Genomic DNA, 55,796 nt, shown 5'->3' with positions numbered 1-55,796 from the left:
TCGTCGGCGGTGGCCAGGCCCCAGCCCGTCTCACCGGCCTCCGGGCTGGTGCGGCGGACGGAGATCGGCACCAGGTCGGCCTGGATCTTGCCGTCGGCGTACGCCTTGGCGGCCTTCTCCTGGCTGCGGACCGCGTACTCGTCGGCGCGCCGCTTGGTGATGTGCGGCAGGCGGTCGTGCAGGTTCTCCGCGGTCATGCCCATGAACAGGGCGGACTCGTCGACCAGCTTCTCCGAGACGAAGCGCGGGTTGGGGTCCACGCCCTCGCCCATGGGGTGCCGGCCCATGTGCTCGACGCCGCCGGCGAGGGCGATGTCGTAGGCACCGAGGGCGACGCCGCCCGACACGGACGTCACGGCGGTCATCGCGCCGGCGCACATGCGGTCGATGGAGTAGCCCGGCACGGACTGCGGCAGGCCCGCGAGGATGCCGGCGGTGCGGCCCAGGGTCAGCCCCTGGTCGCCGATCTGCGTGGTCGCGGCGATGGCGACCTCGTCGATGCGGGCGGGGTCCAGGCTGGGGTTCCGGCGCAGCAGCTCCCGGATGCACTTGACGACCAGGTCGTCGGCGCGGGTCTCGTGGTAGATGCCCTTCGGGCCCGCCTTGCCGAACGGGGTGCGGACGCCGTCGACGAAAACGACGTCCCTAGCGGTACGAGGCACGTTGGCTCTCCTCCAGGTGCGGATCGCTGCGCGCGGGCATGCCGATACGGCTCCGCCGCGGTGCGGGCTGACAACTTCATGCTACTTACGAGTAACCAAGCTGCACAGTCCCCCCGGCGGGAGCGGTGAAGGTCACACTCCGTGTGGGTGGGGGTGCCCCGGTCCCGCCCTTTCGCCGTTTCCCGCGGGGGCCACGCCCCCGCACCCCGAAGCACCCTTCGGGTGCAGTCCTCGAACGCCGGACGGGCTGGATTCAGCCCGTCCGGCGCACAACCCTCTCAGGCGGACGCCTCCCGCAGCGCGCGGACGAGCACCGGCGTCACCTGCTCGACCTGCCAAGGCCGCGCACCGTGCGCAGCGAGTGCCGCGGCCACGGAGTCCGCGTCGACGGACTGCGGCGGCTCCCAGCACACCCGCCGCACCGTGTCCGGCGTGATCAGGTTCTCCTGAGGCATCGTCAGCCGCTCGGCCAGCTCGGACACGGCCGCCCGCGCCGCCGACAGCCGGGCCGCCGCGACGGGGTCCTTGTCCGCCCAGGCGCGCGGCGGGGGCGGCCCGGTCAGCGGCTGTCCGGGCTGCGGGAGTTCGGACTCGGGGACGGCCCGCGCCCGGTCGACCGCCGCCTGCCACTGCTCGAGCTGACGGCGGCTCATCCGCGGCCCGAAGCCGGGCAGCGCGGCCAGCGCGTGCGCGTTCGGCGGCATGTTGAGGGCGGCCTCGATGATCGCGCCGTCGCCCAGCACCTTGCCCGGGGAGACGTCGCGCTTCTGCGCGACCTGGTCGCGCGCGGTCCACAGCTCGCGGACCACGGCCATCTGCCGGCGGCGACGCACCTTGTGCATGCCGGACGTGCGCCGCCAGGGGTCCTTGCGGGGCGGGGCGGGCGGCGCGGCGGCGATGGCGTCGAACTCCTGGCGGGCCCATTCCAGCTTGCCCTGCCGGTCGAGCTCCTTCTCCAGCGCGTTGCGCAGGTCGACCAGCAGCTCCACGTCGAGCGCCGCGTAGCGCAGCCAGGGCTCGGGCAGCGGGCGGGTGGACCAGTCGACGGCCGAGTGGCCCTTCTCCAGGGCGTAGCCGAGGACGTTCTCGACCATGGCGCCGAGCCCCACGCGGGCGAACCCGGCGAGCCGTCCGGCCAGCTCCGTGTCGAAGAGCCGGGCCGGTGCCATCCCTATCTCGCGGAGGCAGGGGAGGTCCTGGGTGGCGGCGTGCAGCACCCACTCGGCGTCACCGATGGCCTCGCCGAGCGACGACAGGTCGGGGCAGCCGACGGGGTCGATCAGGGCGGAGCCGGCCCCTTCGCGGCGGAGCTGGACGAGGTAGGCGCGCTGTCCGTAGCGGTAGCCGGAGGCGCGCTCGGCGTCGACGGCCACCGGTCCGCTGCCGCCGGCGAAGGCGGCGACGACGGCGGCCAGGGCGTCGCGGTCGGCGACGACCGGCGGGATGCCCTCACGCGGTTCCAACAAGGGGATCGGCGCCGAATCGACGTCGTCCGGGGGGCCGCCCCCGGTGGTTCGCAGTGGTGCGTCTGCTGCGGTCTCTTGGGCGTCGGTCACCGGTCAAGGGTATCCGGGGATGACGGAAGCCCGCCGACGGAACGTTCCGTCGGCGGGCGCGCGCGGGGAGTCGGGTCAGTGGATGATGCCGGTGCGCAGGGCGACGGCGACCATTCCGGCCCGGTCGCCGGTGCCCAGCTTGCGGGCGATGCGGGCGAGGTGACTCTTGACGGTGAGTGCCGAGAGGCCCATGGAGACGCCGATGGCCTTGTTCGACTGGCCCTCCGCAACCAGCCGCAGGACCTCGACCTCGCGGCCGGACAGCTCGCGGTAGCCGCCGGGGTGGCCGGGCGCGCCGGGCGGGCGGCGCTGCATCCGCGCGGCGGCCGCGCCGATGGGGGAGAGCCCGGGGCGGCCGGGCACGCCGAGGTTGGTACGGGTTCCGGTGACCACATAGCCTTTGACGCCGCCCGCGAGGGCGTTGCGCACGGCGCCGATGTCGTCGGCGGCGGAGAGGGCGAGTCCGTTGGGCCAGCCCGCGGCGCGGGTCTCGGACAGCAGGGTCAGGCCGGAGCCGTCGGGAAGGTGGACGTCGGCGACGCAGATGTCGCGCGGGCTGCCGATGCGGGGGCGGGCCTCCGCGATGGACGAGGCCTCGATCACGTCCCGCACCCCCAGCGCCCACAGGTGGCGGGTGACGGTGGAGCGGACGCGGGGGTCGGCGACGACGACCATGGCGGTCGGTTTCGTCGGGCGGTAGGCGAGGCTCGCAGGTTGCTCAAGGAGAACGGACACCAGGCCTCCAGAGGGAGTGGCGGGGACGGGTGCCGACTTTTGGGTAAGCCGGGGCGATCCGTACGGGAAGGGTCACAAGTCCCTTCGGCAGACAAACCGCCCGGCTTTAGGGAATGATCACGAATTGATGAGTAACAATTCGGGCAATTCAGGCTTGAGGGTGGTCGTCGTGACCGTCACTCCGATGGCCGCGTCGGCGCACGCGCCGGCCACCGACCGGCGGCGTCTCGTACCGCCGCGCTGCCGGCCATGAGCCTCCGGCCCCCGCCCGCGCTTTCGCCTCCGCCGGGCTCCCGGCTTCCCCCCGGAGCCGTCGTCAGCGGCTCTGCGGCCCCCGCCGCTGCGGCAGCGTCACGATCCCCGCCTCCGGCGCGCCGCCCGGCGGCAGCCCCGCGATCTGGCAGAGCAGGTCGCACCAGGCCGCCAGGTGCGCCGCCGTGTCCGGGACGGTCCCCGGCCCGCCGGGCCCGCCCGCCTCGATCGGCGACCAGGACGCGCGGATCTCGATCTGCGTGGACGGCGGACGCTCCCGCAGGCCCCCGAAATAGTGCGAGCCGGCGCGGGTCACCGTGCCGCTCGGTGCCGCGTACGGCACCCGGCGCGCCTCCAGCGCCCCGGTCAGCCAGGACCAGCACACCTCCGGCAGCAGCGGGTCCGTCGCCATCTCCTCCTCCAGATCCGCGTGCACCAGCGTGACCAGGCGGAAGGTGCCGCCCCACGCGTCGTGCCCGGCCGGATCGTGCAGCAGGATCAGCCGCCCGTCCGCCAGTTCCTCGTCGTCCACCACGACCGCCGCCTCCAGTGCGTAGGAGAAGGGGGCCAGCCGCTGGGGCGGCGGGGTGGCGTCGAGTTCGATCTCGGGCCGCAGGAGCACACCCTGCAGCCCGGCGACCGCCTGCCGGAAGACGGACGGGGAGCCCTCCCCACCCACGTCGTCCGGACTGTCCTCGTGGTGTCCGTGCGCCGCAGCCATGCCCGGAAGACTAGGCGGAACGACGGCCGGTTCCGGGTAGGGACACCCACATGCGCGGGTCACTCGTTCGGCCCGTGCGAAGATTTGGGGCATGAGTGAGATGGGCGAGCAGCAGACGGGCCGCGGCGCGGCATACGATTCGGCGTTCCTGCGGGCGTGCCGGCGCGAGCCCGTGCCGCACACGCCGGTGTGGTTCATGCGGCAGGCGGGCCGCTCGCTCCCCGAGTACCGCAAGGTCCGCGAGGGCATCCCCATGCTGGAGTCCTGCATGCGGCCCGAGCTGGTCACCGAGATCACGCTCCAGCCGGTGCGCCGGCACGGCGTGGACGCGGCGATCTTCTTCAGCGACATCGTGGTGCCGCTGAAGGCCATCGGCATCGACCTCGACATCAAGCCCGGCGTCGGGCCGGTCGTCGAGCGGCCGATCCGCACCCGCGCCGATCTGGAGCGGCTGCGCCCGCTGGAGGCCGGTGACGTCTCGTACGTGACCGAGGCCGTCCGGATGCTCACCGCCGAGCTGGGCGCCACCCCGCTCATCGGCTTCGCCGGCGCCCCCTTCACCCTGGCCAGCTACCTGGTCGAGGGCGGCCCCTCGCGCAACCACGAGCACACCAAGGCGCTGATGTACGGCGACCCGGAGCTCTGGGCCGACCTGCTGGACCGGCTCGCGGACATCACCGCCGCCTTCCTGAAGGTCCAGATCGAGGCGGGCGCCTCCGCGGTGCAGCTCTTCGACTCCTGGGTCGGCGCCCTGGCCCCGGCCGACTACCGCCGGCACGTCATGCCCGCGTCCGCCAAGGTCTTCGACGCCGTCGCCGGGTACGGCGTGCCGCGCATCCACTTCGGCGTGGGGACGGGCGAACTGCTCGGACTGATGGGCGAGGCGGGCGCGGACGTCGTCGGCGCGGACTGGCGGGTGCCGCTGGACGAGGCGGCGCGGCGCGTCGGCCCCGGCAAGGCGATCCAGGGCAACCTGGACCCGGCCGTGCTGTTCGCCCCGCGCGAGGCGGTCGAGGCCAAGGCGGCCGACGTCCTGGAGGCCGCCCGCGGCCTGGAGGGCCACATCTTCAACCTGGGCCACGGCGTGCTGCCGACCACGGACCCGGCGGCGCTGACCCGGCTGGTCGAGTTCGTCCACGAGCGCACGGCGCGCTAGCCGGCAGCCCCCGGCCGTCGGGGCGGCACCGGCCGCCCCGACGTGTCACACCGTCAGGAAGACCGTTTCCCCCGGCCCCCGCAGCCGGATGTCGAAGCGGTGGGCGCGGTGCCCGCCCGGTTCGGGGACGGCCGGCAGGGTGGCCCGGCGCTCCGGCGGGACCGCCGCCGGCAGCGGGTCGCCGGCCGGGGCGGTGAGGTACGCCCGGGTGAACAGGTGCCGTCGCAGGCCCCGGACGTGCAGGCACACCGCCAGGTACGGGACCCCGCCCGGCGGCAGGGTGCGCAGCGCGTAGTGCCCGTCCCCGCGCGTGGCGACGCGGGCGAAGCCGGTGAACGTCACCCCGTCCCGACGCAGACTGCCCGGCGCGCCCGCACGCGAGCCGTCCGGCGCCGGCTGCCGGAACTCCAACAGCGCCTCCGGCACCGGCGCGCCCTCCCCGTCCAGGACGAACCCGTACAGGGTGACGGCCTCCGGGTGCCCGGCGGGCGCGAGGGCGCCGCCGGGCGTCAGATGAGGGGGGCGTCCATCGGCAGCCCCGCGTAGTTCTCCGCGAACTCCGCCGCCGCGGCCGTGGGGCTGGTGAGGCGGTCGAGGCGGACGGCGCGCAGTCGTCGCTCGTAGGCGTCGGTGCCCGGCTCCGTGTGCAGGAGGGCGGTCATGGCGTGCGAGAACTCCTGCACCTGCCACACCCGGCGCAGGCACAGCTCCGAGTAGCGGTCCAGGAGCGCGGTCGAGCCGGTCCGCCGCCGGTGGGCGAGGCCCCGGGCCATCGTGACGACGTCCGCGACGGCGAGGTTGAGGCCCTTCGCGCCGGTGGGCGGGACGAGGTGGGCGGCGTCCCCGGCCAGCAGCAGCCGCCCGTACCGCATGGGCTCGACGACCTGGCCGCGGAGCGGGATGACGGCCTTGGCGGTGACCGGGCCGTGGTGGAGGGGGTGGCCGGGGACGGCCAGCCGGGCGTCGAGTTCGGCCCACAGCCGGTCGTCGGGCCAGTCCTCGGGCGCGGTGCCGGCCGGTACCTGGAGGTAGAGCCGGGAGACCTCAGGCGACCGCATGCTGTGCAGGGCGAAGCCGCGCTCGTGCCCGGAGAGGATCAGCTCGTCGGAGGCGGGCGGCGCGTCGGCGAAGACGCCCAGCCACGCGTAGGGGTAGACGCGCTCGTGCAGTCGCGCGGCGCCGGTGGCGAGCAGCGCGCGGCGGCCGGCGCCGAACGAGCCGTCGCAGGCCGCCACGTACGAGCACGCCAGCGTCTCCTCCCGGCCGCCGCGCGTGTAGCGGAGCAGCGGCCGGTCGCCGTCGAGCCCCTCGACGGCCGTCACCGGGGTGCCGAACAGCACGGGCGTGGCGTCGGCCGTCACCAGCGCGATCAGGTCCTTGACCAGCTCGGTCTGCGGGTAGAGGGTGTTCGCCCGGCCGCCGGTCCGCGCCGCCACCCCGAACCGGTGCCGCCGGCCGCGGTGCCGCAGCTCGAAGCCGTCGTGCCGGACGCCCTCCCGGTCGAGCCGGTCCGCCGCGCCGCAGGCCCGCAGGACGTCGACCGTGCCCTGCTCCAGGAGCGCGGCCCGCTGCCGCCGCTCGACGTACTCCTGGTCGCGCGCCTCCAGCACCACGCAGTCCACGTCCGCCCGGCGCAGCAGCCGGGCGAGCAGGAGCCCGGCCGGACCGGCTCCGATGATGCCGACGGTGGTGCGCATGCGGGGATCGCCTCTCGGTATGCGGAGGGGCGGATCAGCGCTCCAGCACCAGCGCCTGCCCCTGCCCCACACCGATGCACAGCGCCGCCACCCCGGTGCCGGAACCGGCCGCCGCGAGCTGGTGGGCCACCGTGCCGGCGAGCCGGGCGCCGGAGCACCCCAGGGGGTGCCCGATCGCCAGTGCCCCGCCGTACCGGTTCACCAGGGCGGGATCGAGTTCCGGCCACTCCGCGAAGCATCCCAGCACCTGGGCGGCGTACGCCTCGTTGAGCTCGAAGTGTGTCAGGTCGGCGAAGGAGCGCCCGGCGCGGGCCAGGGCCCGGCGCACCGCCTCGACCGGGCCCAGCCCGTACAGGTCGGGCTCGTTGCCGGTGACGGCCGACGCCCGGACACGGGCCAGCGGCTCCCGGCCGGTCGCCCGCAGGCCCTCCTCGTCGCAGAGCAGCAGGGCCGCCGCGCCGTCGTTCAGCGGGCAGGAGTTGCCCGCCGTGACCGTACCGCCCGCCGGCCGGAACGCGGGCTTCAGCCGGGCCAGCGCCTCCTCCGACGTGGCGTCGCGGATGCTCTCGTCGCGGGTGAGCTCCACGTCAGGCAGGAACACCACCTCGTCGGCGAAGGCGCCCTCCGCCCAGGCCGCGGCCGCCTTCCGGTGGGCGGCGAGGGCGTACGCGTCCTGCTCGGCACGGGAGATGCCGTGCTTGTCGGCGATCCGCTCGGCGCCCTCGCCCAGGGACACCGTCCACCGCTCCGGCATCGCCGGGTTGGTCATCCGCCAGCCCAGGGTCGTCGAGTACAGCTCCTGGTGGCCGGCGGGAAAGGCGCGGTCCGGCTTGGGGAGCACCCAGGGCGCGCGGCTCATCGACTCCACGCCGCCCGCGACGACCACCGACGCGTCCCCGACGGCGATCGCCCGGTACGCCTGCACGACGGCTTCGAGCCCGGAGGCGCAGAGCCGGTTGACCGTCGAGCCGGGGACGGTCACCGGCAGCCCCGCGAGCAGCACGGCCATCCGGCCGACGTTCCGGTTCTCCTCGCCCGCGCCGTTGGCGTTGCCCAGCACCACCTCGTCGATCCGCGCCGGGTCGAGCGCGGGCGCCCGGGCCACCAGGGAGCGGACGACGTGGGCGGCCAGGTCGTCCGGACGGACGCCGGCGAGCGCGCCGCCGTAGCGGCCGAGGGGCGTGCGGACGGCGTCGACGACGTAGACGTCGCGGATGCGGTCGTTCATGCGGTCTCCGTAGGCGGTCGGGTGCCTCATCGGGAAAGGGCAAGGGCCGGGCGGGCGGCGGTATCCGGCGAACGGCCCCCGGACGCACCGACTGACCGTTCGGTCGAGAGTCTTGGCGGGGGCCCGGGCGCCTGTCAATGGGGTGCGGAGCACCGGCCCGGCACCGTCTGAGACAGTGAGGCCATGAGCGAAGCCCACACCCAGGCACCCCATGTGGCCGTCGTCGGCGGCGGCGTCTCCGGACTGGCCGCCGCCCTCCGGTTGCTGGAGGGAGGTGTGGGCGTCACCGTCCTGGAAGGCTCGGACCGGGTCGGCGGCAAGCTGCTCGCCGGGGAGATCGCCGGCGTCTCCGTGGACCTGGGCGCCGAGTCGATGCTCGCCCGCCGCCCCGAGGGCGTCGCGCTGGCCCGCGCCGTCGGCCTCGGCGACCGCCTCCAGCCGCCGGCCACGGCCGTCGCCGGCGTCTGGACCCGCGACGGCCTCCGGCCGCTGCCCAAGGGCCAGCTCATGGGCGTCCCCGGCGACCTCGACGCGCTCGCCGCCTCCGGGGTGCTCTCCCCTGAGGGTCTGGCCGCCGCCGCCCGCGAGGCGGACCTGCCGCCCACCGAGCCGGGCGAGGACGTCGCCGTGGGCGCCTACGTCGCCGCGCGGTTCGGCCCCGAGGTCGTCGACCGGCTCGTCGAACCGCTGCTCGGCGGCGTCTACGCGGGCGACGCCTACCGCACCTCGATGCGCGCCGCCGTCCCCACCCTCTTCGAGGCCGCCCGCGGCCGGCGCTCGCTCACCGAGGGCGTCCGCGCGCTGATCGCCGCCGCCCCGCCGAACGCCGGCCCGGTCTTCGCCGGCATCGACGGCGGCATCGGCCGGCTGCCGCTCGCCGCCGCCGACGCCGTGCGCGCGGCCGGCGGCGAGATCCGCACCGGCACACCGGTGACCGGCCTCCACCGGACCGCCGACGGCTGGCGGCTGGACCTCGGCGACGCGTACCTCGCCGCCGACGGCGTCGTCCTCGCCACGCCCGCCCCCGCCACCGCCCGGCTCCTCGCCGGCACCGCGGACACCGCCGCGGCGCTGCTCGCCGACGTCGAGTACGCCTCCATGGCCCTGGTCACCCTGGCCTTCCGCCGCTCCGACATGGCCGGGCTCCCGGCGGGCAGCGGCTTCCTCGTACCGCCCGGCGACGGCCGGCGGATCAAGGCGTCCACCTTCGCGAGCAACAAGTGGGGCTGGATCGCCGCCGCCGACCCGGACGTCTTCGTGCTGCGCACCTCCCTCGGCCGCCACGGGGACGACGACGACCTGCACCGGGACGACGCCGATCTGGTCAAGCTGTCCCTGGCCGACCTGCACGAGGCGGTGGGCCTGGACGCCACGCCGATCGCGAGCCGGGTCACCCGCTGGGACCACGGTCTCCCGCAGTACCCCGTCGGCCACCTCGACCGGGTGGCGCGGGTCCGTGAGCGGGTGGCGGCCCTGCCCCGGCTGCGGGTCTGCGGCGCGGCCTACGGCGGCGTCGGCATCCCGGCCTGTGTGGGCGGCGCCCGCCGCGCGGCCGAGGAGCTGTTGGCCACCCTGCCGGAGAGCGCCCCGGGCGCGGGGGGACAATAGGGGGCATGACGACTGACGCCCAGAAGACCCCGAACGCCGGCAAGAAGGCCAAGGACCTCAACGAGGTCATCCGTTACACGCTCTGGTCGGTGTTCAAGCTGCGCGACGTGCTCCCCGAGGACCGCTCCGGCTGGGCGGAGGAGGTCGAGGAGCTGTTCGCGGCCCTCGCCAAGGAGGACGTCACCGTCCGCGGCACGTACGACCTCTCCGGGCTCCGGGCCGACGCCGACGTGATGATCTGGTGGCACTCGGAGACCTCGGACGCGCTCCAGAGCGCCTACAGCCGCTTCCGCCGCACCCGCCTCGGGCGCGCCCTGGAGCCGGTGTGGTCGAACATGGCGCTGCACCGCCCCGCCGAGTTCAACAAGTCGCACATCCCGGCGTTCCTCGCGGACGAGAACCCCCGCGAGTACGTCAGCGTCTACCCCTTCGTCCGCTCGTACGACTGGTACCTGCTGCCCGACGAGGACCGCCGCCGCATGCTCGCCGACCACGGCAAGATGGCCCGCGGCTACCCGGACGTCCGGGCCAACACGGTCGCGTCCTTCTCGCTCGGCGACTACGAGTGGATCCTCGCCTTCGAGGCCGACGAGCTGTACCGGATCGTCGACCTGATGCGCCACCTGCGGGCGTCCGAGGCGCGGATGCACGTCCGCGAGGAGGTCCCGTTCTTCACGGGCCGCCGCAAGGCGGTCGCGGACCTGGTGGCCGGGCTGGCCTGACCATCGTGACGCGAACGGCCGCCGGCCGGGCCCGCAAGGCCCGGCCGGCGGCCGTTCGTACGCGGTGGCGCGGTCAGGTCGCCCGCGGCTCCGGACGTCCCTCGCACGTCGTGTGACGCGCCGGGAGCGCCCCGGTGAGCAGGTACTTCTCGAAGTACCCGTTGACGCAGGCGTTCGGCCCGCCGCCGATCCCGTGCGTCCCCGCGTCCCGCTCGGTGACCAGGGCGGCCGAGCCGCGCAGCCGGCGCAGCAGCTCCAGCGCGCCCGCGTACGGGGTGGCCGCGTCCCGCTCGGCGGCCAGCAGCAGGACGGGCGGCAGCGCCCCGCGGGCCGTCCCCACCTCGAACGGCCGCTGCCGGGGCGCCTTCCAGTAGGCGCACGGCAGGTTCATGAACGCGTTGCTCCACGTCTCGAACGGCGCCCGCCGGGCGAGGCGGTCGTTGTCCCGGTTCCACCGGGCCCAGTCGCGCGGCCACGGCGCGTCGTTGCACTCGACGGCGGTGTAGACGGCGTTGCCGTTCTCGGCGGCCGGGCTTCCGGAGGCGCTGGGCGCGGTGAGGGCGACCAGCGGCCCCTCGTCGCCCCGCAGGTACGCGGCGAGCGCCTGCGCCGCGCGGGCCCAGGCGGTGTCGGTGTAGCCGGCCTTGAGGAACAGGCCCTGGAGCTGGGCCGGCCCGACCTTCCCGCCCGCGGGCCGGTGGCGCAATCGGCCGGCCGCCTTGTGGTACGCGGCCAGCACCTCGCGTTCGCTGCGGCCCAGGCGGTACACGGCGTGGTGCCGGGCCGCCCAGCGGCGCCAGTCGTACCAGCGGCGTTCGAAGGCGGCCGACTGGTCGAGGTTGTTCCGGTACCAGATCTTGCCCGGGGACGGGTTGACGACGCTGTCGAAGACCATGCGCCGGACGTGCCCGGGGAAGAGGGTGGCGTAGACGGCGCCGAAGTACGTCCCGTACGACGCCCCGATGAAGTTGAGCCGCCGTTCGCCGAGCGCGGCGCGCAGGACGTCGAGGTCGCGGGCGTTGTTGCGGCTGGTGAAGTGCCTGAGGTCGGGGCCTGCCTTGCGGAGGCAGCCCCGCGCGTACTCCTTGGCCTTGGCGATCCGCTGCCGTTTGTACGCGGCGGTGGGGTGCTCGGGGGCGTCGCTCGGGCCGCGTTCGAAGCGGGCCGGGTCCGCGCAGGACAGCGGCGCGGAGCGGCCGACGCCGCGCGGCGCGTAGCCGATGAAATCGTACGCCTCGGCGAGCTTCTTCCAGGCCGGCAGGCCGGCCAGCAGCGGGAAGATCATCCCCGAGCCGCCGGGGCCGCCCGGGTTGAACACCAGCGCGCCCTGCCGGAGGGAGCGGTCGCCGGTGGCGTGCCCCCTGCTGACGGTGAGGCTGATGTGCTTGCCGTTGGGGTGGGCGTAGTCGACCGGGACCGAGACCGTGCCGCACTCCACGGGCGCGGGAAGGCCCTCGGCGGCCGGACAGGCCCCGAACGTGATGCCCTTGGCCGCGGCGCGTTCGGCCGCGAGCACCACACCGCGTGCTTCGACCGGGCTGTCGGCGGCGGAGGGCGAGAGGAGAGCGCCGGTGCCGTGGGCGGCCGGAGCGGAGGCGAGGGTGGTGAGGCCGGTGAGGAGGAGGGATCCGACGGTTCCGTAGAGGGCGACTGCGCGCACGGGCGTCCCTTCATATCTAATTGCGACAAAAGGGATATTCGATTCGTGGACCGGCGAAGTAAAGCACCGGGGGGAGATGTCGGGGGAGTTGGGCCCGATGGGCTCCGGGCCCCGGCCTCGTGAGCACCCCGTGAGCACGTCGTGAGCATCCCGGGAGCGCGCCGTGAGCGCCCGCGCGTCAGTAGCGGTGGGCCGCCAGGGTCTCCGCGAGGGCGGCGCGCAGCTCCGGGTCGCGGAGGGCGCGGCGGCCGTGGACGGCGAGGGTGGTCAGCACGCCGACGTCGTCCGGCCCGGCGCCGCCCTCCGGCCGTACCACCGGCGCCCGGTCGAGGAGGGCCCGCCCGGCCGGGGAGGCCCACAGCGTGTCGGGATTCACCTCGAACCGCGCGATGGCCAGACAGCCCGCCGTCAGCACCAGCGGCACGGCGAGCCACCCGGCGGTCCGCCCGACGGCCACGCCGTCCGGCAGGGACAGCAGGGTGGCCGCACCGGTGAGCAGGGACAGCACACAGGCGGCACGCACCTGCCGGACGGCGCCGGCCACCTCCTGCCGGACGCGCGCGGGCACCACCAGACCGGCGGCCGTGAGCCGGTCGCCCAGAGCGCGCACCGCCTCCGCCGTACCGTGCGCGGCGCGTATCCGCGGGACGGGGGACTGGCCCCCGGGGCCCATCGCGCTGATCACCGACCGTTCGACCTCGTCCCGGCCGACCGGGTCGACGACGGTCGCCCATCCCGTGTGGGCCAGCAGCAGCCGCCGCTGCCGGGCCATCGCGACCAGCGTGAGGTCGGTGACCCGCTGCGGGCCGCCGTTCAGGAACGCCGTCTCGTACAGCGTCAGGGCATCGATCCCGGCGGCGGCCTGGCCCCGCCCGGGACCGGCCGCCGCCAGCGCGGCGTGGCAGAGACGGGCGCAGGCGGCGACGGCGACCACGCAGGTGACGATCAACAGGACGACCCACATACGGGTGTTCTACTCGACCATCCGCCTCACGCGCACCTTCTTGTCCATATCGCGGGCTTCCGGCGCGCGGGTTCGCGTGGGGGTGCGTTGGGGTGGGGCGGGGTGGAGCGGGGCGGGCCGGGGGCGCGGCCCGGCGGGTTCCGGAGCGCGACGCGCGATCCGGCGAGCGGCGGTACGGGTCGGACACCGGCGTCCTGCGGCAAGATGGCGGGTGGGGGTGATGGGCGTGCGCGAGCGGCCGGAAACGGGTGCGGGAGCGAGTGCCGGGCCGGGGGCGGGACCGGCGGGACCGGGGGCCAAGAGCGGGGCGGTCGGGAGGAGGTACGACCCGGACCGGCTGTTCCTGCCTCCCGACGACGACCTCGCGCCCAACCGCCCCGGCGAGACCCTGCGCGCCCGGCTCGACGCGTCCCGCGCCGGCCGCGGCGCCCTCCTGCTGGCCCGGCTGCTGGGCCGGCGGCCGGTGGAGGACCACTGGCGCCGGGCGCTGGCCGCCGAACAGCAGGTCGGCGCGGCCCTGGACGCGCTGGACGCGGGCGGCTGGGAGGTGGTGCACTCCGTCGTCCTGCCGGGCGACGCCGTCATCCCGCACCTGCTCATCGGCCCCGGCGGCGTCTTCGCCGTCCTCGTCGAACCGACCCGGCGGGTCCCGGCGCGCGCGGACGACGCCGTGGTGCGCGTCGCGGGCGAGCGCCACCCGCGCCCCGCCGTCCGCCACGCCCGCCAGAGCGCGGCCCGCGCCTCCCTCGTCCTCACCCGGGCCTGCGGCTTCCCGGTCCCGGTGGGCCCGGTCGTGGTCCTGGTCGGCGCCACGGAGATCGACGACGACTCCGAACACGGTGACGTCCGCGTCCTGACGATGCGTCAGGTGCCGGGCCTCGGCGTCCTCGGCGGCGCCCTCCACCCGGACCGCGTGGACCGGGTCCACACGGTGGCGCGCAACAGGCGGCTCTGGCTCGGGTGTTGAGCCCGGGAGAGGGAAGGGCCTTCGCGGGTGCGGCCGCGAGGCGACCGGGCCGGTCGGGGACCGGGTCGGTCGGGGATCGGGCCGGTCGGGGATCGGGGCGGTCGGGGATCGGGGCGTCGCTTCCGCACGCCTCCCCGCCCCGTTTCCGCATGCCTCCCCGCCCCTACGCCGTACCCGCCTGATGAGGCTCGTACCCGCCCGGTGAGGCTCGTTGCCGCCTGGTGAGGTTTGTGCCCCGCCCGGTGAGGCTCGGTGCCGGCCGCCGTTGTCGCGTGGGCCGACGTGTCACGACAACCGACGCGGCCCCTGCCGGTCGCGGCGCCTGCCGGTCGCGGCGGAGGGAGGCACCCGCGCGGCTCGCCGGCCGGGGCGCCTCCCGGGCGGCCGGGAGCGGCGATTCGGCGGCCCGGGCCGGGCCATGCCGGGCCGGGCGGTGAGGCCGTGCGCCGGGTGAGGGCGGTGGGGCGTCCGTGCGGGACGTCCTGCGAACGGAGCCGGGCCGGGCGGCAGTGCGCGCCGGCGGTGGGGCGGCGGCTCGGTCAGACGGCCGCGTACGCGTACGCGGCCGGGCGAGGGGCGGTGGGGCGTCCGTGCGAGATGTCCCGCGAACGGAGTCGGGCCGGGCGGCGGTGCGTGCCGGCGGTGGGGCGGCGGCTCGGTCAGACGGCCGCGTACGCGTACGCGCGGCCCCGGGGCGTACGGGTGAGCATGCGCTTGCCGTGCAGGCGGCGCAGGATCGTGACGACCGTGCAGTAGGTGAGGGCGCCCGGCAGCTCCTCCTGCACCTCGCGCGGCGTGAGCGGGCCGTCGGCCCGGCGCAGTGCCGCGAGGACCTCGCACTCCAGCGCGCCGCTCGCCCGTCGGCGCCCGCGGCGCACCGCGGTGGCAGGTGTGGCCGCTCCCATGTCCTCGGTTCCTCCGCTGTACGACGTGATCCGCGGGTCCGGCTCGGACCCGACAGACGAGTGTAAGGGCCCGGTCCGGAAAGCGGCGGAAAAGCGGCGGAAAGGCCGGGGACGCGGCGGGGCGTGAGGGGGGCGCCCGGGCCGGCTCAGGCGCCCGCGCTTCCGGTGAGCGTCCGGCGGACCGCGTCGCGGAGCCAGCGGTGGGCTCCGTCGGCGGCGTGGCGGGGGTGCCAGGCCATGCCGATGGTCACGGGCGGCAACGGCAGGGGGATGTCGAGGAGGTGGAGGTCGAGGGAGGCGGCGACCTCGGTGAGCGGGGAGGGGCCGGTGCCCGGCGGAGGGGCGGGGACGAGACAGACGGTGTCGCTGTGGGCGACGAGGTGCAGGGCGGCCAGGTGGCTGGGGAGGACGGCGGTGACCCGCCGGTGGAGGTCCCGCTCGGCCAGCGCGGCGTCGAGAGGCCCGGTGAACCGGCCCCGGCGGCTGACCGTGACGTGTTCGGCGGCGGCGAGCCGGTCCGGGGTGAGGGGCTCCGCGGCGAGGGGGTGGCCGGGCCGGACTGCCGCCGCCATCCGCAAGGCGACCAGTTCCTCGACCCGGGTCTCCGGATCCGCGTGGTCGATCACCCCGACTTCCAGGTCGACCCCACCGTCGCGGAGGGCCGGCCCGGCCTCCAGCTCCTCGGCCCGCAGCCGCAGCGAGACCCCCGGCGCCTCCGCCCGGGCCAGCCGCAGCAGCCCGGGCGCGAGCGCTGCGGCGACGAGGTCCGCCGCCTGGAGCGTGAAGGTGCCGCGCAGGGACGCGGGATCGACCTCGGAACCGGGGCTGAGCAGCGCCCCGAGGCGGCGTACCACCTCGGCGGCCTCGTCCCGCAGCTCGCGGGCGCGCGGCGTGGGCACCATGCGCTGCCCGGCCCGGACCAGGAGCGGGTCCTGGAGGATCCGGCGGAGCCGGGCGAGGGTACGGCTCATCGCCGCGGGCGAGGTGTGCAGGCGCGCGGCGGCGCGGGTGACGCTCTGCTCGGCCAGCAACGCATCCAGGGCGACGGCGAGCTGCGCGTCGATCACCGGGAGAGGGGTGTCCACCAGGGTCATTCCATTTCAGGCAAAGATTCCTTGCCGACGTTCCCATTGTGACAACGTCCGGCTCCTTCCAGGATGGACGTACCGGGTCCGGCGCGCGCCCCTCCCCGAGAACCGTTCATCCGACGACTGTCGCCCGGCGACGTCATCCAGCGAAGGAACCACCATGTCCACCACCAAGGCGACGCCCATGACCGCGGCGACGTCCGCCCCCGAGGCGACCGACGTCCCCGTGACCGCCTTCATGCTCGTCAAGACCACGCGCGCCTGGCTCTCCAAGACCCCCGAGGAGCGGATGCACGCCCTCACCACCGAGATCGTGCCCGTGATCGAGGCCAGGACGTCCGGCGTGCGCTCGCGCTTCTTCGACACGGAGTTCTACTCGGCGCGCGTCACCGACGTCTGGCTCTGGGAGGCCCGCGACCACCAGGCCTACCAACTGCTGATCGACGCGCTGCGGGAAACGCCGTTCTGGGACCACTACTTCGAGGTGGTCGACCTCCTGGTCGGCACCGAGAACGGATACGCCCGCACCTACGGCTTCGACACCGCGGCCACCATCAGCACCTGACACACCCCTCACACCTTGCGCGGCCGGCGCCCTCCCGTTCCCCGCGACCGGGAAGGGCGTGGCCTTCGCAGCAGTCGGTGCGCAAGAGGCCTATCAGTTGGCACGACCTCGAACCGCGTACTTCGTCAAAGTTGACGCCGGTCCGACCGGGCGGCGGCGGCTCCCTCCGGCTCCGTGCCACAACCGCGCTGTCGAATCCGAGGGTTGCTACGTGATTACGGCTGCTGATGCCCTCGTCGGCACTCTGCCGGGGAGTGCGCCGCACATGGCGCGAATCGCGTCACGGGATCGCGTGCCCTTCGGCGCGGCGCTCCCGCGAGCCCGACGCCGGGGCGCAGGTCGGGTGCGCCAGCGGCTCAGTCCGGGCGCCCGCGCAACTGCTCGGTGAGCCGAGGCAGCGCCTCGCCGAAGGAGCGCAGATAGCTGAGGACCGTCTCGAGTTCTTCCTCCGAACGTGCCCCACACCAGGCGTCCAGCGCGTCGAGGACGGGGGAGTAGAGGGCGCCGGTCCGTTCCCGCTGGGCGTCCTGGGGATGAATGATCACCTTTCGACGGTCGGCTGAATCCTTGGCGCGGCGTGCAAACCCGGCCTGTTCGAGCCGGTCAACGACGCCCGTCACCGCCCCGGTGGTCAGCCCGGTCAATTCGGCCAGCCGGCCCGCGGTGACAGGACCTGCGTGGTCGAGCACGCCCAGGCACAGAAGGTCAGTGCCGCCGATGCCGAGCCGGGCGGCGACGGCTTGGTCGGCCAGTGCCTGGCGCGTGGCCACCGTACGCGCCTCCCGGTAGATCGACCGTGTCAGCTCCCGGCGGCGCGGCCGGTCGACATGTTCGTGCGTGCTGTCCATAGCGGTTGTACTTCCTCACATTGTAAGTATCTTACCTTCTAAGGTAATGCGGATGCCCTCGGAGGTATACAGCATGAGCAGTGAAGCAGTGTCGGCCGCCGAGCCCGGCGATCCGGCTCGGGGAGGGAATCCGCGGCCTGTCATCGCCGTCGTCCTCATCGCCGTCTTCGTGGACGTACTGGACGCCAACATCGTCAACGTGGCCATCCCGGCCATCCAGGGTGACCTCGAAGCGTCGAACTCGGCCATGCAGTGGTCTTTGATTGGCTACACCTTGCCTTTCGCTCTCATGCTCATCACCGGAGGCCGACTCGGTGACATCTTCGGTCGACGCCGGCTGTTCCTGTTCGGCATGGCGGGCTTTACCCTCGCCTCCGCTCTGTGCGGGGCCGCCGCTTTCCCGGGCCTGCTGATCACCGGTCGCGTCGTGCAGGGCGTGATGGCGGCCATGATGGTGCCGCAGGTGCTTTCGATCATCTCGGCCACCATCCCTTCCGCCCGGCGAGGCGGTGCCTTCGCCCTGTACGGCATGATCGCGGGTAGTGCCAACGTCAGCGGTCCCATCCTGGGCGGATTGCTGTTGCAAGCCGATCTATTCGGGCTCGACTGGCGGCCCCTATTCCTGGTCAATCTGCCGGTGGGCATCGGCGCCTTCGTCATGGCGCTGCGCCTGTTGCCGGAGAGCCGCAGCGAACAGCGCTTGCGGCTCGACCCGTTCGGCGTCCTTCTTGTCACCGGCGCCCTGTTGGCTGTGCTCTACCCGCTGCTCCAAGGCCGCGAGCTGGGCTGGCCCGGCTGGGGGTGGGCCCTGATGGCCGCGGCTGTCCCGGTGCTGGGGATTTTCGCTCTGTGGCAGCGGCGCAAACAGGCGAAAGACGGCTCGCCGTTGGTGCCGCCCACGCTCTTCAGGCTGCGCGGCTTCAATACCGGGCTCGTGGTGATGCTCACTTTTCTCACCGCCATCATCGGCTTTTTTCTGATCCTGACCCTCTACCTCCAGCAGGGCCTGGGGTACTCACCGCTGGCCGCGGGCGCCACCAGCCTTCCCTGGCCGGTGGGCGTCACCCTCGCCGCCGTCGTCGTCAGTAATGCCGGTACGGAACCCAAGGGGGCACTGGTCACGCTGGGAGCCGTCGGCATGGTCGTCGGGCTGCTGTTGCTGATCGTCACCATCTGGTTCGCCGACACAGGCATCAGTGGCTGGTACCTGGTTCCCTCCCTGCTCGTCGGCGGGCTCGGTATGGGGCTCGTGATGGCCCAGGCCACCAATGTCAGTCTGCTCCAAGTCCCTGGCTCGGACGCGGGTGCGGCCTCCGGTGTTTTCAACGCGGTGATGCAGGCGGGCGGCGTCGTCGGCATCGCCCTTATCGGTGTCTTGTTCTTCGGCGCGGTCGGCTCTCAGACGGGCTCCGGCTCCGAGGCCGTCCGAGCCCAGCTCCGAAGCGATCTGCAGGCGGCATCCGTCACTGGTACGGCGCAGGACCGGATGGTCGGCGGTTTTGAGACGTGCCATAAACGGCGGATGGCCGCCCAGGAGGGTGCGGCGGCTCGACACGTCTGCCCCGAGGCGCTTGCGGCGGTCTCGGAGGACTCCCGGCCTGAGGTCGGCCGGGCGCTTACCCGGGCCGCCGAGGGGGCTCGCGCCCACACCTATACCGATGCCATGCGGCGCACCCTCTGGTGGAGCGTCGGCCTGCTGGCCGTTGTCACCGCCTTGACCGCGCTGCTGCCGCGCGGCGGCGCGTCCGCGGCGGCGGTGCCACCCCCCGGCGCCCCGGGGGACGCCGAGAGCGCCCCGGGGGCTGGGAAAGAGGCGGTCGGCCCGGTGGGAGGGGCGGCCGGTGACGAGGCCGACCGGCCGACACGACCAGGAAACTGAGCCCGCCTACAGCGAAGTGGGCCCGCATTCGTCGCGGGCCCACTGGTGTGTTGTCGCGGTGCCGGGAGAAGGGCTTCCTTAGTTTCTGGGCGCAGATCGGTACGTGCGTTGAACCCGGAGGCCGTGTGGAGGGTGCGTACCGCTCCTTCCAGTCGGCCGGCCGGGACCAGTGCGAAGACCCGGAGCTGCGAGGTGAGGATCCAGGTGGTGGGGACGCCCGCCTCGGCGAGCGCACTGAGAATACGCGCGGTGCACTCGGGACCGGTTGAGCAGCCCGGTGCCGATGACGGTCACTTTGCCGACTTCCTCGTCGACGCGCAGGCGTCCGCCGAGTGTGGCGACGAGCTGCTCCAAGGCCGGCCGCGTGGCGCCCAACGCGTGGCGCCGGGTGGAAAAGCCCATTCGGAACTCCTCCTCCTGGGGCCGGAGCGGGCCACTAGGTCGACTGACAGCGCGAACACTGCAAGCTGGGCCGGGATTTCGGGTGCCGGGCCCGGCTCAGTCGACCCCGGGTTCGGGCCGGTGGGAGCCCGTCACGCGGTCGATGTCCGCGACGTAGAGCGTGATGGAGCATCAGGTGATGTGCGACAGGGGCCCGGGGCCGGATCGCCGCGCGCGGTCAGGGGCGCTCGCGCAGTGCCGGGTGGTCGGCGATCACCGTTGCCGAGCCGGGGGCGATTTCCGTGAAGCCGGCGTCGCGGACGACCGGGAGGTCGGTCGAGGTCAGTTCCGCCCAGCGGGCGGGGGTGGCGGTGCGTACGGAGAGGGTGAAGCCGTTCTCGCGCCAGGCTTTGCGGGTCGTGTCGTCCAGGCGCCACCAGGCCAGTTGGGCGCCGTGCCCGGCCTGGGCCATCGCCTTGCCCGCGGACATCTCCAGTTCCGGGTTGAACCAGAGCACCGGCCGCTCGGGGGCGGCGGGGCCGGGTGCGGTCGGGTCGTCCAGGTCGGTGCCGGATACCTGGAGCTTCACCAGCTCCGGCGGCCAGCCGTCGAGCGGGACCGGGGGGAAGACCCGTACCTCGGCCGTCTCGCCCGTCACCGTGATGCCGGGCAGCGCGGAGGCCCGGCGCCACTCCGCGCCCCGGGCCCGGCGGACGACCTTGCGGATGCGGGCGTCCTGCCAGTCGCGCACGGCTTGGGCCCACTCGCCCTCTCCGGTGGAACGTTCGTCCGACAGCAGGACGAGCACCGCGCGGGCCGCCGTCTCCAGGGCGTCGGTACGGGCCGGCGGGGCGGTCTTCTCGATCCGTACCACCAGGGGCAGGACGAACTGCGGCGCGGTGTCGCGGGGGTCGCTGGAATCGGCCGGGATGCCGGCTTCGGAGCTGGTCACGGAGCCAGTCTGCCAGCCGTCCGCCGGGCGCCCGGGGCCGCTATGGTGATCCGGGAATCGGGGAGGGGTGGGGATCCTGTGGAACTCCGGGACGTGGGCCGCCGGTACGGCGTGCGCGGCCGGTGGGTGCTCAGGGACGTCGGTCTGCGGGTGACGGCCGGCACGCTGCTGAGGATCGAGGGCGGCAACGGCAGCGGCAAGTCCACGCTGCTGCGGCTGCTGGCCGGCATCGACGCCCCCAGCGCCGGACGGATCACCGGCCGGCCCCGCACCGCGTACGTCCCCGAGCGCTTCCCCGCGGCGCTGCCGCTCACCGCCCTCGGCTACCTCACCCGCCTCGGCCGTATCCACGGCCTCGGCCGGCGCGCGGCCGACCGCGCCGCCGGAGAGTGGCTGGAACGCTTCGGCGCCGGCCGGTACGCCCACACGCCGCTGCGGGAGCTCTCCAAGGGCACGACGCAGAAGGTCGCCGTGGCCCAGGGGCTGGTCGGCACCCCCGGACTGCTCGTCCTCGACGAGGCGTGGACCGGGCTCGACCGCGACTCCCGCGGCGTCCTCGACCGGGCCGTCCTCGACCGCGTCGCCGAGGGCGGTGCCGTCGTCTTCGTCGACCACGACCCGCGGCGGCTGGCGCGGGCGTGCGGTGGGATCCGGCGGGTGGAGGGCGGCCGGCTCGTTCCCGTGACGGCAGGCGCCGAAGCCCGCGCCGGCCGCGTCCGCGTCGAGGCCGAGGGCGCAGGTCCGCCGCCCGGCCGGCTGCCCGGCGACCCGGACCGCGAACGGGTCGACGGCGCCGTCCGGTTCACCGTGGCCGCCGCCGACTCCGACGCGCTGCTCCACGCCCTGCTCACCGCCGCACCGCCCTGGCACATCCGCTCGGTGACCGCCGCGCCCGCCCCGGAGGAACCGCACCGATGACCGCCCTGCTGCGCTACCAGGCCGCCCTGCTGCTCCGCTCGCACCGCTGGCTCCCGCCGCTGCTGCTGTACGCCGCCCTCCTCACGGTCGCGGTACGGCCCGGGGAGCCCGTCCTGGACTCCCTCGGGCTCGCCGCCGTCCTCCTGGTGCCGGTGGCCGCGTGGCTGGCGCGCGTCGGCGTCACCAACGAACCGGACGCCGCCCGGGACTGCGCCGCCGCGGCGGCCGGGCCGTGGCGCGTCCACCTCGCCGGGCTGCTCACCGGCCTGGCCGCCGCGCTCGTCCTCGCGGGGGCAGGCACCGCGGTCGTGGCGCTGATATCCGACCCGCACGCCTCCGGCCGGCGGGCCGCCGTGCCGCTGGGACCGGCCGTCGGCGCGGGGCTCACGGCCGCCGTGAGCTGCGCCCTGCTCGGCACGGCCGTCGGCGCCCTCTGCAACCGGCCGCTGCTGCGCAGCGCGGCCCGGTCCGTACCGGCCACCGCGCTGGCCGTCTTCCTGGTCCTGCTCCCCGGCGGCTCGCCCGCCCACGCCGCCGTCACCGAGCTGGTCAGCGGCTCGCGCAGCGGGGAGGTGAGCTGGCCGCTGCTGCCGCTGGCCGTGGCGGCGGTGTTCGCGGCGGGCGCGGCGGCGGTGGCCTGTGCGCTGAGTTCACGGCGGTAGCGGGCGCGGCCGTCCCCGGGGGTCAGCCGCCGGCGATCAGGTCGGAGACGCGGACGAGTTCGTAGCCGCGCTCCCGGAGCCGGGGGACGATCGTCCGGACGGCCGCCTCCGTCGCCGGCGCGGCGCTGCGGGTGCAGTGCATCACGACGACCGAACCGGGCCGGACCTTCGCCAGCACCTCGTCCGCCACCGGGCCCGGCCGCTTGGCGAACGCGTCGCCGCTTATGACGTCCCACTGCACGGCCGTCACCTTCGCCGGGCCCAACTCCTTGAGCACGGCCGGATTGTGGCAGCCGCCCGGAAAGCGGAAGTACGGCACCGTCCGCTCGACCCGCGCCCGCCGGAACGCGGCGAACGCCTTCTCCACGTCCGCTCGTGCCCCGCCCGGCTTCACCGTCGGCAGGCCGTAGCAGGGCGTGGCGAACGCGTGGTGGCTGTAGGAGTGGTTGGCGACCTCGAAGAGCGGGTCCGCGCCGATCGACCGCGCCTGGTCCGGGTACTGCTCGGCCCATCTGCCCGTCATGAAGATCGTGGCGGGGGCTTTGAACCGCCGGAGGGTGGCGATGAGTGCCGGATTGTCGAAGTGCTCGCCCCTCGCGGCGCGCGGGCCCTGGTCGGACGTCATGTCGGCGTCGAAGGTGAGGGCCACGCGTTTGCCGCGGTCACGGCGGCCGTGGGAGAAGAGGGCGATTGCGCCGGAGGGGGATGGAGGGAGCGTGGGGGCTGCTGTGGGGGTCGGTTTCGCCGGGGTGGGTGTGGCGGGCGCCGGCTTTCCGCTGGGGGCCGCGGAGGCCGTTCCGTTGCCGCTGCCGCCGCCGCAGGCGGTCGCGCAGCAGAGGAGGGCGAGGGCGAGGGCGGGGGCGCGGAGGGGGCGGGATATGCGAAGCACGGGGGGACGTTACCCCGGTGGGGGTTGCCCCTGACCCTCCCTTTCGCCGTTTCCCGGGGCTGCGCCCCAGACCCCCTTGTCGCGGCTTCGCCGCTCGTCCTCAAACGCCGGACGGGCTGTAAAAGGTGGGGGCGCCCCCACCCTCAGCCCTCCGCCAAGGACTTCGCGTCGCGCGCCAGCGCCGTAAGCCGCGAAATCGCCCGGAAGTACTTCTTCCGGTACCCGCCCGCGAGCATCTCCTCGCTGAACAGCCGGTCGAACGGCCGCCCGGACGCCAGGACCGGTACCTCCCGGTCGTAGAGCCGGTCGGCGAGGACGACGAGGCGCAGGGCGGTCGACTGGTCGGGTACCGGCTCGACGCCGGTGAGGCAGACGGCGCGGACGCCGTCGCAGAGGGCGCCGTAGCGGCTGGGGTGGACCTGGGAGAGGTGGTGGAGGAGGGCGGGGAAGTCGTCCAGGGAGGCGCCCTCGACCGAGTGGGCCACGCGCTTGACGGTCTCGTCGTCGTAGGGGGCGGGAGCCTCGGGGAGGCCGCGGTGGCGGTAGTCCTCGCCGTCGATGCGCAGGGCGCGGAAGTGGGCCGAGAGGCCCTGGATCTCGCGGAGGAAGTCGGCGGCGGCGAACCGGCCCTCGCCGAGCTTGCCGGGCAGCGTGTTGGAGGTCGCGGCGAGCGCGACGCCCTGTTCGACGAGCTTGCCGAGCAGGGTGGAGACGAGGACGGTGTCGCCCGGGTCGTCCAGCTCGAACTCGTCGATGCAGAGCAGCTCGTGCCCGCCGAGCGTGCGTACGGTCTGCTGGAAGCCGAGGGCGCCGACCAGGTTCGTCAGCTCGACGAAGGTGCCGAACGCCTTCCGCTCCGGGGCGGCGGGCGCCGCGTGCCAGAGCGAGGCCAGCAGGTGCGTCTTGCCGACGCCGTAGCCGCCGTCGAGGTAGACGCCGCGCGGGCCGGCCGGGGCGGGCTTGGCCTCCCGCCGGAACCAGCGCTTCCGGCCGCTGCCCGCGGCCGGGGCGCCGAGCCCGGCCGCGAAGCCGGAGAGCACCCGGACGGCCTCGGTCTGGCTGGGCTGGTTCGGGTCCGGTATGTAGGTGTCGAACCGCACCGCGTCGAAGCGCGGCGGCGGCACCATCTCGGCGACCAGGCGCTCGGCCGGTACGTGCGGGGTGCGCGAGGTGAGCGCGACGGGCTGCTCGCCCGTCGGGCGGGCGTCTGGGGAAGCTGCGGTGGAGGACGACACAACTCTCCAGCGTAGCCGCTGACGGGCGCGGGACGGCCGGGACCGGAGCGAGCCATGTCACACCCGGGACGGCGAGGCGTGTCACACTGCGGCACATGCGACGCCTGTTCCCCGTGCCCACCGTGCCCGCCGACCTCGAGGACCGTGCCTGGGCGCTCGACGAACTGGCCGACCTCTACGCCTACCCCGCGTCCGTCGCCGAGGGACGCCCCTGGCTGCGCGCCAACATGGTCTCCTCGCTCGACGGCGCCGCCCACCACGAGGGCCGCTCCCAGCCGCTGTCCTCCGCCGCCGACATGCGGATCTTCGGTACGCTGCGCGCGCTCGCCGACGCCGTCGTGGTCGGCGCGGAGACCGTCCGGCAGGAGGGGTACCGCCCGGCGCGCGTGCGCGAGGCGTTCGCCGCCCGCCGCGCCGCGCTCGGCCAGTCGCCCGCGCCGGTGATCGCGGTGGTGAGCGCCGGGCTCGACCTGGACTTCTCGCTGCCGCTGTTCGCCGGGCCGCTGGTGCCGACCCTGGTGCTGACCGGCGAGGCGGCCCCCGCCGAGCGGCGGGACGCGGCCGCCGCGGCGGGCGTGGAGGTCGTCGTGGCCGGCGAGGGGCGGACGGTGGACGTGGCGCGCATACCGGAGCTGCTGGCCGCGCGGGGCATGCCGCGGCTGCTGACCGAGGGCGGGCCGCGGCTCCTCGGACAGCTCACGGCGGCCGGGGTGCTGGACGAGCTGTGTCTGTCGCTCGCCCCGATGGTCGCCGCCGGGGTCGCGCCCCGGATCGCCGGCGGGCCCCCGCTGGAGGTGCCGCGGCGGTTCGCGCTGGCGTCGGTGCTGGAACAGGACGGGTTCCTGTTCACCCGGTACCGGACGGGAACGGGCGGGGCGGCACCGGACGGGGCGTGACGGACGGCGTTCCTGACCGTTCCTCGATGACCGTTCCCCGATGATGACCGTTCCCCGATCGGCATCCGACAATCAGCGGAATTCCCTGTTCCGCTTATCGTCCGACGGGCAGAATTGTGTCGGACGCTCCCCCGGGGGCACGGGTTCGAAACAGCGGGCTCCGAGGGAGCACGCGCAGGATGGTTTCTGTGTGGGCCCGGGGCCCACGGAGGAGAAGGGCGCCGACCGTGTTCACGAGCGTATTGATGATCGAACAGCCGCTGTCCGCGACGGACGTCGACTTTGTCACGGGCCTGCATGACGACGATCTGTCCTTCGTGGTCCTGATGCAGCCCAGAGGCGCCGAGGACCGGCTGCTCCGCGCCATCGACGACGTCGCCCTGGGCGAGCTGGAACAGGCCGTCCACGAGGCGGACGAGCCCGAGGGCGAGGCGGCCCTGCGGCCCGCGGCCCTCGCCCTGGAGCACTCCCTGCGCCTCCTGCGGGGCGCCGGCAGCGAGGCGGTCGGCCAGATCATCGACGACCACCCGCTGGACCTGCTCCGTTCCGTCGTCGAGCAGACCCACGCCGACGAGGTGATCGTGCTGACCGCGCCCCACCTCGTCGAGGAGTTCTTCCACCGCGACTGGGCCTCGCGGGCCCGGCACAAGGTCGGCGTGCCCGTCCTCAAGCTGTACGCGCACGCGGACGCGGACGAGGGCTCCGACTCCGACGGGGCCGGGGAGCGGCCGGCCGCCGACGTGGAGTAGACGCCGGTCGTCAAAGAAGGCCGCCCGCCCGCGGCCATCCGGACAGGTGAGTCCGACGCCGGACGGGCTGACTCGTCAGCCGTCCGGCGTCCGGGGGCTCGGTGGCGCGGGGCGGGGCGGGGGCGCCCCCACCGGCCGGAGACCGCGTTGTCGGTGCCGGGTGCGAGAATCGGCGCAGTCGATCCCCGGAACCGCCGGGGACGACCGCATCAGCCGAGTACGACCCAGGGAGCACCGCACATGGCACCGGCCGTCCCCACGACGATGGACCGCCCGCACTTCATCGGCATCGGCGGCGCCGGCATGTCGGGCATCGCGAAGATCCTCGCCCAGCGCGGCGCCCGCGTGGCGGGCAGCGACGCGAAGGAGTCCGCGACCGCGGCGGCCCTGCGTGCCCTCGGCGTCACGGTGCACGTGGGCCACGCCGCCGGACACCTGGCCGAGGACGCCACCTGCGTCGTCGTCTCCAGCGCCATCCGGCAGGACAACCCGGAGCTGGCCGCCGCCGCCGAGCGGGGCGTCCCGGTCGTCCACCGGTCGGACGCGCTGGCCCGGCTGATGGACGGGCTGCGCCCGATCGCCGTCGCGGGCACCCACGGCAAGACGACCACCACGTCGATGCTGGCGGTGGCGCTGGACGCGCTCGGGCTCGACCCGTCGTACGCGATCGGCGGCGACCTGCACGGGCCCGGGACGAACGCCCGGCACGGCGCGGGCGAGATCTTCGTGGCGGAGGCGGACGAGAGCGACCGCAGCTTCCACAAGTACGCGCCCGAGGTCGCGATCATCCTCAACGCCGAGCTGGACCACCACGCGAACTACGCCTCGATGGAGGAGATCCACGAGTCGTTCGAGATCTTCGTCGGCCGGATCCGTCCGGGCGGCACGCTCGTCGTCTCCGCCGACCAGGAGGGCGCCCGGGAGCTGACCCGGCGGCTCGCCGGGCGCACCGGCGACGTCCGGGTCGTCACCTACGGCGAGGCCGAGGACGCCGACGTGCGGATCCTCGGCATCACCCCGCGCGGCCTGACCAGCGAGGTCACCGTGGTCCTCGACGGGCGTGAGATCACCTTCGGCGTCTCCGTGCCCGGCCGCCACTACGCGGGCAACGCGGTCGCCGCCCTCGCCGCCGGCGCCGCGCTCGGCATCCCGGCCGAGGAGCTGGCCGCCGCCCTCGGCAAGTACACCGGCGTCGGCCGCCGCCTCCAGCTCAAGGGCGAGGCCGCCGGCGTGCAGGTCGTCGACTCGTACGCGCACCACCCCACCGAGATGACCGCCGACCTGGAGGCCATGCGCGGCGCCGCGGCCGGCTCCCGGGTCCTGGTGGTCTTCCAGCCCCACCTGTTCAGCCGCACCCAGGAGCTGGGCATCGAGATGGGCCGGGCGCTCGCCCTGGCCGACGCGTCCGTCGTGCTCGACATCTACCCGGCCCGCGAGGACCCGATCCCCGGCATCACCAGCGCCATGATCATCGACGCGGCCCGGGAGGCCGGCGCCGAGGTTCGTGCCGAGCACGACATGGCCGCCGTCCCCGACGTCCTCGCGGGAATGGTCCGCCCCGGCGACCTCGTTCTCACCATGGGCGCGGGGGACGTCACGGACCTCGGTCCGCGGATCCTGGCCCGCCTGGAGAGCTGACCCGCCCGGAGCCAACCCCCGAGAGGACGTACGGCCCATGCCCTACGAGGTCGAGAAGACGGACGAACAGTGGCGCGCGGAACTGTCGCCGGAGGAGTACCAGGTGCTCCGCCGCGCCGGAACCGAACCGGCGTTCCGCGGTGAGTACACGGACACGACGACGGCCGGCGTCTACAGTTGCCGGGCGTGCGGCGCGGAGCTCTTCCGGTCCACCGAGAAGTTCGCGAGCCACTGCGGCTGGCCGAGCTTCTACGACCCCAAGGACTCCGACGCCGTCGAGCTCCTGGAGGACCGCTCGCACGGCATGGTCCGCACGGAGGTCCGCTGCGCCCGCTGCGGCTCCCACCTCGGACACGTCTTCGAGGGCGAGGGCTACCCGACCCCGACGGACCAGCGCTACTGCATCAACAGCATCGCGCTGCGCCTGGAGGCGGCGGAGGACTGAGGCCGGCCGGAGCGGATCCCGGCACCCGGAGAACCGGCCGTCCGCCGCCGGGGAGGCCGATGCCCGGCCGCCTGGCGACGGGGGGCGCCGACGGCCGGACGGCCGGTGAGCGAACGGAGGGGCCGCGGCCGGGACCGGCCGGCCGGGCGGTTGAGGGATGGCCGGCCGGCCCCTGCCACGACCGGAGACAATCCCCCGGTCGGTCACCCCAAGACTGCCCTGCCCGTGTGCGCCCGCACCGGGGCCGAACGGGTCGGTTCGGGGCCGTTCGGCCCCGGGACGGGCGGTGGCGGTCGGGCCGCGTTCCGGCGTCGGCCGCCCTCTCGCGCCAGCCGCCCTCTTGCTTTCAGCCCCCCGTGCGCAGGACCGCCGCCGATTCGGCGGGGAGCCGGAGGAGGCCGCCGTCGCCCGGGGCCGGGAGGGGGCGCCAGGCGGCCAGGACGCGGGTGGTGTCGGGGACGCGGCGTTCGGCCGGGGTGCGGGCGAGGTTGACGGCGACGAGCAGCGGGCCGCGGCGGAAGGTGAGGCAGCGGTCGGGGCCGAACTCCGGGGCGGTGTCCGTCCAGTCCGGGGCGGTCAACGCCGGTTCCGTGTGCCGGAGGGCGATCAACTGGCGGTACCAGCCGAGCAGTTCGGCGTGCGGGGTGTCGTTCGGTTCGTCCCAGTCGAGGCAGGAGCGGAGCCGGGTGGCCGGGTCCTGGGGGTCGGGGATCTCCGCCGCGGACCACCCGTGGGCGGCGAACTCGCGGCGCCTGCCGCGCCGTACGGCCTCGGCCAGCTCGGGGTCGGTGTGGTCGGTGAAGTACTGCCACGGCGTGCGGGCCCCCCACTCCTCGCCCATGAACAGCATCGGCGTGAAGGGCGCGCACAGCACCAGCGTGGCGGCGCAGGCGAGGAGGCCCGGGGAGAGCCGGGCGGCGAGGCGGTCGCCGAGTGCCCGGTTGCCGATCTGGTCGTGGGTCTGGGCGTAGCCCAGCAGCCGGTGGGCGGGTGTGGTGGCCGGGTCGAGCCGCCGGCCGTGCGGGCGGCCGCGGAACGTCGAGTACGTGCCGTCGTGGAAGAAGCCGCCGCGCAGCGTCTTGGTGAGGGCGAACGCGGGGTCCGCCGCGAAGTCGGCGTAATAGCCCTGGGACTCGCTGGTCAGCGCGGTGCGCAGGGCGTGGTGGAAGTCGTCGTTCCACTGGGCGTGCAGGCCCAGGCCGCCGGCCGCGCGCGGGGTGACGGTGGCGGGGTCGTTGCGGTCGGACTCGGCGATGAGGAAGAGGGGGCGGCCGAGGCGTTCCGCCAGGTCGTCCACGGCCGCCGACAGGTCGGCGAGGAAGTGGCGCGGGCCGTCGTCCACGAGCGCGTGCACCGCGTCCAGCCGTAGCCCGTCCAGCCGGTAGTCCGTCAGCCAGGCCAGGGCGCTGTCGATAAAGTACGTCCTGACCTCGTGTGACTCCGGCCCGTCGAGGTTCACGGCCGCGCCCCACGGCGTCTGGTGGCGGTCGGTGAAGTACGGGCCGAAGGCGGGCAGGTGGTTGCCGGACGGGCCCAGGTGGTTGTGCACCACGTCCAGGACGACGCCCAGGCCGTGCCCGTGCGCCGCGTCGACGAAGCGGCGCAGCCCGTCCGGGCCGCCGTACGGTTCGTGCACCGCCCAGGGGGCCACCCCGTCGTAACCCCAGTTGTGGCGGCCGGGGAACGGGCAGACGGGCATCAGCTCGATGTGGGTGACGCCCAGTGCGGCGAGGTGGGGAAGGCGGCGGGCCGCCGCGTCGAAGGTGCCTTCGCGGGTGAACGTGCCGGTGTGCAGCTCGTAGAGGACCGCGCCGGGGAGGCCGCGGCCCTCCCACGGGTGCCGCCACTCCCCGTGCGCCGGGTCGGCGACCGCCGCCAGGCCGTCGGGGCCGTCCGGGAGGCGGCGGGCCCGGGGATCGGGGAGGGGCGGGGCGCCGTCGAGGGCGAAGCCGTAGCGGGTGCCTTCGGTGCCGGGGGCTTCTCGCCGCCACCAGCCCTCGCGATCTGGGGCGCGTTCCATGGGGTGGGTGGTGCCGTTTGTGTGCAGGGTGACGTGCTTGGCTCGCGGGGCCCATACCTCGTACAGCACCGGCGGCTCCTCGGGTCGGGTGGGGAGGGTTGCCCCTGTCCCGCCCCTTCCCGTTTCTCGCGGGGGCAAGCCCCCGCACCCCCTTGTCGCGGCTTCGCCGCTGGTCCTCAAGCTCCCCCAGGGGGGTGCCCGCTCACACCTGGTGCAGACCCCGCCCCGCGAGCGACAGCATGACCTCCCCGACCGCCTCCGACAGCGTCGGATGCGGATGAATGTGCTGCGCCACATCCGCCGCCTCCGCGTCCCAGCCGACCATCAACTGGCCCTCGGCGATCATCTCCGAGACGTGGGGGCCGACGAGGTGGACACCGAGGATGCGGCCGTTCTTCTCCGCGACCGCCTTCACCATGCCGCCCTGGCCGTGGACCATGCCCTTGGCGGTGCCCGTCAGCGGCATGGTGTTGACCGTCACGTCGTGTCCGGCGGCGACGGCCTGTTCCTCGGAGAGCCCCACCGACGCGGTCTGCGGGCTGGAGTAGGTGACGCGGGGGACGGCCGCGTAGTCGACCGGGCGCGGGTCGCGGCCGGCCAGGGTCTCCGCGACGACCAGGCCCTCGGCGAACGAGGCGTGGGCCAGGCCGAGGGACGGCGGCGGCAGGAGGTCGCCGACCACGTGGACGCCGGGCACGGCGGTCTCGAACCGCGCCCAGTCGGCGGGGGCGAGGAAGCCGCGGGCGTCGGTCGACAGTCCCGCCGCGTCGAGGCCCAGGCCGTCCGTCACCGGCACCCGGCCGACGGCCACCAGCAGCCGGTGCACGGTCAGTTCGCGGACCTCGCCGCGCGCCGTGCGGACGGTCGCCCGGACGCCGCCCTCGAAGGGGCGCGCGTCCTCAAGGCGCGCGCCCGTCTGAACGTCGATGCCGCGCTTCTTCAGACCGCGGGTGAGGTGCCGGCTCACGTCCGCGTCCTCCAGCGGCAGCAGCCGGTCCGCCGCCTCGACCAGGGTGACCCGGGCGCCCATGGAGCGGTGCAGCGAGGCGTACTCGACGCCGATCGCGCCGCCGCCCAGCACCAGGACGGACGCCGGCAGCCCCGGTGCGAAGAGGGCGTCGTCGCTGGTGACGACGTGCCGACCGTCGGGCTCCAGGCCGGGCAGGGTGCGCGGGCGCGAGCCGGTGGCCAGGACCACACCACGTCGGGCGCGCCACTCCGTACCGGCCTCGGCGCCGGAGTCCACCCGGACCGTGCGGGCGGAGGTCAGGGAGGCGGAGCCGCGGACGACGCGGACGCCCGCCGCCGCCAGGTGGTTCTCGACGCCCTTGTGGTTGCGGCCGACGATGTCGTCGCGGGTCGCGGTCAGCGCGGCCCAGTCGACGGACTCCAGCGTGGCCCGTACGCCCCAGCGCTCGCGCCCCTCCGTGATGCCGTCCACCAGTTCCGCCGCGTGCAGCATCGCCTTGCTCGGTATGCAGCCCCGGTGCAGGCAGGTGCCGCCCACCAGATCGCGTTCGGCGAGCACCACGTCCAGGCCGAGGTGCGCGGCGCGCAGCGCGGTGCTGTAGCCGCCGGTGCCGCCGCCGATGACGATGACGTCTGTCTCATGCATGCCCCAACCCTGCGCCCAGCAGCGAATATGAGTCCAACGCAATGTTTCGATCGGAGCGGTGAGTGTTGTTCATGACGGGGGCGGAGGCCGAGTCGTGAGTCTGCGGCAGATGGAGTACCTGGTGGCCGTCGTCGAGGAGCGGTCGTTCACCCGCGCCGCCGAGACGCTCAACGTGACGCAGTCCGCCCTGTCCCATCAGATCAAGGCGCTCGAACGGGAGGTCGGCGGGCGGCTGCTGGAGCGGCTGCCGCGCGGTGTGGGGCTCACCCCCATGGGCCGGGCCTACCTGCCGCACGCCGAACTCGCCGTGCGGAGCGCCGAGCTCGCCCGCCGGGCGGCCAAGGCCGCCGCCGGGGCCGAGGGTGGCGAACTGCACGTCGCGACCCTGCACGCCCTCGCGATCGGCACCCTGCCGCCCGTCCTCGCCCGCTGGCGGCGCGAGTTCCCCGGTGTCCGGCTGCACCTGCACGAGTACCTGACCACGGACGAGCTGCGCGACCACATGGACCGGGGAGTGGCCGACATCGCGGTCGGCCCCCGGCCCGCGGGGTGGGAGGGGCCGGTGGTCTCCCTGGGGGAGGAGGAGATCCTCCTCGTCGTCTCCCGTGACGACCCCCTGGCGGACCGCAGCGATCCGGTCCGCCTCATCGAACTGGCCGACCGCGCCTGGGTGCGCTGTGTCCTGGAGCCGGTGATCGGCGGCCGGCGGTGGCTCGACTGGGTCTGCGCCCAGCACGGCTTCCGGCCGCTGACCGCCATGGAGGTCCAGCACGCGTCGACCGCGGTCCGGCTGGCGGTGGCGGGCGTCGGCATCCTCGCCTGCTCGGCGGACGTGGCCCGGACGACCGTCGGGGCGGTCACGGTCCCGGTGGACCCCGAGTGGCGGCGGGAGCAGACGGCGTACTCCCGCGTCGATCTGACGGGGGCGGCGCTGCGGTTCGCGCAGATGTGCCGGGAAGGGGCGTTCGGCGGCGTCGCGGCCGTCGGCGCGGCGCGGGTGGGGGCGTGATCACGGGACGGGTTCTCCGCCCGGCGCCGGGGCCGGATGCCGTGCCCCCTCCGGCGGCCGGCGCGGACCCGTCCCCCGACGCCCCGATGCTCCGACACCCCGACGGGCCGCGCCGAGAGCCGGACGGCGCCCCGCCCTCCGGCCCGGCGCCGGGACCGGATTCCGCGCACTCTCCGGCGGCCGGCGCGGACCCGTCCCCCGGCGCTCCCCGATGCCCCGGCGGGCCGCGCCGAGAGCCGGACGGCGCCCGGCTCTCACTCCCGTGTCAGCAGCGCCACCGGATACCGGTGCAACAACCGCCCCAGCAGCGCCCGCTCCTCGCACACCCGGCCGGTCAGCAGCTCGCGCCACCCGCCGCCCCCCGGAAGCGTCAGCGCCGTGTCGCCCCAGCCGCCCGCCGCCTCCAGCCCCCGCGCCAGCCGCGTCACCACCGTGACCACCTCGCCGGAGCGGGCGAAGGCGACACAGTGGTCCGCGCCGGGGCCGGTGGCGGTCAGCGGGGCGTAGGCGGCGTCCGGGCCGAACCAGGCGGGGTGGGCGCGGCGGAGGCGCAGGGCGGTACGGGTGAGGTGCAGCTTTTCGGCGGCGAGACCCGCGGGCGGCTCCTCGGCAGCGAAGTCCGGCGGGCGGCGGTTGTCGGGGTCGACGAGGGTACGGGAGACGCGTTCGGTGCCCATGTAGACGTCGGGGACGCCGGGCATGGTCAGGTGCAGCAGGGCCGCGCCCAGCGTGTTCGCCCGGACGGACGCGGCGGTGGTCCGCGCGAAGGCGGTGAGCTCCTCATGGCCCGGGCCGCACGGGCCCGCGACGACGAAGCGCTCCACCGCCTGCTCGTACGCCGTGTCCGGCTCGGTCCAGGTCGTGCGCAGCGCCGCCTCGCGGACGCTCTTGAGGACGGCGGGGACGAGCCGCAGGGCGTCCGGCTCGCCCAGGCCGAAGGCGGCCTGCCAGGCCGTCCAGGCCACGTGCGGCTCGGGCGGGGGCGTGCGTCCGGTGACCTCGGCGAGCAGCCGCGCCCACTCGTCCGGGTACTCGGTGAGCGCCGTCGTCCGCGCCCGGACGTCGGCGCTCCGCTTGGTGTCGTGCGTCGACAGGACGGTGCCGGTGGCGGGCCAGTCGCGGTGCAACCGCGCACAGAAGGCGTGGAACTCCTCCGGTGTGACGGCCGGCCGGCCGGGGGAGCCGCCGACCTCCGTCGCCGAGAGCAGCGGCGCGTACCGGTAGAAGGCGGTGTCCTCGACGGACTTGGCGTGCAGGGCGGCGGCGGTCTGCGCGAAGCGGGCGCAGAAGTCCCGGTGGTCCGGGCCGTCGCCGAGCCGGCCGAGCGCCGCGTCCCGCACCACGTCCACCGCGTCCGCCTCCTCCGGCACGGCGAAGGCCGACCGGGCCTCCCGCGCCGCCTCCTCCAGCATGACGGCGTCCGCCGGCGCCGCGGGTTCGCCGGGGCGGGCGTAGGGGCGGTAGACGGGCAGCCGGACGAGGATCTCGCACAGGGCCGTGCGCAGCGCCCAGGGGGCGTGGTCGCGCAGCGGCAGGGCGCCGTCGCAGATCCGGCCGGCGACGCGGACCAGGCGTTCGACCTCCGTCACCAGTTCGTGGGAGACCATCCGCCAGGCGGCCCGGCGCGCCGTGGCCGGCCAGTCGCCGCCGCGGTCGGGCGGCGGCGCGGCGAACGCCCGGTAGGCGGCGGTGAGCCGGTCGGCGCCGGCCGGGTCGGTGAACAGGCCGTCGACGCGGTGGAGGGCGTCGTAGCCGGTGGTGCCGGCCACCGGCCAGCCGGCCGGGAGCGTCTCGTCGCGGGCGAGGATCTTCTCGACGACCGTCCAGCGCCCGCCGGTGGCCTCGTGCAGCCGCCGGAGGTAGCCGGCCGGGTCGGCGAGCCCGTCCGGGTGGTCGATCCGCAGCCCGTCGGCCACCCCCTCGCGGAGCAACCGGAGCACCGTGGCGTGGGTGGCCTCGAAGACCTCCGGGTCCTCGACACGGACGGCGATCAGCTCGGAGACGGTGAAGAAACGGCGGTGGTTGAGCTCGGTGCGGGCCAGCCGCCACCAGGCCGGCCGGTACCACTGGGCGTCCAGCAGCTCGGGCAGCGGCAGCTTCTCGGTGCCGGGGCGCAGGGGGAGGACGTGGTCGTAGTAGCGCAGGGTGTCGCCGTCGACGGTGAAGCGGTCCAGCTCACCGCCGAGCCGGCCGGCCAGCAGGGGGAGCAGGACGCGTCCGCCGTGCTCGGCCCAGTCGATGTCGAACCAGTGGGCGTAACGGGAGGCCGGGCCGTCCCGCAGCACCTCCCACAGCGGCCCGTTGAGGTGCTCGGGCGCGGGGACGGCCATGTGGTTGGGCACGATGTCGAGGATCAGGCCGAGCCCGTGGGCGCGGGCGGTGCGGGACAGCGCGCGCAGCCCCTCCTCGCCGCCGAGCTCGGCCCGGACCGTCGTGTGGTCCGTCACGTCGTACCCGTGGGCCGAGCCGGGGACGGCCTCGAGGACGGGGGAGAGGTGCAGGTGGGAGACGCCGAGCGCGGCGAGGGCGGGCACGGCCCGCTCGGCTTCGGCGAAGGGCAGGGCGGGCTGGAGCTGGAGGCGGTAGGTCGCCGTCGGCGGCGCCGTGCTGTCGCGCTTCATGGGAACATCCGTACCCAGGTGAAGGGCTCATCTCGCAGCCCTACAGCGGGCGTTGCAGGACGGCCATGCTGCGGTCGGTCAGGGTGAGGCGGTCGCCGGCCGCGAGCTTCCGTCCGTCGTCCGTCACCCCGTCCGGGAGCGCCGTGTCGACCACGACCTGCCAGAGCCGCCCGTGGTCCGGGGGGATGACGAAGTCCAGCGGGCCGTGGTGGGCGTTGAACAGCAGCAGGAACGAGTCGTCGGCCACCCGCTCCCCGCGCGGTCCCGGCTCGGAGATGGCGCCGCCGTTGAGGAAGACCGTCAGGGACTTGGCGTAGGCGGCCTGCCAGTCGGCATCCCGCATCTCCTCCCCTTCCGGGGTGAACCAGGCGATGTCGGACAGCTCGTTGAAGGTGCCCTGCTCGGGGCGGCCGTGGAAGAAACGGCGGCGGCGGAAGACCGGGTGGTCGCGGCGGAGCCAGACCATGGCACGGGTGAAGGCCAGCATGCGCCGCGCCCGCTCGGCCGCCGTGCCGTCGGGGCCCGGCCAGTGCACCCAGGACAGCTCGCTGTCCTGACAGTAGGCGTTGTTGTTGCCGCGCTGGGTGCGGGCGAACTCGTCCCCGTGGCTGATCATCGGCACGCCCTGGCTGAGCAGCAGGGTGGCGATGAGGTTGCGCATCTGCCGCTCGCGCAGCGCGAGCACCGCGGGATCCTCGGTCTCGCCCTCGGCGCCGCAGTTCCACGACCGGTTGTGGCTCTCGCCGTCCCGGTTGTCCTCGCCGTTGGCCTCGTTGTGCTTCTCGTTGTACGAGACCAGGTCGTGCAGGGTGAAGCCGTCGTGGCACGTCACGAAGTTGACGGAGGCGAGCGGGCGGCGGCCGTCGTCCTGGTAGAGGTCGGAGGAGCCGGTCAGCCGGGAGCCGAAGTCGGCCAGGGTGGCCGGCTCGCCTCGCCAGAGGTCCCGGCAGGTATCCCGGAACTTGCCGTTCCACTCGGTCCACAGCGGCGGGAAGTTCCCCACCTGGTAGCCGCCCTCCCCGACGTCCCACGGCTCCGCGATCAGCTTCACCTGGCTCACCACCGGATCCTGCTGCACCAGGTCGAAGAACGACGACAGCCGGTCCACCTCGTGGAACTGCCGGGCGAGCGTCGCCGCCAGATCGAACCGGAACCCGTCCACCCGCATCTCGGTCACCCAGTACCGCAGCGAGTCCATGATGAGCTGGAGCACATGCGGACTGCGCATCAGCAGGCTGTTCCCGGTGCCGGTGGTGTCCATGTAGAACCGCGGATCGTCCGCCAGCCGGTAGTACGAAGCGTTGTCCAGACCGCGGAAGGAGAGCGTCGGCCCCAGGTGGTTGCCCTCGGCCGTGTGGTTGTACACGACATCCAGGATCACCTCGATGCCGGCCTCGTGCAGCGCCCGCACCGCCGACTTGAACTCCAGCACCTGCTGCCCGCGGTCGCCCCACGAGGCGTAGGCGTTGTGCGGGGCGAAGAAGCCGATGGTGTTGTAACCCCAGTAGTTGGCCAGGCCCAGGTCCGCCAGGCGGTGGTCGTTGACGAACTGGTGCACCGGCATCAGTTCGATCGCCGTCACCCCCAGGTCCTTCAGGTGGTTCACGATCGCCGGGTGCGCCAGCGCCGCGTAACTGCCCCGGATGTCCTCCGGCAGGTCCGGGTGAAGCATCGTCAGACCCTTGACGTGTGCCTCGTAGATGACCGTGCGGTGGTACTCGGTGCGCGGCGGCCGGTCGTCACCCCAGTCGAAGTACGGATTCACGACGACGGACGTCATCATGTGCGGAGCGGAGTCCAGGTCATTACGGGCGTCCGGATCGTCGAAGTGATAACCGTAGACCGCCTCACACCAGTCGACCGCACCGCTTACCGCTCGTGCGTACGGATCCAGGAGCAGCTTGGCGGAGTTGCACCGCTGCCCCCGCTCGGGGGCGTACGGGCCGTGGGCCCGGAAGCCGTACCGCTGCCCCGGCATCACCCCCGGGAGATAGGCATGGCGCACGAACGCGTCGCTCTCCCGCAGCTCGACCGCCGTCTCCGAACCGTCGTCGTGCAGCAGGCACAACTCGATCCGCTCCGCAGCCTCGGAGAAGACCGCGAAATTGGTGCCCGCACCGTCATAGGTGGCACCGAGGGGATACGCCTGTCCCGGCCAGACCTGCATAGGCTCGACTCTTTCGCTTCTCCGGGCTCACCCGGGGCACCGTTGCCCTGGACCGTCGAGATACAGATCTTCCCCAAAAGCGGCGGCCCCACCGCCCGGCGGGCCACGTCCACCCGGGTGACAGGCGCTATTTTCCCTCCGGCTTCCCCCGGGGACGCCCCCCTTCCGCAAGCCGGTTTCGGCCTTTCTCCATGCTCCGCCCCGGATATCACTATGAATCAGGTCACGCCCGTCGCAGGCGCCCTGGACAACCGCCACGACCGGCAGGCGAGTTCACCGGACGACGGCCCCGGCGCGTGTGCGCCGCCCGCCGTGGGCGCAGTAGTCTGCCTTGATCATTGAACGGGGGGCGGAAGGCGGTGGACTGGTGAGCTCGGGCGGGCTGGAGCTGCCCCCTGCGGACGGTGACGCGGGGGAGGAGGCGCCCGGCAGTGCACCCCTCGGCGCGGTCTCGCTGGTGCGCCCCGGCGAGATCGGGGCGGAGCTGGACTGGGACGCCGCCGCGTGGGGCGAGGTGCGCACCCGCGCCCGCCGTGCCGGCCGTGCCTACATCTGGCTGAATCTCGTCGAACAGCGGCTGCGCGCCGTCGTCGCCGCCGTGCTGCGGCCGGTGTACGAGCCGGTGCACGGCGAGGACGAGTGGGTCGTCGCCGCGGCCGGCCCCGCCGGGCAGGAGTGGGTGCAGCGGGCCGTCGCCGTCCGTGAGGTCAGCCGCCGCAAGGGCTACCTCCTGGACCCGGCCGACGACAACGTCCTCAGCTTCCTCACGCTGCCCCAGCTCAGGGAACTCCTGGTCCAGCACTGGCCGTGCTTCGAGCCGTACCTCGACGACCGGCGCGAGCTCGAACTGGCCCTCGACGAGCTGGAGGTCACCCGGAACGTCGTCTCCCGCAACCGCGCCCTCTCGCGGGCCGTCCTGGACCAGGCGGAACGCGCGTCCGCCCGGCTCCTCGACATCCTCGGCAGCGGCCCCGGCGGGCACTCCGTGGACCGGCTGCCCGTCGACGCGGTCGAGGACCTGGTCGGCGACCGCTACGCGGACGTCGTCGGCGTCCACCCGGACCGGGTGCGGCTCCAGCGGCAACTGCCCGTCGAGGACCTCTTCGGCAGCGCCCGCCGCCTCGACGCGGTCGGCATCGGCCTGAACCTGCTGGTGCAGAACTACTCGGGGCGGCGGCTGGTGCGGCTCGCCGAGCACGGCTGCCGGGCGCGGCTCCTCTTCCTCAACCCGGCGAGCAGCGCGGTCCGCCGCCGGGAGCGCGAGCTCGGCCTGAAGAAGGGCGAGATGAGCCGGTCCGTCGAGATGAACATCATGCACATGCGGCGGGTGCGCGACCGGCTGTCCGACCCGGCCGCGTTCGAGATCCGGGTCTTCGACGAGACGCCGCGCTTCACCGCCTACCTTGTGAACCACGACGGCCCCGACGGGCTCGCCGTGGTGCAGTCCTACCTGCGCAAGGCGCGCGGGATGGAAGCCCCCGTGCTCGTGCTGCGCGGCGGCCGGCGCGCCGAGGCCCGGTCCCAGGCGCCCGACGACCACGGGCTGTTCGACACCTATCGCGAGGAGTTCGACGGGGTCTGGCAGGACTCCCGGCCGGTGTCCTGACGTTCCTCGCCCTCCCCCTTCCTCCTTCCTTCCCTGCCTGTCGACAGGCATGACGGCGCGTCACCCCGTTGTCAGTGGCCCGTGCGAGGCTGGTTGTCCGACGGGGAAAGCACCGCGATGGGGGATGTGGCATGAGCTGGCACGGGGAGTTGCTGATCGGGTTCGACCTGGAGACGACGGGGACGGATCCGGCGGAGGCGCGGATCGTCACGGCGGCCGTCGTCGAGACCAAGGCGGGCGAGCCGGTGGGCCGGCGCGGCTGGCTCGCCGACCCCGGCGTGCCCATTCCGGCGGAGGCCGCCGCCATCCACGGCATCACCGGCGAACGGGCCGCGGCGGAGGGCCGGCCCGCCCGCGAGGTGGTCGCGGAGATAGGCCGGACGCTGGCCGGCCACTGGGCGGTGGGCACCCCGGTCGTCGCCTACAACGCGGCCTTCGACCTCAGTCTGCTCGCCGCCGAACTGCGCCGCCACGGCCTGCCGCCGCTCCTGCCGGAGGGCCTGGGCCCGGTCATCGATCCGCTCACCATCGACCGGGCCGTCGACCGCTACCGCAAGGGCCGGCGCACCCTCGGCGCGGTCTGCGACGAGTACGGGGTCACCCTGGAGGCCGCCCACGAGGCGGGCGCCGACGCCCTCGCGGCGGTACGGGTCGCGCGGGCGATAGCCGAGCGCCATCCGCGGATAGGGGAGGCGGACCTGATGGAGCTGCACCGCCGGCAGGCGCGCTGGTACGAGGAGTGGGCCGAGGGCTACCAGGCGTGGCTGCGGCGGCAGGGGAACGAGGAGGCGGTGGTGGACGGGCGGTGGCCGCTGCGCTGAGGGGGAGACGCAGGGGCGGGGGCGCGGTGGGCGCGGCGGGGAGTGGGGTCACTCGGTGGAGAGCTTGTGGACGGTGGTCTCGTCCGGGTCCAGTGGCCGGCCGTCGGCGGACAGCACCTCCAGCGCGCGGAGCGGGTGGCCCCCGCGGCGGTCGACCAGTCGTGAGTGCGGTTCGCCGGGTGCGAAGAAGTGCTGTTCGCCCCACTGCCGCAGGGCCACGATGACGGGGAACAGCGCCTTGCCCTTCGGCGTCAGGACGTACTCGCGGTAGGCGCTGCCGTCCGAGGCGGGGACGGAGGCGAGGACGCCGCCGGCCACCAGGGCGCGCAGCCGTGCGGTGAGGATGTTCTTGGCGACGCCGAGGCTGCGCTGGAACTCCCCGAAGCGCCGGCTCCCGTCGAAGGCGTCCCGCACGATCAGCAGGGACCACCAGTCGCCGATCGCGTCCACGGACCGGGCGACGGGGCAGTCGCTGTCGTCGAAGCGCTTCCTGCTCACCATGGCGTCCCTCACTCTCACGACGGTTGCAACATGCTACCAACCGGTTTACCGTCGGCCCTCTTGGTGGCAAGTTGAAACCAGAGTGGGGGAGTGCTCATGCCCGGAAACGGTGAGGCCGAGACACGGCGGAAGGGGAGCGTCGGAGGGGAGGGCGCGGCGTTCACCCTGCCCCGTCGCGTCGTCGTCCTGTTCGCCGTCGCCTGCGGGGCCGCGGTCGCCAACGTCTATTTCGCCCAGCCGCTCCTGGTGACCATCGGTCAGGACCTCGCCATGAGCCCCGGGCTCGTCGGCGGTGTGGTCACCCTCACGCAGGTCGGATACGCGACCGGCCTGTTCTTCCTCGTGCCGCTGGGCGACGTCGCCGACCGCAGGAGGCTCGTCGTGGGCCAGTCGCTGCTCCTGGTGGCGGCGCTCCTGGTCGTGGCCGCCGCCCGTACGGCGACGGTGCTGCTCGCGGGCATGGCGGCGGTCGGTTCGCTCGCGGTCGTCACGCAGACGCTGGTGGCCTTCGCCGCGTCACTGGCCCCGCCCGCCGAGCGCGGACGGGTCGTCGGTCTCGTCACCGGCGGCGTGGTCGTCGGCATCCTGCTCGCCCGCACCGCGTCCGGCCTCCTGGCCGACCTCGCGGGCTGGCGCTCCGTCTACCTGGCCTCGGCGGCGCTCACCGCCCTGCTCGCCCTGGTCCTGCACCGCGTACTGCCGCGTCACCGCGCCGCCCCGCCGGCCCCCTTGCGTTACGGACGGCTCCTGCGCTCCACGGTCACCCTGTTCGCACGGGAACCGCTGCTGCGGCGGCGGGCCCTGTTCGGGCTGCTGGTCTTCGCCGCGTTCAGCACCCTGTGGAGCAGCGTCGCGCTGCCGCTCAGCGAGGCCCCGTACTCCCTGTCCCACAGCGCGATCGGGGCGCTGGGGCTGGTCGGTGTCGTCGGCGCCCTGGCCGCGGGCGCGGCCGGCCGCCTCAACGACCGCGGGCTCTCCCGGCGGACCACCGGCATCGCCCTGGCCCTGCTCACCGCCTCCTGGCTGCCCCTGGCGTTCACCCGCGAGGCGCTCTGGGCCCTGCTCCTCGGCGTGGTCCTCCTCGACCTCGCCGTACAGGCGGTCCACGTCACGAACCAGACCCTGATCCACGCGCTGCACCCGGACGCGGGCAGCCGGCTGATCGGCGGATACATGGTCTTCTACTCGGTCGGCAGCGCCACCGGCGCCCTCGCCGCGACCTCCCTCTACGCGGCGGCCGGCTGGGGCGCCGTGTGCGCACTGGGCGCGGCGTTCAGCGGCCTCGGGCTCGTGCTGTGGGTGTTCGAGGGGCCGAGGGGCGCGGGTGCCGTCGAGAAGCCGGCCCAACGGAAGGCGAGTTGAGCGCTCCCGGGCCGCGAGACCGGGCCGGGAGCGCTGCGGTCGCCGGCCCGCCTCCGTCTCCCACCGGCTTCCGTCGCCCTCCCCGGCTCCCGTTGCCCCCTACCGGCTTCCGGCGTCTTCCACCGGCTTCCGGCGTCGGCGGCGCGCACGGTCAGAACGGCCGCCACCGCACCGTCGGATCGCCGTCGCGCAGGGACGCCACCCTCCGCCGGAACTCGGCGAGCGCCGCCGGGTTCCCCGGGGCGTGCTGGGAGACCCAGGCGCAGCTCGCCGTCTCGCGCGCGCCGCGCAGTACCGCGCAGCCGTCCCACTCGCGGACGTCCCAGCCGTAGGTGCGGACGAAGGCGTCGTAGGCGGCCGGGTCGAGGCCGTAGCGGTCGCGGCTGAGGGCCATGACGACCAGGTCGTGCTCGCGCAGGTCCGCGGCGAAGGTCTCCAGGTCGACCAGGACGGGGCCGTCCGGGCCGACGTGGACGTTGCGGGCGAGCGCGTCGCCGTGGACGGGGCCCGGCGGGAGGTGCGGGACGAGCGCGGCGGCGGCCGCCGCGAAGCCGTCGCGCCGCTCCCGCAGGTACGCGGCGTCGGCCGGGTCGATCGCGTCGCCGGCCAGCCGCAGCCAGCGCTCCACCCCGCCGAGCAGGTCCCGCTTCGGGAGGCCGAACTCCGGGGCGGGCAGGGCGTGGACGAGCCGGAGCAGCCCGGCCAGGTCCTCGGGGGTCGCCGGGCGGACGGCGTCGGGAAGCCGGTGCCAGAGGGTCACCGGGTGCCCGTCCGACGTCAGCGGCTCCGCCTCGGCAGGGCGGACGGCCGGTACGCCGTTCTCCGCCAGCCAGGCGGCGACGCGCAGTTCGCGGCGCGCGCGGTCGGCGAGCGAGGCGTGCCGCCCGACCTTCGCCACCAGCCCGCCGGTCGCGAACACCGCGTTCTCGCCCAGCGCGAGCAGCGTGGCCTCGCGGGCATCCGGCGCCGCCACCCCGGCCTCCGCCAGGAGGGCACGCGCCCGTCGTTCCGTGAATGCCGCCTCCGACACGTCGGCCACCGTCCGTATCCTCGCTCTCGTTCCGCCCTCCGGGTCCGGGCGCGAGCGGTCGGGCCCGGCGTCCCGGTGAGGGGTGTCCCCGGCATTCTGCCGTCCGCCGTCGTCCGGCCCGACACCGGCAACCGTCCGCAGCGGCCGCCATCCATCGAACCTCCGTCCCCATGGACGGATCGCCGAGGCGGAACGCGCGGGTGGCGGCGGTCCTCCGGGCGGGGGCCGGCACCTTCCGCCCGTCCGGCCGCCGACGACGGGACGCGCCGGGGACCGACCGCCTGGTACGGTCCCCTCGGCCGCCGTGCCTCACCCCCACGGGGCACGGCGGCCACCTCTCTGCCGACGGGCCGCCCGCGACGCCCGGGAAATCCGGCGGCCCCGCCCGTCCGCGCCGGATTAGGCTCCGCTCACCGACGTGTGACTGGAGCGCTGCATGACGACCGCGATACTCGGTTTCGCCCTCTTCTCCCTGCTGGTGACGGTCTCCCCAGGCCCCGACCTCGTACTGGTCCTGCGCAACTGCCTGCGCGGCGGCCGCCGGGCCGGTGCCGCCACCGGTCTCGGGGCGGCGGTGGGGTCGCTCGGCTGGGGTGTGGCCGCGGCGCTCGGTCTGGCGGCGGCGCTCCAGCGCTGGGACGCGGCGTTCACCTTCGTCAAGCTCGCCGGTGCCGCCTACCTCGTCTTCCTCGGCGCCCAGGCGCTCTGGGCACAGCGCCGGGCCGTCGCCCTGGCGAAGGAGCCGCCGGCCGTGGTGCCCGAGAGCGCCGCGCCCGGGGGGCTCGGCGCCGGCGCGGCCTTCCGGCAGGGTGTGCTGAGCTGTCTGCTCAACCCCAAGGTCGGTGTCTTCTTCGTCGCCGTCGCACCGCAGTTCCTGCCGGACGACGCGTCCCCGCTCGCCATGACCCTGCTCTTCGGTGTGATCGACGCGGTCGTCGCCGCCGTCTGGCTGCTGCTCGTGACCCTCGGCGCCACCCGCTTCACGACCTGGCTCCGCCGGCCCCGCGTCCACCGCAACCTGGAACGCGCCACGGGCGGTGTGCTGCTGGCCCTGGGGTTCGGGACGGCCGCCGAGTCCGTGTGACGCCTCGCTCGCTCAGGCGGCGAGGTCCGCGGCGTGCTCCTCGGCCGGCGACCGGCCGCGGTCGCCCGCCCGCGAGCCGGACCCGCTCACGCCGCCGCGCGCTCCTCCCGCACGCCGGCGGCGCGAGCCGGACCGCTCACGCCGCCGCGCGTTCCCCCGTTACGCCGGCGGCCCCCGCCGAGACGCGCGCGCTCGCCTCCTCGTACCGCCGCACCAGCAGTAGCACCACCTCCCGCGCCGCCCCCAGCGGTTCGGCCACCGTGTCGGCACCCGCCGCGAGGGCGCTCGCGGCGACGCGGTCCGGGAGGCGGCCGGGGGCCAGCAGGTAGCGGGCCACGGCGACGTGGTGGCAGCCCTGGGCGCGGAGGGCGCGGACGGCGTCTTCCGTGCGGGGGCCGGTGGCGGAGGCGTAGGCGGGCCGGACCGCGTGCCAGCCGGTGGTCCGCCAGGTGTGGGCCAGGGCTTCGATGGTGGCGGCGGCCGTCAGGTCGGAGGAGCCCGCGGCGGCCAGGACGACGCCCGTGCCGCCCCGGGCGTGCGCGGGGACACCGGCCTCGCGCAGACGGCGTTCCAGGGTCGAGAGGAGGAGGGGGGACGGGCCGAGCACCGGTGCCTGACGGACCGTCAGGCCCGGTGGGGTGGCGGCGCGGAGCACCTCCGGGATGTCCTTCTCCGCGTGGAAGGCGTGCGTCAGCAGCAGCGGCACGGCCACCGCCGCCCGTACCCCGTCCGCCGCCAGTCGGCCGAGTGCCGTCGGGACGTCGGGGGTGCGGTGGTCCAGGAAGCCGGCCGCGACCCGGACGCCCGGGAGGCGGGCCGCGACCCGGGTGCGCAGGGCGGCGACGGTCGCCGCGTGGCGCGGGTCGCGGCTGCCGTGGGCGACGAGGAGCAGCGCCGGGGGCGGGGCGGTCATTTCGCCGCCAGTCCGCGGGTGCGCAGCACCCGGCGTTCCAGGGGGCTGAAGACCGCCAGATCGATGGCGATGCCGACGAAGAGGATCAGCAGGATGCCGAGCAGCACCCCCGGCATGTCGGAGTCGGTGCGGGCGTTCTCCAGGTACTGCCCCAGGCCCAGCCCCAGGTCGGGGGAGGACGCGATGAGTTCGGCCGCCATCAGGGAGCGCCAGGAGAACGCCCAGCCCTGCTTGAGGCCGGCGATGTAGCCCGGGAGTGCCGCCGGCAGCAGGACGTGGCGTGCGCCCCGGGCCCCCGTCGCGCCCAGGGTGCGGCCGGCCCGCAGGTACAGCGGCGGCACTTGGTCGATGCCGGACACCAGCCCGTTGGCGATCGACGGGACGGCGCCCAGCAGAATCACCGCGTACATCGCCGCGTCCGTGATCCCCAGCCAGATGACCGCCGCCGGGACCCAGGCCACCGAGGGCAGTGACTGGAGGCCGGAGAGGATGGGCCCGAGAGCCGCGCGGACGAACGGCACCCGGGCCACCAGCAGGCCCAGCGGCGTGCCGAGGGCGAGCGCGGCGAGGAAGCCGAGCAGGCCGCGCGAGACGCTGGTCCAGATGATGTCGAACAGCGTGCCCTGGAGCCAGAGTTCGCGCAGGCTGTGCCAGACGGCGGACGGGTCGGGCAGCTTGTAGTCCTCGGTGACCCCGGCGACCACCAGCAGCTTCCAGACGGCGACGACGAGGACGACGGCCGTGACCGGCGGCAGCACCTTGTGCAGCAGCACCCGCCGCAGCGGCGGCCGTTCGACCGGGACGGCGTCCAGGGCGTCGAGCCCGGCCTCCAGCCCGGCGAGGTCCGAGGAGGCGGTCTCAGTGCTTGCCATGGCGGCGGATCTCCCCACGCAGTTCCTCGGTGATCTCCACGGACAGGTCGGCGACCGCCGCGTCCTCGATGCGGCGCGGCTGCGGGATGCCGACCGTCCACTCCCGCGCCACCCGGCCCGGCCGGGACGAGAGCAGCACCACGCGCTGCCCCAGCCGCACCGCCTCGCGCACGTTGTGCGTGACGAACAGCACCGACAGCGCGGACTGCGACCCCGACTGCGACTCCGAGGACTCCGCCCAGATGCGGGTGAGTTCGTGGTGCAGCACGTCCCGGGTGATGGCGTCGAGCGCGGCGAACGGCTCGTCCATCAGCAGCAGCCGGCTTTCCTGGGCGAGGGCCCGGGCGAGGGCGACGCGCTGCCGCATGCCGCCGGACAGCTCGTGCACCCGCTTGCGGTACGCGCCGCCGAGGCGGACGAGGTCGAGCAGCCGCTCGGCCTCGGCCCGCCGGGCGGCCCGGGGCACGCCGCGCAGCCGCAGCGCGAGCTCGACGTTGCGGCCCGCCGTCAGCCAGGGGAAGAGGGCGTGCTCCTGGAACATCAGTGCCGGCCGCCCGCCGGGCACGTCGATGGTGCCCGCGGTGGGCCGGTCCAGCCCGGCGACCAGGTTCAGCAGCGTGGACTTCCCGCAGCCGCTGGCCCCCAGCAGGCAGACGAACTCCCCGGGGCGGACGTCGAGCGTGATGTCCTCCAGGACCGGCCGTCCGTCGCCGGAGCGGCCGAAGTTCTTGTGGACGCGGTCGATCCGGACGGCCGGCGGCGGGTCGCCGGCCGGTGCGAGGGGGGTGCCGGTCCTGCCGGTGGTCGTGGGGGTCGTGGGAGTCGTGGGGGTCGTGGTCGGGGCCATCCGGACCTCCTGGTGTGCGGTCGGTGGTGCGGGGACGTGTCGTACACCCGCCGGCGTCGCACCGTTCCGGCGCCGGCGTCGTACCGCTTACTGCCGGCCGAGCCCCGCCGCCTCGACGGGCGGCCGGCCCTCGGCCTTGAGGACCTTGTTGAGCGGAGCGAGCTCGTAGATGCCCGACAGATCGGGCTTGTCCAGCAGGCCGGCGGCGACCGCGTGGTCGGCCTCGGCCCGCAGGGTGGCCGCCAGCGGGTCGTCGGTGGTCCGGAGGGAGGCCCACGCCGGGTCGAGGACGCCGGCCGGCAGCGCCTTGCCGGACAGCTTCTTCAGCGCCGCGTTGGCGGACGCCTTCGCCTTCGCAGGATTGGCCGCGATCCAGGCGTTGGTGCGCACCGAGCCGCGCAGCACGGCCTCGACGACGTCCGGGTGCCGGTCGAGGAACTTCCGCGACACGATCACGTTGGTGATGACGAATTTCCCGCCCGGCCACAAGGACGACTCGTCCAGCAGCACCTTCCCGCCCTCGGCCACCAGCTTCGACGCCGTCGGCTCGGGCACCCACGCACCGTCCACCGAACCGGACTTGAACGCGTCGGGCGTGACCTTGTTGTCCGTCCGCACCACCGACACGTCGCCCTTGCCGCTCTGCGGGTCGACCTTCCAGCCCCTGCCCGCGATCCAGTTGAGGAAGGCGACGTCCTGGGTGTTGCCCTTCTGCGGGGTCGCGATCCGCTTGCCCTTGACGTCGTCGGGCGTGCGGATCCTCTTGGGGTCGACGACGAGCTTGACTCCACCGGAGGCCGAGCCCGAAATGATCCGCAGGTTCTCGCCCTTGGCCTTGACGAAGCCGTTGATCGCCGGGGAGGGGCCGATCCAGCCGATGTCGATCGACCCGGCGTTGAGCGCCTCGATCTCGGACGGGCCCGCGTTGAACGTGGTCGACTTCAGCCTGGTGCCGCCCAACTCCTCGCGGAGGATGCCCTCCTGCTCGCCGACGAGGGGGGTGGCGTGCGTGATGTTGGGGAAGTAGCCGATGGTGACGGAGTCGGCCGACAACTTCGCCGCGCCTTCGGCGGCCTGGCCGGCGGGGCGTGTGTCGTCCTTGGCGGAGCCGTAGCCGCAGGACGTCAGGGCGAGGAGCAGGGAGAGGGCCAGGGCCGGCAGGGGGACGGCGGCCGCGCGTGGTCGGCGGCGGGCGGAGGCGGGCATGGGGCGGTTCCTCTCGGCGGGGCGGTGGGGGAGGAGCGGGGCGCGGGGCGCGGGGGAGCGGCGGGGGCTTGGACAGGAGGTTCCGGCAGGGGTGTTGCGTGGGAGTTGCACGGACATTGCGGGGCGGTACGTGGTGCGGGACGACGGACCGAGGCGGCGGGCAGGGCCGCCGCGCCGTCCACGGGCCTCGCGGCCCGCGCGGTCCGGAGCGGCGACGGTGACCGTACGGGCGCCGGGGCCGCTGTGCCGCTGTGACGCGGCGGGCCCGTGCCCGGAGCCGGGCGCCGAGCGCGTCGCACGCGTGGCGATACGGCGGTCACCTCCGGCGCCGGGGGCCTCCAGGTGCCGCGCGCCCGGCGGGACGGACGGCCCCCGGCGCCGGAGGTGCCCCGGACGGCGGCCGGTCGCGGGCGACGGACGAGCCCCCGCCACGCCCCTCACCCGGCCTCCGGGAAAGCGGCCTTCACCGGAGCGGCCTGTGCCGAACCGCCCGCCGTCACCCGGCGTACGCCACGGGCCGCCCGCCCGCACATCGCGCGACGCCGCCCCGGCCGCTGCCGAGCGTCCCACCGCCGACCCGGCCGCCCAGGCGCCCGAAGGACGCGAAGACGTCCGCAACGGGCTCCGGACCCTCCGCCACCGGAGGCTCCGGCCGCCGCCCGGGTCCCGACATGTCGTGACCGCCCGCGCTCGGTCCGGGCCGGCCGTCGGCGTCCGCCGTCGGAGGCCCAGGCAGAGGTCCGGGGCCAGATGGTTCGTGACGGCCTGCGCCGGGCTCACGTCGGCCGGTGCCGTCCGGTGTCGTCAGCCACGGGTGTCGGCCGGGGGCTGACGGTTGGTGGCCGTCCGTGCCGGGCCCGTGTCGGCTGCCGTCGTCATCCGCCGTCGGGGGCCCTGGCCGGGGGCCGGAACCCGACGGCTCGTACCCGCCAGCGCTCGGTCCGGACCGGCCGGTGCCGTCCGGTGTCGGGTGTACCGGCCGGCGTCCGGGGATCCGCCGGTCCCGGGGCCGGCCGCTCGTGCGTGGCTCGTCCCGGTTTCCTTCGCCGGTCATGAGAAGTCCCAGCCGTCGTCGGCGGCCGGGGCCGCGGTGTGCGTTTCCGGGCTTCCGGTCGCCGCCGTGAACGCCGGGCCCGCCATGCCGGCGGTCAGCGTCGTCCCGTCCGCCGGGTCGATGAGCAGGAAGGCGCCGGTGCTGCGGGACGCCGCGTAGTCGTCCAGGGCCAGCGGTTCGGCCGTGCGGAGGACGACCCGGCCGATGTCGTTGGCGGCCAGTGCGCCGGGGGACGGGCGCAGGGCCAGGTCCGCCGGGTCGAGGCGGGACGGGATCTCCTTGACGACGGCCTTGACCGTGCGCGTGGTGTGTTTGAGCAGTACCCGGTCGCCCTCCCGCAGCGGCCGGTCGGCGACGTGGCAGACGGTGGCCTCGACGTCCCGGACGGGGTCCGGCGCGGCCGTCGCCGGGGCGATGAGGTCGCCGCGTGCGACGTCGAGGTCGTCGGCGAGCCGTACGGTCACGGACTGCGGCGCCCACGCCACGTCCACCGGCGTGCCGAGCGCGTCGATCGCGGTGATCGTGCTGGTCCGGCCGGAGGGCAGGACGGCCACGCGGTCTCCGACGCGCAGCACGCCGGAGGCGATCCGGCCGGCGTAGCCGCGGTAGTCGGGGTGGTCGGCGGTCCGCGGGCGGATCACGTACTGGACGGGGAACCGGGCCGGGTCGCCGGTGGGGTCGGCGATCACGGGGACGGTCTCCAGGTGCTCCAGGACGGTCGGGCCGCCGTACCAGTCCAGATGGGCGGAGGGCGTCACGACGTTGTCGCCGGCGAGGGCCGAGACCGGGATGGCGGTCACGTCGGGTACGCCGAGGGAGCCGGCGTACGCCGTGAACTCCTCGGCGATGCGGGCGAAGACGGCCTCGGACCAGTCCACCAGGTCCATCTTGTTCACCGCCAGCACCAGGTGCGGGACGCGCAGCAGCGCGGCCACGGCGGCGTGCCGGCGGGTCTGTTCGACGACGCCGTGCCGGGCGTCGACCAGGACGAGGGCCAGTTCGGCGGTGGACGCGCCGGTGACCATGTTGCGGGTGTACTGCACGTGCCCGGGCGTGTCGGCGAGGACGAACCGGCGGCGGGCGGTGGCGAAGTAGCGGTAGGCGACGTCGATGGTGATGCCCTGCTCACGCTCCGCCCGCAGCCCGTCGGTCAGCAGTGCCAGGTCGGGCGCTTCGTGACCGCGGTCGCGGGAGGCGTGCTCGACGGCCTCCAACTGGTCGGCCAGGACCGATTTCGAGTCGTGCAGCAGCCGTCCGACCAGGGTGGATTTGCCGTCGTCGACCGAACCGGCGGTGGCGAAGCGCAGCAGCGAGGTCGCGGCCGCCGGTTCCAGGGCGATGCCGGCGACACCGGTGGTGCCGGAGATGCTCATGATCAGAAGTACCCCTCGCGCTTGCGGTCTTCCATCGCGGCCTCCGACAGCTTGTCGTCGGCGCGCGTCGCGCCCCGCTCGGTGAGCCGGGAGGCGGCGATCTCCTCGATGACCCGGTCGACGGTGGCGGCGTCCGACTCCACGGCGCCCGTGCAGGACATGTCACCGACCGTCCGGTAGCGCACCACGCGTCTCTCCACCCGCTCCCCATCCCGGGGGCCACCCCACTCGCCGGGTGTCAGCCACATCCCGGACCGGGCGAAGACCTCGCGCTCGTGGGCGTAGTAGATCGAGGGGAGTTCGATCCCCTCGCGGGCTATGTACTGCCAGACGTCCAGCTCGGTCCAGTTGGAGAGCGGGAAGACGCGCACGTGCTCGCCGGGCGAGTGCCGGCCGTTGTAGAGGTCCCACAGTTCCGGCCGCTGGCGGCGCGGGTCCCAGCCGCCGAACTCGTCGCGCAGCGAGAACACCCGCTCCTTCGCCCGCGCCTTCTCCTCGTCCCGTCGCCCGCCGCCGAACACCGCGTCGAACCGGTGTTGTTCGATGGCGTCCAGCAGCGGCACGGTCTGCAGCGGGTTGCGGGTGCCGTCGGGGCGTTCGCGCAGCCGCCCGTCGTCGATGAACCGCTGGACGGACGCGATGTGCAGCCGCAGCCCGTGCCGGGCGACGACGCGGTCGCGGTAGGCGAGCACCTCCGGGAAGTTGTGCCCGGTGTCCACGTGCAGCAGCGCGAACGGCAGCGGCGCCGGCGCGAACGCCTTCAGCGCCGTGTGCAGCATGACGACGGAGTCCTTGCCGCCGGAGAACAGCAGCACCGGACGTTCGAACTCGCCCGCCACCTCCCGGAAGACGTGCACCGCCTCCGACTCCAGCGCGTCGAGGTGCGACAGGGCGTACGGGCTGTCGCCGCGAGCCGTCACAGCACTCCCCTCTCCGCCAGCAGCGCGCGCACCGCGTCCGCCGACTCCGCCACCGTCCGCTCGTGGGCGTCGATGCGCAGGTCGGGGTCGACCGGTGCCTCGTACGGGTCGTCGACCCCGGTCAGGCCGGTCAGTTCGCCGGCCGCCTGACGGGCGTACAGGCCCTTGACGTCCCGGGCCGAGCAGACCTCGACGGGCGTCGCCACGTGCACCTCCAAGTAGCCGGTGCCCAGCGCCTGATGGCGCTTGCGCACCGCCTCGCGGGTGTCGGCGTAGGGGGCGATGACGGGTACCAGGACCGTCACGCCGTGGGCGGCGAGCAGTTGGGCGACGAAGCCGATCCGCCGCACGTTGAGGTCCCGGTCCGCGCGGGAGAAGCCGAGGCCGGCGGAGAGGAACTCGCGGATCTCGTCGCCGTCCAGCACCTCCACCGGACGGCCCTCGGCCCGCAGTCGGTCCGCGAGCGCGCGGGCGATCGTCGTCTTGCCCGCGCTCGGCAGGCCGGTGAGCCACACCGTGGCACCCGTCATCCGGTTCTCCCAGGAGTTCGGTCGGTTCGGTTCGTGTGGGGCGTGTGAGGCGTGCGACGTGCGGACCCCGGTCATCCGTGCAACCCGCACTCGGTCTTGGCCCGGCCCGCCCAGCGGCCCGCCCGGGCGTCCTCGCCCTCCCGCACCCGGCGCGTGCAGGGCGCGCAGCCGACGGACGCGTATCCGTCCATGAGCAGCGGGTTGGTGAGCACCCCGTGCTCGGCGACGTACGCGTCCACGTCCTCCCGCGTCCAGCGGGCGATCGGCGCGATCTTGACCTTGCCGCGCCGGGCGTCCCAGCCGACAACGGGTGTGCCGGCCCGGGTCGGGGACTCGTCGCGGCGCAGCCCGGTCGCCCAGGCGTCGTACGCCGCCAGGCCCGCCTCCAGCGGCCGGACCTTGCGCAGGGCGCAGCACAGGTCCGGGTCGCGGTCGTGCAGCGCCGGCCCGTACGCGGCGTCCTGCTCGGCGACGCTCTGCGGCGGGGTGAGGGTGACGACGTTGACGTCCATCACCGCCGCCACCGCGTCGCGCGTCCCGATGGTCTCCGGGAAGTGGTAGCCGGTGTCCAGGAAGACGACGTCCACGCCGGGGCGGACGCGGGAGGCGAGATGGGCGACGACCGCGTCCTCCATGGAGGAGGTGACGCAGAAGCGGTCGCCGAAGGTGTCGGCCGCCCAGCGCAGGACGTCCGGGGCGGGGGCGTCCTCCAGTTCGCGGCCGGCGCGGAGGGCGAGCTGTTCCAGGGCGTGCGGCTCAGGGTCGGTCATCGGGTCCTCCTTCCGGTCCTCGTCCGGTGGCTGTGGCTGTGGCTGTGGCGGGGGCGGTGGGGGCCGCGCCGGTGCCGGCCGGGGCCGCGCCGCCGGCGAACCCCCGGCTCAGCAGCCCCAGGAACTTCAGCCGGAACGCCCGGTTGCAGGCGGCGCACTCCCAGGCGCCTCCCCCACGCTCGGCTTCGCTCGCGCCGGGGGACCCCCGTCCCGCCTCGTGGGGCCGCAGGTCCTCGTCGCCGCAGTACGGGCAGTGGAAGGGGACGGCGCGTTCGCTCACGACAGTTCCTCCTCGCCGGCCCGGGCCGCCCAGGCGGCGAAGCGCTCGCCGTCCGCGCGTCCGGCGAGGTAGCGCCGGAGCACCCGCTCGATGTAGTCGGGGAGCCCGTCCGACGTCACCTTGAGGCCGCGTACCTTGCGGCCGAACCCGGCTTCCAGGCCGAGTGCCCCGCCCAGGTGCACCTGGTAGCCCTCGACCTGACGCCCGTCGGCGTCCGTCACCAACTGGCCCTTGAGACCGATGTCCGCCACCTGGATACGGGCACAGGCGTTGGGGCAGCCGTTGAGGTTGATGGTGAGCGGCTCGTCGAAGTCCGGCAGGCGGCGCTCCAGTTCGTCGATGAGGGACGCGCCGCGCGCCTTGGTCTCGACGATCGCCAGCTTGCAGAACTCGATGCCGGTGCAGGCCATGGTGCCGCGCCGGAACGGGGACGGGTCCACCCGGAGGTCCAGCGCCTCCAGCCCGGCGGTCAGCGACGCGACGCGGTCCTCCGGCACGTCGAGGACGATCATCTTCTGCTCGGCGGTGGTCCGCAGCCGGCCCGAGCCGTGCGCCTCGGCCAGCTCGGCGATCTTCGTCAGGGTGCTGCCGTCCACCCGGCCGACGCGCGGCGCGAAGCCGACGTAGTACCGGCCGTCGCGCTGCCGGTGGACGCCCACGTGGTCGCGCCAGCGCTCGGCCGACCGCTCGGGCGCGGGCCCGTCCGCCAGGGCGCGGCCCAGGTACTCCTTCTCCAGGACCTCGCGGAACCGTTCCGGTCCCCAGTCGGCGACGAGGAACTTCAGCCGGGCCCGGTTGCGCAGCCGCCGGTAGCCGTAGTCGCGGAAGATGCCGATGACGCCGCCGAACACGTCGGGGACGTCCTCCAGCGGCACCCACGCGCCGAGCCGGACCCCGATCTTCGGGTTGGTGGACAGCCCGCCGCCCACCCACAGGTCGAAGCCCGGCCCGTGCTCGGGGTGGCGGACGCCCACGAAGGCCACGTCGTTGATCTCGTGGACGACGTCCAGCAGCGGGGAGCCGGAGACCGCCGCCTTGAACTTGCGGGGCAGGTTGGAGAAGTCCTTGTTGCCGATGAACCGGCGTCCGATCTCCTCGATGGCCGGCGTGCCGTCGACGATCTCGTCCTCGGCGATGCCGGCGACCGGCGAACCGAGGACCACGCGCGGGGTGTCGCCGCACGCCTCGGTGGTGGACAGGCCCACCGCCTCCAGGCGCCGCCAGATCTCGGGCACGTCCTCGATGCGGATCCAGTGGTACTGGATGTTCTGCCGGTCCGTGATGTCGGCGGTGCCGCGTGCGAACTCCTGTGACACCTCGCCGATCACCCGGAGTTGGGCGGTGGTCAGCCGGCCGCCGTCGACGCGCACCCGCAGCATGAAGAACTCGTCGTCCAGTTCCTCCGGCGCCAGAACGGCGGTCTTCCCGCCGTCGACGCCCGGCCGGCGCTGGGTGTACAGGCCCCACCAGCGCATCCGGCCGCGCAGGTCGGCGGGGTCGATGGCGGCGAAGCCCGCTTTGGCGTAAATCGTCTCAATGCGTGTCCGTACATTGAGACCGTCGTCGTCCTTCTTCACCTGCTCGTTGGCGTTGAGCGGGGTGAAGTGGCCGACGGCCCACTGGCCTTCGCTGCGGTGGCGGCCGGCCTTGCGGCGGGATGTCGCCGGCTCGGCGGCTGCGGGGGGTTGCGCGGTGGCGGCCATGGCGATCTGTCCTTCGGGAGGTCCGTCCGCCGGGCCGGCGCCGCGCACCCCGGCGGCACACCGGTCCCGCCGGCCGGCGCCGACTCCGCGCTGGGGCGGTACGACGGCTCTGACCTGCGGGTGTGGTGAGCGGCGGGGTGGGGAGGGCGCAGCGGACGGCCCGAGTGCGGACGGTGTCGGGTGGGGCCCGCCGGTCCGCGCCTTCGGGGACGGCGGTGAGGGAAGCGGTGGTGCTGAGGCTGTCAGCCCGCTGGACAGATGGCGCTGGACACGCGGCCGAGGTCGACGTGACGCCGACTCACCAAGGCAACTCCAGCTCGTGACATGAGGGAAGCGTGGCACGGGCGTTCGGCGGCAGTCCACTGTTCGCCGTATGTTGAGACGCTGCGTCTTGCCATGTGAGATAAGTAGGGAGTGGTTCCGGATGGGCCGGCCGGGGTCAGGCGGTGGCCCCCGTGCGGTCCGGGTGGGCGCCGGGCCAGGGGCCGGGGGCCGGTCCGTCCGGCTCGTCCTCCGTCTTCGTCGCGAAGACGGAGAAGCCGCGCCGCTCGTAGTTGGCCATGGCGTGCTCGCCGTCCTTGGAGCAGGTGTGCAGCCACACCCGGCGGGTCGGCGGCAGTTCCGGCCACCGCTCGGCCAGGTCCCAGGCGCGTCGCACCCCGTGGGTGAGGAGGTGGCCGCCGATGCGCCGGCCCTGGAAGGCGGGCAGCAGCCCGAAGTAGACGATCTCGACGGAGGCGGGGTGCCCGGTGTGGGAGGAGGCGGCGCTCCCGGTGGCGTCGTGACCGGTGCCCCCGAAGGCGGGGCCGGGGTCCCCGGGTGCCAGCTCCACGTAACCGGCCGGCGTCCCCCGGTCGTACGCCACCCACGTCTCCACGCCCGGCCGGTCCAGGTACTCCCGCCACCGCGCGTACGGCCAGCCCAGCCGGTCCGTCCAGGCGTGGTCGCCACCGACGGCCGTATAGAGGAACCGGCTGAACTCGGGCGACGGCACCTCCGACCGGAGGAACCGGACGTCGGGGCCCGGGCCGGGTCCGCCGGCGGGGACGAGGGCGTCCGGTGCGGTCATGTGGAGCGACCAGGTGGTCACCGGAATCGTTCTGGTGTGCCTGGTGGTCGTTCTGTTGTCCATGCCCTCAGCCAACCACGTCGCGCGCGAGGTCCCCGGGCGCCCCCTCACCAGGCCGTCCCCGGTGTCCGGCGCGGTCGTCCGGGGTGCTGCGCGCGGCTGTCCGGCGGATGAACGGACCGGTCGGGGACGGATACGGTTAGGGCGTGCAGGAAGCAACAAATGAACCACCGGGGCAGCGGAAGGGCCGGCTCCATCGAGCCAGGGCCCTGTACCGAAATGTGTCGAAGCGCAGGATGGCGTGGCTGCTCCTCAAGGACACGATCAATTCCTGCATGGAGTACCGCGTCACCGGCCTCGCCGCCGAAGCCGCGTTCTTCACCCTGTTGTCGCTGCCGCCGTTGCTCCTGGGCTTCATGAGCCTGCTGGGCTACCTGGACGACTG

General features: G+C 74.5%; 51 protein-coding genes (2 of these 51 cut by a window edge). 18 read left to right on the top strand and 33 right to left on the bottom strand.

All coding sequences use genetic code 11. The features are described 5' to 3' along the window. The 4 genes from ACZ6X9_RS26700 to ACZ6X9_RS26685 form a co-directional block, all read right to left on the bottom strand. On the bottom strand, positions 1-662 hold the 5' portion of the coding sequence (locus ACZ6X9_RS26700; RefSeq protein ID WP_469780542.1) for a thiolase family protein. It extends 553 nt beyond the left edge of the window; the window shows 662 of its 1,215 coding nt (coding positions 1-662); it begins with the start codon at positions 660-662; the stop codon falls past the left edge of the window. A gap of 278 nt (positions 663-940) precedes the next feature. Beyond that, on the bottom strand, positions 941-2,218 hold the full coding sequence (locus ACZ6X9_RS26695) for an HRDC domain-containing protein (protein WP_469780541.1): 1,278 nt from the start codon (positions 2,216-2,218) through the stop codon (positions 941-943). 75 nt (positions 2,219-2,293) lie between these two features. Beyond that, positions 2,294-2,953, bottom strand: coding sequence for a response regulator transcription factor (locus ACZ6X9_RS26690; RefSeq protein WP_040891381.1), 660 nt, complete (start codon positions 2,951-2,953; stop codon positions 2,294-2,296). Positions 2,954-3,269: 316 nt separating this feature from the next. Beyond that, positions 3,270-3,926: a DUF3000 domain-containing protein gene (locus ACZ6X9_RS26685; RefSeq protein ID WP_469780540.1), complete on the bottom strand. Its 657-nt coding sequence runs from the start codon at positions 3,924-3,926 to the stop codon at positions 3,270-3,272. A gap of 100 nt (positions 3,927-4,026) precedes the next feature. On the opposite strand from ACZ6X9_RS26685, the gene hemE reads away from it, so the two are divergent. Next, on the top strand, positions 4,027-5,082 hold the full coding sequence (hemE, locus tag ACZ6X9_RS26680; protein WP_469780656.1) for a uroporphyrinogen decarboxylase: 1,056 nt from the start codon (positions 4,027-4,029) through the stop codon (positions 5,080-5,082). Between the two features lie 45 nt (positions 5,083-5,127). Here the strand turns inward: hemE and ACZ6X9_RS26675 are convergent, their stop codons facing one another. From ACZ6X9_RS26675 to ACZ6X9_RS26665, 3 genes are read right to left on the bottom strand one after another with little or no spacing between them, the layout of a single operon-like run. Continuing rightward, entirely contained in the window at positions 5,128-5,595 is a 468-nt protein-coding gene (locus ACZ6X9_RS26675) for a peptidase associated/transthyretin-like domain-containing protein (RefSeq protein WP_469780655.1), read from the bottom strand. Next, positions 5,592-6,779 carry a 4-hydroxybenzoate 3-monooxygenase gene (locus ACZ6X9_RS26670; RefSeq protein ID WP_469780539.1) on the bottom strand — a complete coding sequence of 396 codons (1,188 nt, stop codon included), beginning with the start codon at positions 6,777-6,779 and terminating at the stop codon, positions 5,592-5,594. The genes ACZ6X9_RS26675 and ACZ6X9_RS26670 overlap by 4 nt, the downstream gene beginning before the upstream one ends. Positions 6,780-6,813: 34 nt before the next feature. Next, a complete protein-coding gene (locus tag ACZ6X9_RS26665) occupies positions 6,814-8,007 on the bottom strand; it encodes a thiolase family protein (RefSeq protein WP_469780538.1) in 1,194 nt (397 codons plus the stop codon). 183 nt (positions 8,008-8,190) lie between these two features. Between ACZ6X9_RS26665 and hemG the strand changes: the two genes are divergently transcribed. Further along, the gene (gene hemG / locus ACZ6X9_RS26660; RefSeq protein WP_469780537.1) at positions 8,191-9,615 is read left to right on the top strand and encodes a protoporphyrinogen oxidase; all 1,425 of its coding nucleotides are present in this window, start codon (positions 8,191-8,193) and stop codon (positions 9,613-9,615) included. Positions 9,616-9,620: 5 nt separating this feature from the next. Beyond that, positions 9,621-10,337: a hydrogen peroxide-dependent heme synthase gene (gene hemQ / locus ACZ6X9_RS26655; RefSeq protein ID WP_469780536.1), complete on the top strand. Its 717-nt coding sequence runs from the start codon at positions 9,621-9,623 to the stop codon at positions 10,335-10,337. Between the two features lie 73 nt (positions 10,338-10,410). Here hemQ and ACZ6X9_RS26650 read toward each other — a convergent pair whose 3' ends face one another. Together ACZ6X9_RS26650 and ACZ6X9_RS26645 are read right to left on the bottom strand one after the other, a co-directional pair. Beyond that, positions 10,411-11,997: an alpha/beta hydrolase gene (locus ACZ6X9_RS26650; RefSeq protein ID WP_469780535.1), complete on the bottom strand. Its 1,587-nt coding sequence runs from the start codon at positions 11,995-11,997 to the stop codon at positions 10,411-10,413. 178 nt (positions 11,998-12,175) lie between these two features. Beyond that, the gene (locus tag ACZ6X9_RS26645) at positions 12,176-12,961 is read right to left on the bottom strand and encodes a TIGR04222 domain-containing membrane protein (protein WP_469780534.1); all 786 of its coding nucleotides are present in this window, start codon (positions 12,959-12,961) and stop codon (positions 12,176-12,178) included. 226 nt (positions 12,962-13,187) lie between these two features. On the opposite strand from ACZ6X9_RS26645, the gene ACZ6X9_RS26640 reads away from it, so the two are divergent. Beyond that, a complete protein-coding gene (locus tag ACZ6X9_RS26640) occupies positions 13,188-13,928 on the top strand; it encodes a nuclease-related domain-containing protein (RefSeq protein WP_469780533.1) in 741 nt (246 codons plus the stop codon). Positions 13,929-14,587: 659 nt separating this feature from the next. Here ACZ6X9_RS26640 and ACZ6X9_RS26635 read toward each other — a convergent pair. Together ACZ6X9_RS26635 and ACZ6X9_RS26630 are read right to left on the bottom strand one after the other, a co-directional pair. Beyond that, a complete protein-coding gene (locus tag ACZ6X9_RS26635) occupies positions 14,588-14,833 on the bottom strand; it encodes a BlaI/MecI/CopY family transcriptional regulator (protein WP_469780532.1) in 246 nt (81 codons plus the stop codon). 146 nt (positions 14,834-14,979) lie between these two features. Further along, positions 14,980-15,927: a LysR family transcriptional regulator gene (locus ACZ6X9_RS26630; protein ID WP_469780531.1), complete on the bottom strand. Its 948-nt coding sequence runs from the start codon at positions 15,925-15,927 to the stop codon at positions 14,980-14,982. Between the two features lie 178 nt (positions 15,928-16,105). Here ACZ6X9_RS26630 and ACZ6X9_RS26625 point away from each other — a divergent pair, with 178 nt between their 5' ends. Beyond that, positions 16,106-16,486, top strand: a complete 381-nt coding sequence (locus ACZ6X9_RS26625) for a darcynin family protein (RefSeq protein ID WP_469780654.1) — start codon at positions 16,106-16,108, stop codon at positions 16,484-16,486. 356 nt (positions 16,487-16,842) lie between these two features. Here the strand turns inward: ACZ6X9_RS26625 and ACZ6X9_RS26620 are convergent, their stop codons facing one another. Then, complete coding sequence (locus tag ACZ6X9_RS26620; protein WP_469780530.1) at positions 16,843-17,334, bottom strand: MarR family winged helix-turn-helix transcriptional regulator; 492 nt, start codon at positions 17,332-17,334, stop codon at positions 16,843-16,845. 73 nt (positions 17,335-17,407) lie between these two features. Between ACZ6X9_RS26620 and ACZ6X9_RS26615 the strand changes: the two genes are divergently transcribed. Further along, positions 17,408-19,213: an MFS transporter gene (locus ACZ6X9_RS26615; protein ID WP_469780529.1), complete on the top strand. Its 1,806-nt coding sequence runs from the start codon at positions 17,408-17,410 to the stop codon at positions 19,211-19,213. Positions 19,214-19,832: 619 nt separating this feature from the next. Here ACZ6X9_RS26615 and ACZ6X9_RS26610 read toward each other — a convergent pair. Further along, entirely contained in the window at positions 19,833-20,546 is a 714-nt protein-coding gene (locus tag ACZ6X9_RS26610; RefSeq protein WP_469780528.1) for a peptidyl-tRNA hydrolase, read from the bottom strand. A gap of 78 nt (positions 20,547-20,624) precedes the next feature. On the opposite strand from ACZ6X9_RS26610, the gene ACZ6X9_RS26605 reads away from it, so the two are divergent. After that, positions 20,625-21,464 (top strand): ABC transporter ATP-binding protein, encoded by an 840-nt coding sequence (locus ACZ6X9_RS26605; RefSeq protein ID WP_469780527.1) that lies wholly within the window; start codon positions 20,625-20,627, stop codon positions 21,462-21,464. Next, positions 21,461-22,126 (top strand): ABC transporter, encoded by a 666-nt coding sequence (locus ACZ6X9_RS26600; protein ID WP_469780526.1) that lies wholly within the window; start codon positions 21,461-21,463, stop codon positions 22,124-22,126. Before ACZ6X9_RS26605 ends, ACZ6X9_RS26600 begins: the two co-directional genes overlap by 4 nt. Positions 22,127-22,148: 22 nt before the next feature. Here ACZ6X9_RS26600 and ACZ6X9_RS26595 read toward each other — a convergent pair whose 3' ends face one another. Both ACZ6X9_RS26595 and zapE read right to left on the bottom strand, forming a co-directional pair. Continuing rightward, a complete protein-coding gene (locus ACZ6X9_RS26595; RefSeq protein ID WP_469780653.1) occupies positions 22,149-23,006 on the bottom strand; it encodes a polysaccharide deacetylase family protein in 858 nt (285 codons plus the stop codon). Between the two features lie 152 nt (positions 23,007-23,158). Then, positions 23,159-24,250, bottom strand: coding sequence for a cell division protein ZapE (gene zapE / locus ACZ6X9_RS26590; RefSeq protein ID WP_469780525.1), 1,092 nt, complete (start codon positions 24,248-24,250; stop codon positions 23,159-23,161). Between the two features lie 95 nt (positions 24,251-24,345). Between zapE and ACZ6X9_RS26585 the strand changes: the two genes are divergently transcribed. The 4 genes from ACZ6X9_RS26585 (at position 24,346) to msrB (ending at position 27,978) form a co-directional block, all read left to right on the top strand. After that, positions 24,346-25,146, top strand: a complete 801-nt coding sequence (locus ACZ6X9_RS26585; protein ID WP_469780524.1) for a pyrimidine reductase family protein — start codon at positions 24,346-24,348, stop codon at positions 25,144-25,146. Positions 25,147-25,373: 227 nt separating this feature from the next. Next, a complete protein-coding gene (locus tag ACZ6X9_RS26580) occupies positions 25,374-25,895 on the top strand; it encodes an indole-3-glycerol phosphate synthase (protein WP_469780523.1) in 522 nt (173 codons plus the stop codon). 240 nt (positions 25,896-26,135) lie between these two features. Beyond that, a complete protein-coding gene (gene murC / locus ACZ6X9_RS26575) occupies positions 26,136-27,533 on the top strand; it encodes a UDP-N-acetylmuramate--L-alanine ligase (RefSeq protein ID WP_469780522.1) in 1,398 nt (465 codons plus the stop codon). A 37-nt stretch (positions 27,534-27,570) separates the two neighbouring features. After that, positions 27,571-27,978, top strand: coding sequence for a peptide-methionine (R)-S-oxide reductase MsrB (msrB, locus tag ACZ6X9_RS26570; protein WP_469780521.1), 408 nt, complete (start codon positions 27,571-27,573; stop codon positions 27,976-27,978). Between the two features lie 346 nt (positions 27,979-28,324). On the opposite strand, the gene treZ is transcribed toward msrB, so the two are convergent. Both treZ and lpdA read right to left on the bottom strand, forming a co-directional pair. Next, positions 28,325-30,067: a malto-oligosyltrehalose trehalohydrolase gene (treZ, locus tag ACZ6X9_RS26565; RefSeq protein WP_469780520.1), complete on the bottom strand. Its 1,743-nt coding sequence runs from the start codon at positions 30,065-30,067 to the stop codon at positions 28,325-28,327. 133 nt (positions 30,068-30,200) lie between these two features. Then, positions 30,201-31,613 (bottom strand): dihydrolipoyl dehydrogenase, encoded by a 1,413-nt coding sequence (lpdA, locus tag ACZ6X9_RS26560; protein WP_469780519.1) that lies wholly within the window; start codon positions 31,611-31,613, stop codon positions 30,201-30,203. A 94-nt stretch (positions 31,614-31,707) separates the two neighbouring features. Between lpdA and ACZ6X9_RS26555 the strand changes: the two genes are divergently transcribed. Beyond that, the gene (locus ACZ6X9_RS26555; protein ID WP_469780518.1) at positions 31,708-32,622 is read left to right on the top strand and encodes a LysR family transcriptional regulator; all 915 of its coding nucleotides are present in this window, start codon (positions 31,708-31,710) and stop codon (positions 32,620-32,622) included. Positions 32,623-32,876: 254 nt separating this feature from the next. On the opposite strand, the gene treY is transcribed toward ACZ6X9_RS26555, so the two are convergent. Next, positions 32,877-35,243, bottom strand: a complete 2,367-nt coding sequence (gene treY, locus ACZ6X9_RS26550; RefSeq protein WP_469780517.1) for a malto-oligosyltrehalose synthase — start codon at positions 35,241-35,243, stop codon at positions 32,877-32,879. A gap of 40 nt (positions 35,244-35,283) precedes the next feature. Next, positions 35,284-37,410, bottom strand: a complete 2,127-nt coding sequence (gene glgX, locus ACZ6X9_RS26545; RefSeq protein WP_469780516.1) for a glycogen debranching protein GlgX — start codon at positions 37,408-37,410, stop codon at positions 35,284-35,286. Positions 37,411-37,777: 367 nt separating this feature from the next. Between glgX and ACZ6X9_RS26540 the strand changes: the two genes are divergently transcribed. Together ACZ6X9_RS26540 and ACZ6X9_RS26535 are read left to right on the top strand one after the other, a co-directional pair. Continuing rightward, complete coding sequence (locus tag ACZ6X9_RS26540) at positions 37,778-39,016, top strand: SAV2148 family HEPN domain-containing protein (protein ID WP_469780515.1); 1,239 nt, start codon at positions 37,778-37,780, stop codon at positions 39,014-39,016. 131 nt (positions 39,017-39,147) lie between these two features. Then, complete coding sequence (locus ACZ6X9_RS26535; protein WP_469780514.1) at positions 39,148-39,837, top strand: exonuclease domain-containing protein; 690 nt, start codon at positions 39,148-39,150, stop codon at positions 39,835-39,837. Between the two features lie 48 nt (positions 39,838-39,885). Here ACZ6X9_RS26535 and ACZ6X9_RS26530 read toward each other — a convergent pair whose 3' ends face one another. Beyond that, positions 39,886-40,338 (bottom strand): winged helix-turn-helix transcriptional regulator, encoded by a 453-nt coding sequence (locus ACZ6X9_RS26530; protein ID WP_469780513.1) that lies wholly within the window; start codon positions 40,336-40,338, stop codon positions 39,886-39,888. A gap of 96 nt (positions 40,339-40,434) precedes the next feature. Here ACZ6X9_RS26530 and ACZ6X9_RS26525 point away from each other — a divergent pair, with 96 nt between their 5' ends. Next, positions 40,435-41,700 (top strand): MFS transporter, encoded by a 1,266-nt coding sequence (locus ACZ6X9_RS26525; protein WP_469780512.1) that lies wholly within the window; start codon positions 40,435-40,437, stop codon positions 41,698-41,700. Positions 41,701-41,851: 151 nt separating this feature from the next. On the opposite strand, the gene ACZ6X9_RS26520 is transcribed toward ACZ6X9_RS26525, so the two are convergent. Continuing rightward, entirely contained in the window at positions 41,852-42,748 is an 897-nt protein-coding gene (locus ACZ6X9_RS26520; RefSeq protein WP_469780652.1) for a phosphotransferase enzyme family protein, read from the bottom strand. Between the two features lie 418 nt (positions 42,749-43,166). On the opposite strand from ACZ6X9_RS26520, the gene ACZ6X9_RS26515 reads away from it, so the two are divergent. Continuing rightward, a complete protein-coding gene (locus ACZ6X9_RS26515) occupies positions 43,167-43,814 on the top strand; it encodes a LysE family translocator (protein WP_469780511.1) in 648 nt (215 codons plus the stop codon). A 136-nt stretch (positions 43,815-43,950) separates the two neighbouring features. On the opposite strand, the gene ACZ6X9_RS26510 is transcribed toward ACZ6X9_RS26515, so the two are convergent. The 12 genes from ACZ6X9_RS26510 to ACZ6X9_RS26455 all read right to left on the bottom strand — a co-directional run bounded on the left by ACZ6X9_RS26510 (position 43,951) and on the right by ACZ6X9_RS26455 (position 55,414). Beyond that, on the bottom strand, positions 43,951-44,727 hold the full coding sequence (locus tag ACZ6X9_RS26510; RefSeq protein ID WP_469780510.1) for a sirohydrochlorin chelatase: 777 nt from the start codon (positions 44,725-44,727) through the stop codon (positions 43,951-43,953). Continuing rightward, complete coding sequence (locus ACZ6X9_RS26505) at positions 44,724-45,599, bottom strand: ABC transporter permease (RefSeq protein ID WP_469780509.1); 876 nt, start codon at positions 45,597-45,599, stop codon at positions 44,724-44,726. The genes ACZ6X9_RS26510 and ACZ6X9_RS26505 overlap by 4 nt, the downstream gene beginning before the upstream one ends. Beyond that, complete coding sequence (locus ACZ6X9_RS26500) at positions 45,586-46,446, bottom strand: ABC transporter ATP-binding protein (protein ID WP_469780508.1); 861 nt, start codon at positions 46,444-46,446, stop codon at positions 45,586-45,588. Before ACZ6X9_RS26500 ends, ACZ6X9_RS26505 begins: the two co-directional genes overlap by 14 nt. Positions 46,447-46,533: 87 nt before the next feature. After that, positions 46,534-47,652: an aliphatic sulfonate ABC transporter substrate-binding protein gene (locus ACZ6X9_RS26495; RefSeq protein WP_469780507.1), complete on the bottom strand. Its 1,119-nt coding sequence runs from the start codon at positions 47,650-47,652 to the stop codon at positions 46,534-46,536. 1,050 nt (positions 47,653-48,702) lie between these two features. Further along, positions 48,703-50,079, bottom strand: coding sequence for a sulfate adenylyltransferase subunit 1 (locus ACZ6X9_RS26490; protein ID WP_469780506.1), 1,377 nt, complete (start codon positions 50,077-50,079; stop codon positions 48,703-48,705). A 2-nt stretch (positions 50,080-50,081) separates the two neighbouring features. Next, positions 50,082-50,999, bottom strand: coding sequence for a sulfate adenylyltransferase subunit CysD (gene cysD, locus ACZ6X9_RS26485; RefSeq protein ID WP_469780505.1), 918 nt, complete (start codon positions 50,997-50,999; stop codon positions 50,082-50,084). Then, positions 50,996-51,529 (bottom strand): adenylyl-sulfate kinase, encoded by a 534-nt coding sequence (cysC, locus tag ACZ6X9_RS26480; RefSeq protein WP_469780504.1) that lies wholly within the window; start codon positions 51,527-51,529, stop codon positions 50,996-50,998. Before cysC ends, cysD begins: the two co-directional genes overlap by 4 nt. A 71-nt stretch (positions 51,530-51,600) precedes the next feature. Further along, the gene (locus tag ACZ6X9_RS26475) at positions 51,601-52,299 is read right to left on the bottom strand and encodes a phosphoadenylyl-sulfate reductase (protein ID WP_469780503.1); all 699 of its coding nucleotides are present in this window, start codon (positions 52,297-52,299) and stop codon (positions 51,601-51,603) included. Continuing rightward, positions 52,286-52,579 carry a hypothetical protein gene (locus ACZ6X9_RS26470; protein WP_469780502.1) on the bottom strand — a complete coding sequence of 98 codons (294 nt, stop codon included), beginning with the start codon at positions 52,577-52,579 and terminating at the stop codon, positions 52,286-52,288. The genes ACZ6X9_RS26475 and ACZ6X9_RS26470 overlap by 14 nt, the downstream gene beginning before the upstream one ends. Continuing rightward, positions 52,576-54,282: a nitrite/sulfite reductase gene (locus tag ACZ6X9_RS26465; protein WP_469780501.1), complete on the bottom strand. Its 1,707-nt coding sequence runs from the start codon at positions 54,280-54,282 to the stop codon at positions 52,576-52,578. The genes ACZ6X9_RS26470 and ACZ6X9_RS26465 overlap by 4 nt, the downstream gene beginning before the upstream one ends. A gap of 242 nt (positions 54,283-54,524) precedes the next feature. Continuing rightward, on the bottom strand, positions 54,525-54,608 hold the full coding sequence (locus ACZ6X9_RS26460) for a putative leader peptide (protein WP_351506350.1): 84 nt from the start codon (positions 54,606-54,608) through the stop codon (positions 54,525-54,527). Positions 54,609-54,721: 113 nt separating this feature from the next. Beyond that, a complete protein-coding gene (locus tag ACZ6X9_RS26455; RefSeq protein ID WP_469780500.1) occupies positions 54,722-55,414 on the bottom strand; it encodes a GNAT family N-acetyltransferase in 693 nt (230 codons plus the stop codon). 218 nt (positions 55,415-55,632) lie between these two features. On the opposite strand from ACZ6X9_RS26455, the gene ACZ6X9_RS26450 reads away from it, so the two are divergent. Further along, positions 55,633-55,796: the 5' end (the start) of a YihY/virulence factor BrkB family protein gene (locus ACZ6X9_RS26450; RefSeq protein ID WP_469780499.1), read on the top strand. It continues 1,021 nt past the right edge of the window; 164 of the gene's 1,185 nt are visible here — the first part of the coding sequence; the start codon lies at positions 55,633-55,635; its stop codon lies beyond the right edge, outside the window.

It is taken from the genome of Streptomyces sp. NPDC052910 (assembly GCF_055585605.1).
The sequence above is the reverse complement of the archived record's forward strand: the minus strand, read 5'-3'. Positions and strand labels throughout refer to the sequence as shown.

What these genes read in the sequence shown, in the direction of transcription:
- ACZ6X9_RS26685 (WP_469780540.1), bottom strand. Translation starts at nt 3,926, where the DNA reads ATGGCTGCGGCGCACGGACACCACGAGGACAGTCCGGACGACGTGGGT.
- hemE (WP_469780656.1), top strand. Translation starts at nt 4,027, where the DNA reads ATGGGCGAGCAGCAGACGGGCCGCGGCGCGGCATACGATTCGGCGTTC.
- ACZ6X9_RS26670 (WP_469780539.1), bottom strand. Translation starts at nt 6,779, where the DNA reads ATGCGCACCACCGTCGGCATCATCGGAGCCGGTCCGGCCGGGCTCCTG.
- ACZ6X9_RS26665 (WP_469780538.1), bottom strand. Translation starts at nt 8,007, where the DNA reads ATGAACGACCGCATCCGCGACGTCTACGTCGTCGACGCCGTCCGCACG.
- hemG (WP_469780537.1), top strand. Translation starts at nt 8,191, where the DNA reads ATGAGCGAAGCCCACACCCAGGCACCCCATGTGGCCGTCGTCGGCGGC.
- hemQ (WP_469780536.1), top strand. Translation starts at nt 9,621, where the DNA reads ATGACGACTGACGCCCAGAAGACCCCGAACGCCGGCAAGAAGGCCAAG.
- ACZ6X9_RS26645 (WP_469780534.1), bottom strand. Translation starts at nt 12,961, where the DNA reads ATGTGGGTCGTCCTGTTGATCGTCACCTGCGTGGTCGCCGTCGCCGCC.
- ACZ6X9_RS26635 (WP_469780532.1), bottom strand. Translation starts at nt 14,833, where the DNA reads ATGGGAGCGGCCACACCTGCCACCGCGGTGCGCCGCGGGCGCCGACGG.
- ACZ6X9_RS26630 (WP_469780531.1), bottom strand. Translation starts at nt 15,927, where the DNA reads ATGACCCTGGTGGACACCCCTCTCCCGGTGATCGACGCGCAGCTCGCC.
- ACZ6X9_RS26625 (WP_469780654.1), top strand. Translation starts at nt 16,106, where the DNA reads ATGACCGCGGCGACGTCCGCCCCCGAGGCGACCGACGTCCCCGTGACC.
- ACZ6X9_RS26620 (WP_469780530.1), bottom strand. Translation starts at nt 17,334, where the DNA reads ATGGACAGCACGCACGAACATGTCGACCGGCCGCGCCGCCGGGAGCTG.
- ACZ6X9_RS26615 (WP_469780529.1), top strand. Translation starts at nt 17,408, where the DNA reads ATGAGCAGTGAAGCAGTGTCGGCCGCCGAGCCCGGCGATCCGGCTCGG.
- ACZ6X9_RS26600 (WP_469780526.1), top strand. Translation starts at nt 21,461, where the DNA reads ATGACCGCCCTGCTGCGCTACCAGGCCGCCCTGCTGCTCCGCTCGCAC.
- ACZ6X9_RS26585 (WP_469780524.1), top strand. Translation starts at nt 24,346, where the DNA reads ATGCGACGCCTGTTCCCCGTGCCCACCGTGCCCGCCGACCTCGAGGAC.
- murC (WP_469780522.1), top strand. Translation starts at nt 26,136, where the DNA reads ATGGCACCGGCCGTCCCCACGACGATGGACCGCCCGCACTTCATCGGC.
- msrB (WP_469780521.1), top strand. Translation starts at nt 27,571, where the DNA reads ATGCCCTACGAGGTCGAGAAGACGGACGAACAGTGGCGCGCGGAACTG.
- lpdA (WP_469780519.1), bottom strand. Translation starts at nt 31,613, where the DNA reads ATGCATGAGACAGACGTCATCGTCATCGGCGGCGGCACCGGCGGCTAC.
- treY (WP_469780517.1), bottom strand. Translation starts at nt 35,243, where the DNA reads ATGAAGCGCGACAGCACGGCGCCGCCGACGGCGACCTACCGCCTCCAG.
- glgX (WP_469780516.1), bottom strand. Translation starts at nt 37,410, where the DNA reads ATGCAGGTCTGGCCGGGACAGGCGTATCCCCTCGGTGCCACCTATGAC.
- ACZ6X9_RS26535 (WP_469780514.1), top strand. Translation starts at nt 39,148, where the DNA reads ATGAGCTGGCACGGGGAGTTGCTGATCGGGTTCGACCTGGAGACGACG.
- ACZ6X9_RS26530 (WP_469780513.1), bottom strand. Translation starts at nt 40,338, where the DNA reads ATGGTGAGCAGGAAGCGCTTCGACGACAGCGACTGCCCCGTCGCCCGG.
- ACZ6X9_RS26525 (WP_469780512.1), top strand. Translation starts at nt 40,435, where the DNA reads ATGCCCGGAAACGGTGAGGCCGAGACACGGCGGAAGGGGAGCGTCGGA.
- ACZ6X9_RS26515 (WP_469780511.1), top strand. Translation starts at nt 43,167, where the DNA reads ATGACGACCGCGATACTCGGTTTCGCCCTCTTCTCCCTGCTGGTGACG.
- ACZ6X9_RS26510 (WP_469780510.1), bottom strand. Translation starts at nt 44,727, where the DNA reads ATGACCGCCCCGCCCCCGGCGCTGCTCCTCGTCGCCCACGGCAGCCGC.
- ACZ6X9_RS26505 (WP_469780509.1), bottom strand. Translation starts at nt 45,599, where the DNA reads ATGGCAAGCACTGAGACCGCCTCCTCGGACCTCGCCGGGCTGGAGGCC.
- ACZ6X9_RS26500 (WP_469780508.1), bottom strand. Translation starts at nt 46,446, where the DNA reads ATGGCCCCGACCACGACCCCCACGACTCCCACGACCCCCACGACCACC.
- ACZ6X9_RS26495 (WP_469780507.1), bottom strand. Translation starts at nt 47,652, where the DNA reads ATGCCCGCCTCCGCCCGCCGCCGACCACGCGCGGCCGCCGTCCCCCTG.
- ACZ6X9_RS26490 (WP_469780506.1), bottom strand. Translation starts at nt 50,079, where the DNA reads ATGAGCATCTCCGGCACCACCGGTGTCGCCGGCATCGCCCTGGAACCG.
- cysC (WP_469780504.1), bottom strand. Translation starts at nt 51,529, where the DNA reads ATGACGGGTGCCACGGTGTGGCTCACCGGCCTGCCGAGCGCGGGCAAG.
- ACZ6X9_RS26475 (WP_469780503.1), bottom strand. Translation starts at nt 52,299, where the DNA reads ATGACCGACCCTGAGCCGCACGCCCTGGAACAGCTCGCCCTCCGCGCC.
- ACZ6X9_RS26465 (WP_469780501.1), bottom strand. Translation starts at nt 54,282, where the DNA reads ATGGCCGCCACCGCGCAACCCCCCGCAGCCGCCGAGCCGGCGACATCC.
- ACZ6X9_RS26460 (WP_351506350.1), bottom strand. Translation starts at nt 54,608, where the DNA reads ATGTCACGAGCTGGAGTTGCCTTGGTGAGTCGGCGTCACGTCGACCTC.
- ACZ6X9_RS26455 (WP_469780500.1), bottom strand. Translation starts at nt 55,414, where the DNA reads ATGGACAACAGAACGACCACCAGGCACACCAGAACGATTCCGGTGACC.